The following is a 57,671-nucleotide window of genomic DNA, read 5'->3' as shown; positions in this document are numbered from 1 at the left end:
ATCGCGGCGGCCCGGTCGCCCGCGACGGCCTTTTCCGCCACCGCGAAGCCGGTCACGTCGGCGCGTCCGGTGTGGTAGCGGCGCACCGCCTGCTCGTCGACGGCTCCCCCGGTGTCAGCGACCAGCTGGGTAGCGGCCGAGGACAGTTCACGCAGATCCGAGCCGACCGAGTCGAGCAGCGCCATCAGTCCCGCGGCGTCGATTTTGCCGCCCACGCGGCGCACCTCGTTGCGCACGAACGCCTCGCGCTCGGCCGGCTTGGTGAGCTTCGGGCATTCGGTGATTTCCGCGCCCGCTTTTTTCAACGCGCCTGGCAGCGCCTTCGCGGCCTTGCTCCGCCCGCCGCCGCTGTGCACCACCACGAGGACGATGCCCTCGGCCGGTGCCTTCACGTACGCGAGGACCGCGTCGGACAGCTCCTGCGAGATGTCCTGCGCCGACTCCAGCACGATCACGCGCCCCTCGGCGAACAGCGACGGACTCACCAGCTCGGCCAGCACAGGCGGTGTGAGATCGGACACCCGCATGCGCGTGAGGTCAGCCGTCGGGTCCGCGGCCTTGGCCGCGTCGAGGGACGCTCGCACAGCCCGTTCGATGAGCAGTTCTTCCTCGCCCGTGACGAGGTGCAGCGGCGCGGGTGCGGTGGTCACCCCGCCATCTTCTCACCCGGCCGCCGGGCCGCCCGCTCCGGTGATGTGGGCCGCCTCCGTGGCACCGGCTGATCGGGATGTCGTACGGTGTAGCCGAGGACGCGCCCACCGGCGCTCCGACAACCGAATACCGCTCATCCAGAGGGGCAGAGGGAACGGCCCGACGAAGCCCCGGCAACCGGCGTACAGCCTGTCACCCCGCGATCGCGGGGTAGCTGACGACCACGGTGCCAATTCCGGCCCGCTTCGGCGGGGCAGATGAGGAAAGGAACCTCGCGATGACTGCAGCCCTCAGCGCCACCTCCGCCAACAAGACGATCGACCTCGGTCCGGCCGTCGAACTGGTGTCGAAGGAAGAAGGGCACCGGCAGCCGCTCGCTCCGGAATTCGTCTCCGCCGAAGACTTCTCTCCGCTCGAGGTCGCCTACGACTTCGGCCGCGTCCGCCGCGAGGACATCGAGGCGGGCCCGCGCAACATCTGGCGTTACAAGAAGCTCCTTCCCGTCCCCTCGACCGTCGAGGAGACCCCGAACACCGAACCCGGCTGTACCCGGCTCGTGCGCGCGGACCGGCTCGCGAAAGAGCTCGGCCTCAAGCGCGTGTGGGTCAAGGACGACACCGGAAACCCGACGCACTCGTTCAAGGACCGCGTGGTCGCCGTCGCGCTCGCGGCCGCCCGCGAGTTCGGCTTCGAGGTCCTCGCGTGTCCCTCGACCGGCAACCTGGCCAACGCGACCGCCGCCGCGGCGGCCCGCGCCGGCTGGCGGTCGGTCGTGCTGATCCCGAAGAGCCTCGAACGCGCGAAGATCCTCACCACCGCCGTCTACGACGGCGACCTGATCGCCGTCGACGGCAACTACGACGACGTGAACCGGCTCGCCACCGAACTGGCCGCCGAGCACCCGAAGTGGGCGTTCGTGAACGTCAACGTCCGCCCGTACTACTCCGAAGGCTCGAAGACGCTCGCCTACGAGGTCGCCGAGCAGCTCGGCTGGCGCATCCCCGAGCAGATCGTCGTGCCGATCGCCTCCGGTTCCCAGCTCACCAAGGTGGACAAGGGTTTCCGCGAACTGGGCCAGCTCGGTCTCGTGGACGCCAGCCCGTACCAGGTGTTCGGCGCACAGGCCACCGGCTGCTCGCCGGTCTCCGCCGCGTACCGCAACGGCCACGACGTCGTCCAGCCGGTCAAGCCGGACACCATCGCCCGCTCGCTCGCGATCGGCAACCCGGCCGACGGCCCGTACGTGCTCGACGTGGTCAACCGCACCGGCGGCGCGATCGAGGACGTCACCGACGAAGAGGTCGTCGAAGGCATCCGGCTGCTCGCGCGCACCGAAGGCATCTTCACCGAGACCGCGGGCGGCGTCACCGTGGCGACCGCGAAGAAGCTCGTCGAAACCGGCAAGCTCGACCCGGACGCCGAAACCGTCCTCCTCATCACCGGCGACGGCCTCAAGACCCTCGACGCGGTCGAGAACCACATCGGCCCGAAGGCCACCGTGCCGCCGTCCGCCGAAGCCGTCGCGAAGGCGCTCGGCTACTGACGCACCGGCCCGGGGTCCGCCGCACTACCGCGGCGGACCCCGCGGCTCGCCCCGGCGCACGACCGCCGGCCCGCTTCCTCCGGGCAGGACGGCAGTGTCGCCGTCCACATCGGTCCGGGTGACCAGCACTCCCATCGTCCCGAGAACGTCCATTGTGGACTTGCTCGGATGCCCGTACCCGTTGCCCGCGCCGACGCTGATCAGCGCCGTGCGCGGCCGCACCGCCGCGAGGAACTGCGGCAGCGAGTACCTCGATCCGTGATGCGGCACCTTCAGGATGTCCGCCCGCAGGTCCGCGCCCTCGGCGAGCAAGTCCGCCTGTGCGGCCAGTTCGACGTCTCCAGTCAGCAATACTCGGCCAGCCGGGGTTTCGGCGCGCAGGACGACCGAACTGTTGTTGATCATCGTGCCGTCCTGCAACGCCGGTGCGCGAGTAGTGGCATAGCGCGGACCGAGCACCTCCAGCGACAGCCCCGGCCACTCCAGCCGCTGCCCGTCGCTCAACTGCACCAGCGGCACGCCACGACGCCGCGCTTCGCCGGAGACCGACTGCCACGCCCACGCCGGAGCACGCCCTGGCCCTACCGCGATCGCACCGACTGTTCTTCCGTCGAACACCGAGACGAGTCCGCCGATGTGATCCGCGTGCAGGTGACTCAGCACGAGCAACGGCACCCGATCGACGCCCAGCCTCCGCAGGCATTCGTCGACCGGCCCTGGTTCCGGCCCGGTGTCGACGACCACGGCGCGGCCAGGCTCAGCAGTGGCCAGGACGACCGCATCTCCTTGTCCGACATCGCATTCCACCATCGCCCAGCCGCCTGGCGGCCAGCCAGGCGCCAGGACTGTGGCCGGTACGACCGTCAGCAGCACGACGACCAGTCCGATCGCCACCAGCAGCCGGAGCCGGCGAAACCGCGCCGCCACCACGACGACGACCAGCAGGGCCGCCGCGCACAATCCGCCCCACCAGCCACCGGGCCACGACAGCGCCGCGCCCGGCGCTCTCGCACCGTGCCGGGCGACGGTGATCAGCCATCGGGCTTCCGGATCTGCCGCATGGATCAGCACCCGTCCCGCACCTGGCCACCATGGTCCGACGACTGTTGCCAGCACTCCCAGCACAGTCACCGGCGCGACTACCGGTGCCGCAAGGACATTGGTCACGACTGAGACCAGGCTGACCGTGCCCGCCATACCGGCGATGACGGGAGCGGTGACCACGAACGCGGCTAGCGGAACAGCCAGGCCTTCGGCGTAACCGGCCGGAACTCCCCTTCGTACCAGCGAATCTGCCCAGCGCGGCGCGAGCAGCACCAGTCCTGCCGTAGCGAGAACCGAAAGCGCGAAGCCGAAATTACCCGCCATCGTCGGATCCCACGCCACCAGTACGCACACCGCGAAGGCCAATGCGGGCAACGCCGAACCACGTCGTCCCAGAGCCAGCGCGAGCAGGCCGATGCCGCCCATGACGCCAGCCCGGACCACACTCGGTTCAGGGCCCACCAGGACGAGGAATCCCACCAGGCAGACTCCAGCCGCTGTCGCGGAAAATCTCGGGCCGGCTCGGACCAATCGGCACAGCAGCAGGACGGCTCCGCCGAGAATGACGAGGTTTCCGCCGCTCACTGCCATCAAGTGGGTGAGTCCAGATGCCTTGAACTCTCCTTCGACCCGTTGCGGCAACGCGCTCGTGTCGCCTAGCACCAGTCCGGGCAGGAGGCCCGCTGGTTCTTCGGGCAGGACCGAGCACAGCGAGTGCAAGCTGTTCCGCAGGACTGCGGCGGCTTGCTGCCACCACGGCGCTGGCCCGACGTCGATGGGTGCGGCACGAACGGAGAGGACTGCTGCGGTCAGTTCCCCGCCGCGTGCGGGCAGGAGGCGGCCGGACGTCGTCGCTTCCTGGCCGGGCAGCAGGCCGCTCCATCCGGCAACCGGTGCCAGCAACAGAACCCGGCCGGTCGATTCGATGGGCTGACCGTCCGCTATGGCCGTTGAGACTCGGGCGGGGATCGCCACTGACCGGGTTCCCGCCTGCTGGTCCGCATAGCCGGCTTGGTGGATCGGCCGCGGGCGCTCGCTGATCTCGACCCGCAGCGTCGCGGTGACGCCGTGTTCGGCAGCGGCTCCCAGCGGGTCGGATGCCGCGTCGTGAATGCGCAGGGCGGTGGGCACTGCGGCAATGAGCCCGGCCAGCAGCAGCGCTCCGCCAGCACCGGCGTATCTGGCACCGCCGCGCACTAGAAACACCACAGCGCCGATCACTGCTACGGCACCGACCGCTGTCGCGACCCACCAACCGAGTTGCAGTCCGGCGAGAGTAGCCACCCATCCGGCGACGGCAGCGGGGACGAGACGGAAATCGTGGTCGCGCCGCGTCTCTTCCTCAGTTTCCAGCTTCATCCGACGGTCACCTGCTCGCGAAGCTTTTCGAATTTGCTCGCGCCGATGCCATCCACGTCGCGGAGTTGTTCGACGCTCGCGAATCCGCCGTGCTGGGTGCGCCAGTCGGTGATGCGCCGGGCGGTGACCTCGCCGACGCCGGGGAGGCTGTCGAGTTGTTCGGCGGTCGCTGAGTTCAGGTCGATTTTGCTGGCCGCGGCTCCTGAGCCGGCCGGTACCGCTGAGGTGGCTGGGACGCCGACCGCCAACTGCTCGCCGTCGGTGAGTTTGCGGGCGAGGTTCAGTGCGGTCAGGTCGGCACCGGGGGTGGCACCGCCCGCTGCGCGGAGGGCGTCGGCGACGCGGGAACCCGACGGCACGGTGACCAGCCCTGGCGAGCGCACGTGGCCGACTACGCTGATGACCAGGTTCTCGTTGGTCTTCGACGCGTGCGGCACTTGCGCACGGGCGACCGGGAGCGGCGGAGCGATCTCGGCCGCGGGTGAGCGGCCGAAGATGGCCAGGCCTCCGGCGATGACGGCGGCTGCTGCCAGCAACGCCAGGGCGAAGATCATTCCCCGGCGGCCCAGGAAGCCCGGCAGGCCGATTGAGCCGGGGAGCCAGCGCCGGGCCAGGCGGTGTCCGGTGTGTTCCGGCAGCCAGCCACGGACCAGTTTGCCGCCCGGCAATGGGTTTTCTGGCGGGGGCGGGCTGTCGGCGAGTGCAGACAGCCGGGCTATGCGGCCCCCAGGCCGCACGAGCGGCGTACCGTCCGCCAACGGGCCGCCCAGTAGCGGTGAACTGTCGGCAACGGCAGACAGTCCAGCTTTCAACCCCGCGGTGCGGGAGTGCGACCTTGAGTCGCCTGCTGTGCCATCCATGCCTGTCAGCAAGCCGTCAGCACCTGCGGACAGGCGATAGTTCGGTTCCACCTCCGTGCCCGCGGACGGCTGACTGTCTGCCGTTGCCGACACGCTCGCCCGGCTGCGCACGGGCCGGCCCGCCCGGCCGAGGGGCAGCCAGCGGCGTGCCGGCCTGCTGCCGGGTCCGGCGAGGTGCGGGACAGCGGCCAGCTGGTCGGCCAGCCAGGTGAGCCTGACGTTGACGGGAGTGCCCTGGTCTCGGGCGGAGTGCTCGAACACACGATCGACGCTAGGCGTCGGCCGGTCCGGCGGCGAGAGTGTTCCGCGCGATCTGTGGACAACCCGCCCCTTGGGGACAACTGGGCCGTCAGCGCAGGCGACGCGACGGAGTTTGTCGGGGCACGCGGTCATACTGGCGGGTTTGGCCTGCGGCACCAGCGGGCGAAAAGCGTTCGCACCCGCCGCGCTCATCGGCTAGACCTGGTAGCCCGCCGTCGAACGGGAGCATGCCGCAGCCGTGGACCACACCGACCTGACCTTGCGCCCGATCTCCGGACCGGAAGAATTCGATCTCTTCTGCCGACTCACTTACGCCCTCGACCACGAGTTCGCCGACGATCTCGCCGCTGGCCGACGCGGGCCGGAGTAGATGTGGATCGCGGTCCGCGGCAGCGAACTCGTCGCCAGGGCCGCGTGCTGGGGCCGAGCCGACGAACCTGTCCCGTTTCTGCTGGACTTCTTCGATCTTGAGGACGTGACCGTCGGCGCGCGGCTGCTCCGGACCGCGATGGCGGAGATTCTGCCCGCAGGCGCCCGGCCTCCGGTCTACAACCGGATGATTCCCGCTGACTGGCGCGAAAAAGCCGAAACCCGAAGCGTTGTCGAGGACCGGATGATCGCGCTCGAACAGGCTGGTGCTCAACTGCTCGCTGAGCGGCCGCGCTTCGAGCGGCGGCCAGGGACTCCGGTCGCCCCGCCGCGAAAACGGCTGGTCTTCCGGAAGATCCTCGGCGAGGACGAGGTCCTCGACTTGATGACCCGGGTCTTGGACGGAACGCCCGACGCCCGCAGCCGCGACGACCTGACCCGGATGTCCGCCCGTGAAGCGGCGATCCGGCACTACGAGGACGAATTGGCGCACTACCGCAGTCCGCGGGACTGGTGGCGCGTCGCCACGCTGCCCGACGGCACGCCGGTCGGGTTCGTCACGCCAGCACGCAACGATTACCACCCCGTCATCGGCTATCTGGCCGTCCTGCCCGAGCATCGCGGCAACCGCTGCCTCGACGAAATTCTCGCCGAGGGCACTCGAATCCTTGCCGCCCAAGAGGTTCCTCGCATCCGGGCGGCGACGGATCTCGGCAACGTCCCGATGGCGAACGCGTTCCAGCGCGCCGGGTACGTCGATTTCGAGCGCGCGATCACGATGTCCTGGCCGTGATCCGGATGGAGGCTGGGGAGCGTGCGGTCGCCCGCTTCGCCGCGCTGGCGACCGGCGGGCCAGCGGATCCGTCGTGGCGGGTCACGCTGCATTTCCACCCGGACCGGCTGGTCGACGGGGTGCCGATCCTGGAAAGAATGGTTCGAGACGGCCGGTACCGCTCGCAGTTCGAGACCGGCGTCAGCAACGGCGGGCTGACGGCGGATCCGGGAGGCGACCGCTGGCGCTGGGAAAGCCGGTTGTTCGCCGGTGCCTACGACGAGGCCGCGCCGGAGCACCGGCCGAAATACGGGTCGCTGAATTTCCGCGGCCGGAAGGCGGGCGGCTCGCCGCGGTTCGGTTCGGCGCACCTGCGGCTCGCCCGGCATACGCTGTCCCGCACGACTTTCAGCTATCCCGACAGCGTCTTCGAACCGACGTCCTTCGGCGTCGAGGCGCACCTGTCCGAACTGGTCGCGATGGCCGAAGCTGACGGCAAAGACCTGTTGGACGACTACATCGAGGCGCAGGTGCACGGCGAGGCGGACCTGGCCCGGGACGTCGAAGCGCTGGTTCTCGATCCGTCCTACCGGGGAACGGAAATCGAGGCGGCGGCCCGAAACCTGGGCCCGGTCGAGTGGCACGAAGGGTTCCGGCTCACCGCCGAAGAACTGCTCCGGCACCCCGGTTACCGCGGACCGGAGTTCGCCGCGCTCGGTGCCGGACTCGCCGAGGAAGGGCACCTCGACCCACGGATACTCGGGAAAGCCGCCGTCCGCGACGAGCAAGATCTCAAGCGCGTCTGGCACCTGCTCGCGCGATTCGGCAACCAGGAACCCGGTTAGGCGCGCTGCACGACGACGCCGAGCACGCCAGGCCCGGTGTGCGCGCCGATGACCGCGCCGATCTCCGACACCACGCATCCCCCGGCGCATCCCGGGATCGCTTCCTCAAGCCGGTTCGCCAATTCGACGGCCCGCTCCGGCGAGGCGAGATGATGCACCGCCAGCTCGACCGGTCCGGTGCCCGCCGCCTGCACGGACAACTCGACCAACCGCCCGATCGCGCGGTTCATCGTGCGCACTTTCTCCAGCGGCAGGATCCGGCCGTCGGACATGTGCAGCACCGGTTTCACCGCCAGTGCGGTGCCGAGCAATGCCGCGGCCGAGCCGATCCGGCCGCCCCGGCGCAGGTGTTCCAGAGTCTCGACCACGAACAACGTCGAAGACCGTTCGGCCGCTTTCGTCGCCGCCGCTTCGACTTCCGCCGGGCTGGCTCCGGAAGCGGCGGCGTCCGCGGCGTGCAGGGCGGCGAAGCCCAAACCCATCGCTGTGGTGCGGGAATCGACGACGCGGACCCGGTCCGAGCCGACCTCTTCCGCGGCCAGGACGGCGGCTTCCCAGGTGCCGGACAGTTCGCTCGACAGGTGCACTGACACGACCGCGTCCGCGCCCGCGTCGAGCGCGGCCCGGAATTCGGTGGCGAATTCGGCCGGCGTGGGCCGGGAGGTCGTGACGATCTTGCGCTCCCCCAGCGCTTCCGCGAGCGCGGCGGGGCCCATCTCGATGCCGTCGAGCGAGCACACGCCTTCGACGAGGACGTGCAGGGGCACCACCCGCACCGAGTGCCGCTCGGCGAAGCCTTCGGGCAGGTGCGCGGTGGAGTCCGTGACCACGGCGACCGACACGTCGTCAGCCTACGTGGCCGGAGCCGAGGTGCGGGGCAACGAGTTTCGCCATCGCGGTGCCGACGGCTTCGTGCCCGGCCCATCCCCAGTGCATGCCGTCGGGATTTCCCGCGCCGCTCAAGACATGTTCGCCAACCACGCCGGGCGTGTCGAGCAACGGCACTTCGCATCGCGCGGCCCACGAAGCGATTGCAGCGGCTGCTTCGGCGCGTCCCGTGTGTACGCGTCCGTACGCATCAGCGCGGTGCACCGAAGGCAGCATTCCGAACACAGGCAACTCAGGCCGCAACGCGCGCAACGCTTCGACGGACTGGTCCAGATAGCTCACTGTCAGCCGCGCGGGAAGCACGCGAGGACGTCCGCGCATCACGACAGACAACCGTGGCTGCGCAGCGAGATAGGCACCGCGTACGACGCGACGCACACCGTCGGGGCGCAGGTAGCGAAGTCCCTGACGCAAGTACGTCGGCAACGGCGACGGCAGTGTGTCCATGTGGCCGACAGCGAGCACGACAGCGTCGACGCGGCGCAGATCCGCCCACACCCGCGGGTCGCCGGTGAGCGACCACCACAGGTCGCGCGCGGTCCAGCCGATGCCTGCGACGAGATCAGCTTGTCCGGACAACGCGTTCGCGGCGACGTTGGGCCACAGGCGCGGATCATCGGCCGCGCAAGGACCTTCAGGACCGTGGAAACAGAGTGAATCGCCGAAGACGAGCAGCTGCGGGCTCATCGGGTCAGCCGGTGATGCCCGCGTTGTACGCGTGCAACCGCCACTTCCCCTCGCGGTGGCCGAGGTCGACCCAATGACAGTTCATGATCCCGCCGAGCGACGGCCAGACCTCGACCGGAAGGCCGAGCAGCTTCGCCGTCAGCGCGAGGATCAGACCGCCGTGCGAAGCGAGCAGGACCGATTCCCCGGCGTCGGAGTTCGGCTGCATCAGGTCGTCGACCACCTCGGCGGCGCGTTCGGCCACCTCGACCCGGGACTCGCCGCCCGGCGGGGCCCACGCGGCGTTGGTGCGCCACAGTTCGCGGTCGCCGGGATAGCCCTCGTCGACCTCGGCCCCGGTCAGGCCCTGCCACTCGCCGAGGTGCGTCTCGCGCAGCCGCTTGTCGATCTGCAGCGGCACGCCGATCGCCTCGGTGAGCACAGTGGCGGTGTCGGTGGCGCGGCGCAGGTCGGACGCGATCACCAGGTCCGGCTTGAACCGCGCGAGCGCGGGCACGGCGAAGCGCGCCTGGTTCCAGCCGACCGGGGTCAGCGCCGAATCGAGGTGTCCCTGCATGCGGCCGGCGGCGTTGTAGTCCGTCTCGCCGTGCCGCCAGAGCAGCAGCCGCCGCGGGCTCACGCCTCCGGGCCGTCCGCGTCGTCGGTGTCGGTGGCGGGGACTGTCGCCAGCCCTTCGACCTCGATCCGCGGGCAGTCCTTCCACAGCCGCTCAAGGCCGTAGAACGAGCGCTCGTCCGCGTGCTGGACGTGCACGACGACGTCGACGTAGTCGAGCAGCACCCAGCGGCCCTCGCGCGCGCCTTCGCGCCGCACCGGCTTGTGCCCCTCGATGCGGAGCTTCTCCTCCACGTTGTCGACGATCGCGCCGACCTGCCGCTCGTTCGCCGCGGACGCGATCACGAACGCGTCGGTGATCACGAGCTGCTCGGACACGTCCAGGACGACCACGTCGCTGGCCAGCTTGTCCGCCGCCGCGTGCGCGGCCGCCACCGCCAGGTCCCGTGCCTCGGACGTCGCTGCCACAGTGCTCCTTCAAGATTTCGGGTACGCCCGGACGAGGGTACCCGGTCAGGCCTCGGCGTCCTTGCGGTAGAGGTCCTTCTTGGCGATGTAGCGCACAACGCCGTCGGGCACGAGGTACCAGACCGGCTCGCCGCGCTCGACGCGCTCGCGGCATCCGGTGGACGAGATGGCCATCGCGGTGACCTCGACCAGGCTCACCTTGCCGCTCGGCAGATGGTGCGAGTTGAGCCGGTAGCCCGGCCGGGTGACACCGATGAAATGCGCGAAGTCGAACAGCTCGTCGGCCTTGTGCCAGGTGAGGATCTGTTCGAGGGCGTCGGCCCCGGTGATGAAGAACAGCTCGTCGTCCGGGTATTCCTCGTGCAGGTCCCGCAGCGTGTCGACGGTGTAGGTCTGGCCGCCGCGGTCGATGTCGACCCGGCTCACCGAGAAGACCGGGTTGGACGCGGTGGCGATGACCGTCATCAGGTAGCGGTCCTCGGCGCGCGTGACGCGGCGGCCGGACTTCTGCCACGGCTGCCCGGTCGGCACGAAGATGACCTCGTCGAGCGCGAACCGCGACTGGACCTCGCTGGCCGCGACGAGGTGGCCGTGGTGCACGGGGTCGAAGGTGCCGCCCATGACCCCGATCCGGCGTGGTGACATAGCCGGTGAGCCTATACGCGCGGGCACGCGAGGGCTTCCCGTCGCGCCTGCGACCTAGGTTACTGTTGTGACATGAGTCACATAACTCTGCGTTTCCGGCCGGGAACTGTCCGTTCCGGTCCGGGCGGCTCCGGGATTGTCGGGGGCATGGGGTAGACCGGGGGACGTGGACACCACCGATACCACCCCAGACCTCCGGACCCGCGCGGAGACCCTGCTCCGGGCGCTCGCCGGGGACAACGCCGCCCTCCGAGAGGACCAGTGGACCGCCATCGAGGCACTGGTCGCGCACCACCGGCGCGCGCTCGTCGTGCAGCGCACCGGCTGGGGGAAGTCGGCCGTGTACTTCCTCGCCACCGCGCTGCTGCGGGAACGGGGAGCGGGACCGACGGTCATCGTGTCGCCGCTGCTCGCCCTGATGCGCAACCAGATCTCCGCCGCCGCCAGGGCGGGGATCCACGCGGCCACCATCAACTCGGCGAACGCGCAGGAGTGGGACCAGGTCCAGGCGTCGGTGGCCGCGGGAGAGGTGGACGTGCTGCTGGTCAGCCCGGAACGGCTCAACAACCCGGACTTCCGCGACAGCGTGCTGCCGAAGCTCACCGCCGGCGCCGGCCTGCTGGTGGTGGACGAGGCGCACTGCATTTCCGACTGGGGCCACGACTTCCGGCCGGACTACCGGCGGTTGCGCACGCTGCTGGGCGACCTGCCCGACGGCGTGCCGGTGCTGGCCACCACCGCGACCGCGAACGACCGGGTGGCCACGGACGTCGCCGAGCAGCTCGGCATCGGCGGCGAGACGGACACGCTCGTCCTGCGCGGTCCGCTCGACCGGGAAAGCCTGCGCCTGGCAGTGGCCGAACTGCCCAGCGACGAGGCGCGGCTGGCCTGGCTCGCCGAGCACCTGGCGGAGCTGCCGGGGTCGGGCATCATCTACACGCTCACCGTCGCCGCCGCGCACGACGTCACCGCGCTGCTGTCCGACCGCGGCTATCCGGTGGCCGCCTACACCGGGAAGACCGATCCGGCCGACCGCCAGGCCGCGGAGGACGACCTGCTGGAGAACCGGGTCAAGGCGCTGGTGGCGACATCGGCGCTCGGGATGGGGTTCGACAAGCCGGACCTCGGGTTCGTGGTGCACCTCGGCGCGCCGTCGTCGCCGATCGCCTACTACCAGCAGGTCGGCCGTGCCGGTCGCGGCGTCGAACGGGCCGAGGTGGTGCTGCTGCCCGGGCGCGAGGACAAGGCGATCTGGGCGTACTTCGGGTCGCTGGCGTTCCCGGACGAGCTGCGGGTCACGCAGGTGCTCAACGCGCTCGCGTACGCCGACCGTCCACTTTCGACAGCCGCGCTGGAGCCGTCGGTCGAGCTTTCCCGGTCTCGGCTGGAGATGGTGCTGAAAGTGCTCGATGTGGACGGTGCGGTGCGCCGGGTGCGCGGCGGCTGGGAGAGCACCGGCCAGCCGTGGGAGTACGACCGGGAACGGTACGAGCGCGTCGGTGTCGCGCGGGCGGCCGAGCGGGAGGCGATGCTCGGGTACATCCGCACCGGCGAATGCCGGATGGAGTATTTGCGGCGGCAGCTCGACGATCCGGAGGCAGCGCCGTGCGGCCGGTGCGACAACTGCACCGGGCAGCACTGGAGCACGGCGGTGTCCGACGAAATCGCGGGTGCCACGCGGGAACGGCTGGACCGGCCCGGGGTCGAGGTCGCGCCGCGCAAACAGTGGCCGAGCGGGATGAAAGGGCTCGACGTGCCGCTGTCGGGCCGGATCAAGACCGAGGAACAGGCCGAGCCGGGACAGGTGCTGGGCCGGCTCACGGACGTGGGCTGGGGCGGCCGGCTGCGCGAACTGCTCGGCCCGGGCGCGCCGGACGCCGAGGTCCCCGACTCGGTTTTCGACGCGTGCGTGAAGGTGCTCGCGGGGTGGCAGTGGGCGCAACGTCCGGTGGCGGTGGTGGCGATCCCGTCGGCGACGCGGCCGCAACTGGTGGACAGCCTCGCACTGCGGCTGTCGGCGATCGGCCGGCTGGACTATCTGGGAGAGCTGGCGTCGGCCGGGCCGCCGCCGCGGCAGGCGAACAGCGCGCAGCGGCTGGCTGATCTGTGGCGGAGGTTGAGCCTGCCGGAGGACCTGGCGGCGAGCGTCGCGCAGACGCGCGGGCCGGTGCTGCTGGTGGACGACCTGATCGACACCGGCTGGACGATGACGCTGGCGGCGCGGCTGCTGCGGCGGGCCGGGGCGGAGGGGGTGTTGCCGTTCGCGTTGGCCAGTACGGCTTGAGGTGCGCCGGGCTCGGTGGTGAGCCGGAGCGGCTTTGCCTGGCTGGGGCGGCGACTGGTCGGCAGGTACGCCGAGCTTCGGCGGCCGGTCAGTGGGCGAACTGGGCGGAATCGACGGCTGAGCGGCGGGGCGCAATCAGCGACTGGGTGCGCCGGGACTGAATCGGCGACTCGGCGCGCCGGGGCTGAATCGGCGACTGGATGCGCCGGGGCTGAATCGGCGACTCGGCGGCTCGAGTTCGCGGGGATCCGCGGCTGGTCGTCAGGTGCGCCGGGCGGGGTCGGGCAGGTCGGCTCGGTCACGACTGGCGCGCGGCGTGACTGGTGCGCAGACGGCCGGGCTTGATTGGCCGGGGTCTGCGGCTGGTGGGTACGTGCGGCGGGCTGAGTCGAGCAGACCGGTGTTGTGTTGCTGGCAGGCTCTTGCGTTCGATCGTCGCGTATTCGCCGCCATCAGGCGGAGTTGCTGCTCAGCAGGGTGGCAGGCAACTCGGGAAGACGCCGACAGTGCAGCCGCGCGCATGCCGCGGGTATCTGGTCGCGATGTCGCCGACAGCGGGGCATCCCGTCGAGCAGACCGTCTTCGTCGAATGCCTGATGAACGACCGCGCCGACGAGTACGAAATCAGGCGGCCGGTCGGCGAGGCTGAATTCGCCGCGGCACAAGGAGAACTGGCCGACGCGCAAGGAAACCCCCGGCGTCGCCGCAGGCAGCATCGGCCACGCTCTGGCCTGCGTGCGGCCCAGCCGGGTCGTCGGCCATGGCGGCGTCGACCCGGCTGAGAGCTGCCGCGGAGCCACGCACCTGCCGGGTGACCGGTCTGCGCGGACCCGGTCTACCGGTTCGCGGCTTCGCGAGCGGTGAACCGGCTCGTGCGACTGGCTGCGCGAGCCACCGTGTTGCGCACCACCAGGCCCGGCCGGGTACGGGGCACCATGAGCCGGGAGACCAGACCGACGCGTCGTTGCCGTGGGCCCACTTCACGGCGAAGTCGCGACTCGTAGGCAGCGAAGGCGCGGGCGTGATCGCCTGGATGGGCGGCGAGTTCGTCCGCGAGGGCGTACGCGCCCGCCATCGCCATACTGGACCCGTCGCCCAGCAGGGCTGTCGCTCCCGCCGCGTCCCCGAGCAGTACGACCCGTCCGCGGGACCACGAGGGCATCCGGACGGTGGTCAGGGGGTCGAAGAACGGAGCCGGGTGGTCGAGGTACGCCGCCACGAGTTCCGGTGCGCGCCACCGCACGTCGGCGTAGGCGCCGGCCACCGTCTGCTTGTGCAGTGCGATGTTCCTGCGGTCGTGGGGTGCTGGCTGCGCGGCCCGGAAAGTGAAGATCGCGAGCGGGGTGGTCCGCGAGGGGTGAACGACCAGCATCCGGTTCGGCACGGTCAGCATCGTCATCTCGTTCGGGTCCTCGATGGCGTCGGGTTCCAACGGGACGGTCGCGCCGTACAGACCCAGATCGCTCACGAACTGCCGCTCTGGTCCGAAGACCAGGCGTCGCACCGCGGAGTGCATCCCGTCCGCACCGGCTACCAAGTCGAAGCGCCGTGGCGCGGACCGCCGAAAGGTGACGTCGACCCCGCCTCCGTCCTGGTCGAGAGCGGTGACCGTGTCGTCGAACAAGAACTCGGCCTCGGACCGCGCCGGCTGGTGGAGGACCTCGGACAGGTCGGCTCGGGTCACCTCGACCGCCGGAGACTCGTCCGAGGCGAGCGGGAGCCGCAGGATTCGCTTGCCGCCGGGGTCGAGCAGGGTCAGCGACCGGGTGCGCGTGGCGAGCCCGCGGAGCTGCGGGAGGATGCCCATGCGCTCGGCGACCGGGATCGCGGGCCCCTTGACGACGACGGCGCTGCCGCCGGAGCGCAGCTGCCGGGCATGTTCGACGACCGTCGGCCGGTATCCCTGCCGGGCCAGCCAGTATGCGAGTGCGGGCCCGGCGATTCCGGCGCCGACTATCAGCACCTCGCGCTTCGTCATGACGATGACCTCTCGGAGTGTCGATGACCCGGAGTCCGGCTACTGGGCCGGGTCTCCATGAGCGGAGGCACCGCGCGGCCGGGTCAAGGTACGATCAAATTCGTACCTTAGTACAGCATCTCCCTGAGGTACGATGCAAGTCGTACCTGAAGGAGGTGTCGCGTGGCCGGGACGAAGCAGGCCGGGCCGGAGGCCGATGCGCTGGATCTGGGTGCGGTGCTTCGCGCTCTCGCCGACGAGCACCGCCGTTCGGTGATGACGGAATTGGCCGCCGACCGCGGCGACAGCGAACGGGGCTGCAACTCGTTCAATCTTCCGATTTCGAAGCAGACCCAGACCCACCACTTCCGGGTCCTTCGCGAGGCGGGCCTCATCGACGAGATCGACTACGGCAACCGCAAGGGCATCCGGCTGCGACGCGCGGACGTCGAGAAGAGGTTTCCCGGGCTCCTCGCGCTCCTGAAAGCAGAGCCCCGAGGCGGTACCGCTCCGCACTGAGCACACCGGAGACCGCTGGGGCGGCGGAGGTGCGGCCGAGGCACTCCGGGTTCGGAAACAGGCCTCTCGGCTTCGGGTTGTGAGATAACCGGTTCCAGCGCGGGTTCGCGGTGCGCACCGGGCGATCCGGCGGGCAAGGCACTGGGCCGGTTCAGGCAGGTCGGGCTGCCCGCGGCCGGTGCGCGGGAAGCGGCGGAGCCAGCCCGGACGAGCGCATCCCCGGATCGGCATGGCAACCGGGCGCCTGGCGCAAGGCGAGCCGCCGTCCCGTCGTGACCGCACGATGTCTGTGCGGCGAAAGCGATCCGGCGCCGCCAACCGCATCACGGACCGCAGTGGGACAAGCACCAACCGCCACTCTTGGCCGAGATCTACCGATCTCCGGGCATTTCTGGCAAAGTCCCGTTCCACCCGTGCGGACGTGTGGAGGTTGCCCGATGGCCGGTTCTACGACCGAAGGCGTCGCCCGGCACCGGCTGCCGGTGCGGAAGTTGTTCGCTGCCAGTGCGGGCAATGCGCTCGAGTGGTTCGACTGGACGATCTACGCGACCTTCAGCATCTACTTCGCCGGCGCGTTCTTCCCTCCCGGCAACGAAACGCTCGCCCTCATCAACACGTTCGCCACCTACGCGCTCGCGTTCTTCTTCCGGCCGCTCGGCGGCGTGCTGCTCGGGCGGTTCGCTGACGTGCACGGGCGCAAGCCCGCCATGATTCTCACCATTTCGCTGATGGCGGGCGGGTCGGTCGCGATCGGGCTCCTGCCCACGTTCGCGCAGGTCGGGTGGCTCGCTCCGATTCTCCTTCTGCTCGCGCGGATCGCGCAGGGGCTTTCGCTCGGCGGCGAGGTTTCCAACGCTTCGGCGTACCTCGGCGAGGTCGCGCCCAAGGAGCGGCGGGGGCGGTACTCCTCCTTCTTCTACATCTCCACCGGGTCCGCGGTGCTCATCGCGACGGTGCTCGGGTTCGTGCTCGCCCGCACGATGGACAAGGCGCATCTCAGCTCGTTCGGCTGGCGGATTCCGTTCCTGCTCGGCGGGGTACTCGGGCTGGTCGGGCTGTGGCTGCGCCGCAGTCTCGCGGAAACCGAGCTGTACCACGAGAAAAAGGAGACCGCGCGACAGGTGCGGCGGCCGTTGCTCACCACGGTCACTCAGCATCCGAAGGCGGTCGGGCAGCTCATCGGGTTCTCGATGCTCTCGACGCTGTGCTACTACACCTTCTTCAGCGCCCTGACCTCCTTCGCCGTCAAGGGGCGCGGCGCGAACGACGTCGACACCTTCCTCGCGCTTTCCATCGCGACCGCGCTCTTCGTCGTCCTCCAGTACCCGATGGGAGCCCTCGCCGACCGGGTCGGACGGCGGCCTCAGCTGCTGGTCTGGTCCGGGGCGACGGCACTCGTCATCGTCCCCCTCTCCTCTCTCGTGCGGCCCGGGTTCGGGAATCTGCTCATCGTGTTCTGCGTCGGCCTCGCGCTCTACACCGCGATGACCTCGCTCGCCCCGGCGATCATGAGCGAGCTCTTCCCGACCGAACTCCGCGGGCTCGGCATCGGCGCTTGGTACAACCTGACCGTCGCCGTGTTCGGCGGGACCGCGCCGCTCGTGCTCAGCGCGTTGTCCGCGGCGGGCGCTGCCACCGCCTTCTTCTGGTACGTCGCCGCCGGGGCGGCGATCGCGTTCTTCGTGATCCTCCGGATGCCCGAAACGAAGGGCAGCGAACTGCGGTGAACCCGTTCGCGCGCGGTCGGTAGGCTTCACCGATCGACTAGGCGAAGGAGGGACACCGTGCGCGAGCCCGAGGTGAGTGAGGAACTGGCCCGACGCGTGGTGGCCGCGGTCCGCCGTGCGTTCGACGTCGACCTCGACCCGTCCGCGGCGCTCATCGCGGTGTCCACTCGCGACGGTGTCGACTACCAGTGCAATCTGGCGATGAGCCTCGGCAAACGGCTCGGCACGCCGCCGCGCGAGGTCGCGGCCGGGATCGTCGAGAACCTGGAGCTGGACGGGGTCGCCGACCAGCCGGAGATCGCCGGGCCCGGATTCCTGAACTTCGTGCTGCGCCGCGAATGGCTTGAGCAGCGCGTCGCCGGGCAGTTGCACGACGACCGGCTCGGCGTGGCCGAGGCCGAGCAGCCGCGCCGGGTCGCGCTCGACTACAGCAGTCCCAACGTCGCCAAGGAAATGCACGTCGGGCACCTGCGTTCCACCGTGATCGGCGACGCGATCACCAGGCTGCTGCGCTTCGCCGGGCACGAAGTGCTGCCGCACAACCACCTCGGCGACTGGGGCACGCCGTTCGGCATGCTCATCGAGCACCACCTCGACGAACCGTCCGGCGACCGCAGCGACCTCAACGCGTTCTACCAGGCCGCGCGCCGGAAGTTCGACGCCGACGAGACCTTCGCGAACCGTTCCCGCGAGCGCGTCGTGAAACTCCAGGGCGGCGACCCGGAGACGCTCGCCTTCTGGCAGGAGCTCGTCGACGAGTCGACAAGGCATTTCAACGCGGTCTACCGCCAGCTCGGCATCACGCTCACCGACGACGACATCTACGGCGAGAGCTTCTACAACCCGTACCTGGGCGAGGTCGTCGACGAACTCGAAGCCGACGGGCTCACCGAGATCAGCGACGGCGCGGTCTGCGTGTTCCCCGAGGGCTTCACCAACCGCGAGGGCGACCGGCTCCCGCTGATCGTCCGCAAGCGCGACGGCGGCTACGGCTACGCGGCCACCGACCTCGCCACCGCCCGGTACTGGACCGCCGAACGCGGCGCGACCGACCTGCTCTACGTCGTCGGCACCCCGCAGGCACAGCACTTCGCGATGGTCTTCGCGGTGTCCCGCACCGCGGGCTGGCTCGACGGCGTGCACGCCGAGCACATCGGGTTCGGCTCGATCCTCGGCGCGGACGGCAAGGTGATCCGCACCCGCGCCGGCGAGACGATCAAGCTCGCCAGCCTGCTCGGCGAAGCGGTCGCGCAGGCTGGCGAAGTCGTTGCCGAGCGCAGTGAACTCAGCGAGGAAGAGCAGCAGGAAGTCGCGCGCGCGGTCGGGATCGGCGCGGTGAAGTACGCCGACCTTTCCAGCGACCGCGAACGCGACTACGTGTTCGACTGGGACCGCATGCTCGCCAAGGACGGCAACACGTCCGTCTACCTGCAATACGCGCACGCGCGGATCGAGTCGATCCTCGCCAAAGCCGGAGAACCCACCGAAGACGCGCCCATCCTGCTTCAGGAACCGGCGGAACGCGCGCTCGCGCTGACGCTGCTGCGGTTCAGCGAAGCGATCAGCGCGGCGACATCCGCGTACGCGCCGCACAAGCTGTGTACGTACCTGTACGACACCGCAGTCACCTTCTCGCGCTTCTACGAACAGTGCCCGGTGCTGATCGCAGAAACGCCGGAGCTGCGCGCTTCGCGGGTACAGCTGGCGACGCTCACCTCGCGCACGCTCGTGCAGGGCTTGGCGTTGCTCGGCATCGAGGCCCCGCGCCGCCTCTAGCTCACCGTCCGAGCTGTCCGAGCTGTCCGAGCTGTCCGATGTGGACGAGCGCCATCAACGTGTCGGCCACCTCGTCCACCGCTTTACCGCGCGCGGCGGACGGCAGTTCACCGCACCATGTCGGCGCCTGGCTCATCGCGGCATGCATGCACTGCAGCACGGTGTCGACGCTGGTGACGGTGAACTCGCCGCTCGCCAGGCCTTCTTCGATCAGCGCGCGGAAAAGCGCGTCGTGGCGACGGCGGAGTTCCTTGATGCGTTCGCGTTGCGCGCTCGGCCATTCGCGCGGCATCAGGAACAGCCGCAACGCCGCCGGATAGTCGTTGACCGCGATCGTGACGTGTTCGTGGATCAACGCGCGCAGCCGGGCTTCCGGCGGGCCCTCGGTGCGGTCGAGCAGGTGCTCCAGCCGGGCCGTCCACTCGTCGCCGAGCGTCTCGATCGCCGCTGTGCCCAGCTCGTCCTTGCTGGAGAAGTAGTAGTACAGCGAGCCCTTCGTGACGTCCAGGCGCTCGGCGACGTGCTCCAGGCTCACCGCGTCGTAGCCGCGTTCGCCGAACAGTTCGGCCGCCGCCGTCAGGATCTCCTGGATCCGCTTGCCCCGTTTGCGCCGCACGCGCTCGGACGGCGGCTTCACCGCGGCCATCTCGTTCCTCCACATCCTTCGCTGCCCCAGAAGCCTACCGGTTGACCATGGATTCAACTCTTGACTCAACAGTCAAATTTTGTCACGGTGGTCAGACGACAGACGGGAGCGAACGATGGAGTTCGAGGACATCCGGTACGAGATCGACGGTCCGGCCGCGGTCGTCACGATCGACCGGCCGGAGCGCTACAACGCCTTCCGCGGGCGGACAGTCGACGAGCTGATCAAGGCGTTCCGCTTGGCGTGGGCGGACAAGCACGTGCAGGCGGTGATCCTCACCGGCGCCGGCGAGAAGGCGTTCTGCACCGGCGGCGACGTCAAGCAGCGGGCGGAGACCGGCGACTACGGCCCGACCGAGAGCGGCATGTTCGAGATCGGCAACCTGCACAAGCTCATCCGCGACATCCCGAAGCCGGTGATCGCCGCGGTCAACGGCGTCGCGGTCGGCGGCGGGCACGTGCTGCACGTCCTGTGCGACGTCACGATCGCCAGCGAGACCGCGCGGTTCGGCCAGGCCGGTCCGCGGGTCGGGTCGTTCGACGCCGGGTTCGGCTCGGCGTATCTCGCGCGGGTCGTCGGCGAGAAGAAGGCGCGCGAGATCTGGTTCTTCTGCCGCCAGTACGACGCGGCCGAGGCGGAGCGGATGGGTCTGGTCAACGCCGTCGTCCCGCCGGGCGAACTGCTCAAGACCGCCAAGGCGTGGGCCGGCGAAGCAGCCGAGAAAAGCCCGACCGCACTGCGTTTTCTCAAGCAGTCCTTCAACGCGGACACCGACCACCAGGCCGGACTGTCCAATTTGGCCATGTCCGCGCTCGACCTGTTCACTGCCTCGCCGGAGGGCTTGGAGGGTGCGCAAGCGTTTGCGGAGAAGCGCAAGCCGGACTTCGTCTCGCACGTGAACTGGCACTGACCATGGATTTCACCTTCACCGGCGACGAGGACTCCTACCGGCGAGAGCTGCGCCGATTCGCGGCGAAAGTCCTTGCGCCGCACTACCAATCCGACGACAAGGCGGCGAAGCTGCGGCCCCAGCTCGTCGCGGACCTGGCCTCGATGGGCCTGACCGGCCTGCGCATCCCGGAACGCCACGGCGGCCAGGAGGCCAGCGCGGTCGTCGCCGGGATGGCCGCCGAGGAGGTCGCGCACGGCGACTTCAACGCGGCCTACCTGATCATCGTCAGCGCGCTGGTCAGCGACATCCTCACCCGCAACGCGACCGAGGAGCAGCAGGCGGCGTGGCTGCCGCCGATCGCGTCCGGCGAGGTCGTGCCCGCGTTCTGCATCACCGAACCCGGGCACGGCACCGACGCCGCGAAGCTGGAGATGAAGGCTGAACCGGACGGCGACGGCTGGCGGCTCACCGGCGAGAAAACGTCGATCACGCTGGGCATGTCCGCCGACGTCGCGCTCGTGCTCGCCCGCACCGGCGGTCCCGGTGCCCGCGGCGTCAGCGCGTTCTGGGTCGAACTGGACGACACGTATGTCTCGCGGGCGGCGTTCGACGACCTCGGCAGCCGGGCGATCGGCCGCGCTTCACTGCACTTCGACGGACTGCCCGTCCCGAAGGATGCCTTGGTCGGCGGAGAAGGACAGGGCTTCGTCTCGGTGATGCAGGGTTTCGACTACTCCCGCGCGATCATCGGGCTCGCCTGCCTTGGCGCAGCGCAGGTTTCGCTCGACGAGGCGTTGCAGTGGTCCCGCGACCGCGAGGCGTTCGGCAGCCCGATCGGCACCTTCCAGGGCGTCGCGTTCCCGCTCGCTGAGCAGGCGACTTACCTGCGCGGAGCCCGACATGTCTGTTACGAGGCGTTGTGGCGCAAGGACAACGAAGTCGAGCACAGCACCGAGGCGGCGATGGCGAAGTTCTGGGCGCCGAAGCTCGCCGCCGAGACCATCCACCAGTGCCTGCTGACCTTCGGGCACCTCGGGTATTCCAGCGAAAGCCCGGTCGGGCAGCGGCTTCGCGACGTGATCGGCCTCGAAATCGGCGACGGCACCGCGCAGGTGTCGAAGCTCGTCATCGCGCGCAACCTCCTCGGCCGCGCCTACGCACCCTGATGGAGAAACCATGCTGAAAGACAAAGTAATCATCGTCACCGGCGCGGGCCAGGGAATCGGCCGCGGCATCGCCGAGAAGCTGGCCGCCGAGGGCGCGACCGTCGTGGTCAGCGACATCAACGAGACCACCGCGAAGGAAACCGCGGCCGCGATCGGCGGGCTCGGCGTCCAGACCGACGTCACCTCCCCCGAGTCCGTCGCCGCCGCGGTCGAGCAGGTTCGCGCGCAGTTCGGCCGGATCGATGCGCTGGTCAACAACGCAGGCTGGGACAAGGCGGGCCCGTTCGTGGAATCCGATCGCGCCGATTGGGACCGCGTCGTGCAGATCAACCTCTACGGTGTGCTCAATACCTGCCGCGAGGTGCTGCCGGTGATGGTCGAGCAGGGTTTCGGCTCCGTGGTCACCATCGCGTCCGATGCCGGTCGCGTCGGCTCGTCGGGCGAGGCGGTGTACTCGGCGGCGAAGGGCGGCGTCATCGCGTTCACGAAGTCGATCGCCCGGGAATTGGCCCGCAACACGGTCAACGCCAACGTCGTCTGTCCTGGCCCCGCGGACACCGCGTTGTTCGCCTCGCTCGGCGGCGACAACCCGAAGCTGCGCGAAGCACTGACGAAAGCCATCCCGTTCCGGCGGCTCGCGCAGCCGTCCGACATCGCGAACGTGGTCGCCTTCCTGGCCTCCGACGAGGCCGCCTACGTCACCGGCCAGACCGTCAGCGTCAGCGGCGGCCTCACCATGAGCTGACCCGGAGCCCGCCATGTTCGCGACGATTCTCAACGACGAGACGATCGAGGCCCACACCCGCGCCGGGTACTGGGTCAACCGCATCATCACCGACTACCTCGACGACGCCGCGGCGGCCACGCCGGACAAGACCGCGTTCGTCGATTCGCGGCGCAGCGTCACGTTCGGCCAGCTCAAACGGGAGGTCGACCGGTGCGCGCTCGGGCTGCTGGAACTGGGCGTCCGGCCCGGCGACGTCGTGTCTTTCCAGCTGCCGAACCGGATCGAGTGGATCGTCGTGCACTACGCGGCGAGCCGGATCGGCGCGGTCAGCAATCCGCTCATCCCGATCTATCGCGACCGCGAGGTCGGCTTCATGGTCGCGCTCGCGAAGTCGAAAGTCCTGGTGGTGCCGCGGGAATTCCGCGGTTTCGACTACCCGGCGATGGCGGAGCGGCTCCGTCCGCGGTGGCCGGAACTGGAGCACGTGCTGGTGGTCGGGTCGTCCTGGGACGAGTTCGCCGCGACGCCCTGGGAAGAGCGGCGGGAGCTGCCGTCGTGGCGGCCTGATCCCAACGACGTCACCCTGCTGATCTTCACCTCCGGCACCACCGGCGAGCCCAAGGGCGTGATGCACACGCACAACACGGCCGTCGCCGCGAACAACCCGCTCCCCGACCGGCTCGGCATCACTTCCGACAGCGTCCTGCACATGGCGTCGACGCTCGCGCATCTCACCGGTTTCCTTTACGGCGCGAGGCTCGGCGTGCAGAACGGCGCGACCTGCGTGCTGCAGGACGTATGGGATGCCGCGCGATTCGTGGAACTGGTCGCCGAACACGGCATCACCTACACCTCCGCCGCCACGCCGTTCCTGCACGATCTGCTGTCCGCGCCGAACCTCGCCGACCACGATCTCAGTTCCCTGCAACGGTTCTGCTGCATGGGCGCACCGATCCCCCGCGCGCTCGTGCGGCAGGCACGGCGGAAGCTGCCCGGTCTGGTCGTGCTCGGCGGCTGGGGACAGAGCGAGGACGCGCTGGTCACGCTCGGCATCCCCGGCGATCCGGACGACAAGCTGATCGACACCGACGGCTATCCGTGGCCGGGGATGCGGATCCGGACCGTCGACGCGGACGGGACCGAATTGCCGCCAGGCGCCGAAGGCCGGCTGCAGGTCGCCGGGCCGTTCCTGTTCGCCGGCTACGCGGAACGGCTCGAACTGGCCCGCGAGAGTTTCACCGGCGATTGGTTCGACACCGGCGATCTCGCGACCATCGACGCCGACGGCTACCTCCGCATCGCCGGCCGCACCAAGGACGTGATCATCCGCGGCGGCGAGAACATCCCGGTCGCGTACGTGGAGAACGTCCTTTACGAACACCCGGACGTCGAAGCGGTCGCCGTGGTCGCGGTCCCCGATCCGCGACTTCAGGAACGCGCTTGCGCCTGCCTTGTGCTGAACCCCGGCGCCCACCTGGACCTGGAGAAGCTGCGCGGCTTTCTCGCCGAGAAGGGCGTCGCCAAGCAGTACTGGCCGGAGCGCGTGGAACTGTTTCCGGAACTCCCCCGGACCGCCAGCGGCAAAATCCAGAAGTTCCAGCTCCGCACGCTGGTGGACAAGGAGAGCGGGACCGGTCCCCGGCCGGTTCAGTAGCTTCGGGCGCGAGAGAAGGGAGGATCTCGTGTCCCGCGACGATCCCGATTACGCCCGCGCCCTCGCGCTGGTCGAGGAGGCGCTGTCCCGGCTGCGCGGCCCGATCCGCCGCGAACGGCGGCGGCTGCGCTGGGAGCAGTGGCGCAGGCGTCCGTACTACCGCTTCGAACCGGACGGCGGGAAACCGCAGCTCGTGCACCTGGCCGGGCTCCGCGTCACCCCGCTGTGGACGACCGTCGGCACCGGCGTCTCCGACGTCGACGTGCGTTATCCGGTCACCGCGCGCCGCCGGTTCACGATCGGGCGGCGTTGGCTGGTGCGGCACGACTACGACGAATTCCGCGTGTCGATCTCGCTGGTCGCCGACGCGAGCGGCCAGGCCGTGCTGATCGCGCCGGGCGGCCAGACCTACACCGCGGACGAAACCGGCTGGCAAACCCTGGCAGCTCTGCTGTACAAGGAGTACGCCATGCCGCCGGGCGGGCGCTGGTACGGCGCGGGCTGACGTCAGCCGCGCAGCTTCCGCCGCAGCGAAAGGCCCGCCCCCAGCACGGTCATCGACGCGCGCATCGCCCTGCGGCTGAACCGGCTTTCCGTCACGAACTGCCCGGCGCTGCGCAGCGAACCACGCACTTGCGGGTACGCGTACTTCCGCATCTGCCGCTCGTAGTCGGCGACCGCAGCGGTCACGTCGCCGCCGCGGGAAAGGTTGCGGCACAACACTTGTGCGTCGCGCAGGGCGATGTTCGCGCCGATGCCGCGAAACGGCGTCATGCTGTGCACGGCATCGCCGAGCAGGGTGACCGGACCGGGCTCCCACTCGCGGACCGGCACCGACGTGCGGATCGGCAGCATGCTCACCGTGCCGTCCGGCGAGTCCCGCACCAGCCGGCTGAACGCCGGATGCCAGCCGCGGATCCGCTCCAGCATCAGCGACCGGAGCGCGGGAGCGGCCAATTCGGCGAGATCGCCGGGGAACAGCCCGGCTTTCGCTCCGTAGGACCACATCACGTAGCTGCCGGTGTTGTCGAACAGGACCGGGTCGAGGGCCGCGGACTCGTCGTTGGCCGAAGCCGCCGGAAACTCGTGCGGCGCGGTGAACATCCCGCTGCCCGCCGGCGGCAGCACGTACGTCGGGGCGGTCGCCAGCCGTTCCGGGAGCTGCCGGACGGACTCGGCGTTCAGCGGGAACTTGCCGATGACGGTGCGGATCCCGGTGTCCGCCCGCTTCGCGTGCGGCAGCAGTTGCGCACGGACCCGGGAATTCGCTCCGTCCGCGCCGACGACCAGGTCCGCCTCGGCGGTGGTGCCGTCCGCGAAGTGCAGGCCGACGCCCTTCGGGCCGGTCTCGTAGCGCACGAATTCCTTGCCGTGCCACAGGACGTCGTCCAATCCGGACGACAGCACCTGGTGCATCGAGATCCGGCTCGCCGAATGGTGTGCGGCGGCCGGATCGCCGCTCGGCGGAGCATCGAGAACCGCCAGTTCGCGCATCTGCTCGGTGACGAATCCGAACACGCCCTTGCTCTCCCCCGTCGTTGCGAGGAAGCGCTCCCACGCCTCGGCCGGCAAGCACTCGTGCAGTGCGGCGGAGCCCATCGGCGCGATGTGCACGCGGTAGCCCTGCAAGCGCTCGGTCCGGGTGCGGCTGCGCTCGTACACCGCCACCTCGACTCCGGCCCGCGCCAGGCCGTGCGCCAGGCACAACCCGCCGGTGCCGCCGCCTACCACCGCCACCTTGATCTTGTTCACGGTCATCCCCTCTCGGTCGGTCTCCATAATTATCCACAAGGATGATTGCGTCAACCTTTTGGATGATTAATGCGTCGGTTAGGCTGCGCAGGTGTCCGAGACCACCCCGCGCCGCGCGCCGCGCCCCGGTGAGCGTCAGCGCGATCCCGAACGCACGAAGGCCCGCATTTTCGAGGCGGCCAAGGCCGAGTTCGGCAGCAAGGGGTACGCGGCCGCGCGGGTCAGCGACATCGCGCAGCGCGCCGGAGTGAACAAGCAGCTGATCTCGTATTACTTCGGCGGCAAGGAAGGCCTGTACGCGGAGGTCGCGAGCGAACCGTTCGCCGGGTTCTCCGCGATGACCACGCCGGACCGTCCGCTCGCGGACGTGCTCGCGGATTTCGCCAGGAGCGGGCTCTCCGACCAAGACCAGGCCCGGTTGTTCCTGCGGGAGAACATGGCCGAGGGCACCCCGGACGAGGCGGCGGCGGAGTCGCAGCGGGAGTTCCTGCGGGGTCAGCTCAAGTACATGCGGGCCCGGCAGGAAGCGGGCGACTTCCCGTCCGATGTGGACCCGGAGACGTTGCTGCTGATGCTGATGGCGGCGGCGAGCGCGCCGACGTCGCTCCCCCGGATCGCGGAAGCGCTCACCGGGGAGGATCCGTCGGCAGAGTCCTTTGTGGAGTACTACGCGGAGCAGCTGGCTCGCGTGGCTCGGCATCTCTCGGGGTCTTAGCGGCAATGCCACAGGCTTGAGCCGGGCCGGCTCGCCCTGCCCTCAGGTCCGCGAATCGGTTCGGGCGGGATCTTCGGTGCCGGGCTTCTTAGCGGCGCAGCGGTACGAGATCGTCGGCGTGGACGACCTCCCGGCGGTGTTCCACCGGGACCTCATGGCTGGACCGCCCGATCAACCCAGGCAGCTCCCCCGCATCGAACCCGACCACCCCGCGCGCCACCGGCACGTCCGCCGAATCCACCAGATCGACGACATCTCCGGCCTCGAAATCCCCGTCCCAACCAGTGATTCCGGCCGCCAGCAGCGACCGGCGGCGCAGGATCGCCCGCACCGCGCCGTCGTCCAGGCGGAGGCGGCCGGAGGTGTCGGCGGCATACCCGAGCCAGAAGCGGCGGGCGGACAGCCGGGTGTCAGCGGGCGCGAACGCGGTGCCGACGTTCGCCTCGCGCAGCGCGTCCCCGGCGTCGGCGGCAGCGGCCAGCAGCACCGGGATTCCGGCGCCGGCCGCGGTGCGCGCGGCGGAAAGTTTCGAGACCATGCCGCCGGTGCCGAGACCCGAGGACGACATTCCGACCGCGATGCCCTCCACATCGGACTCGCCGCGCACCTCGGTGATCTTGCGGGTCGCGCCGTCGCGCGGGTCGCCGTCGTACAGACCGTCCACATCGGACAGCAGGACGAGCGCGTCGGCACCGACGAGGTGCGCCACGAGCGCGGCGAGCCGGTCGTTGTCGCCGAAGCGGATCTCTTGCGTGGCAACGGTGTCGTTCTCGTTCACGACCGGCACCGCGCCGAGCGCGAGCAGCCGGGAGAACGTGCGCTGCGCGTTGCGGTAGTGCGAGCGGCGGACGACATCGTCGGAAGTGAGCAGCACCTGGCCGACGGTCAGGCAGTAGCGGCCGAACGATTCCGCGTACGCGTGCGCCAGCGCGAGCTGTCCGACGCTCGCCGCGGCCTGCTGAGTGGCCAGGTCGCGCGGGCGCTTGCCCAGCTTCAACGGCGCGAGCCCGGCACCGATCGCGCCCGAGGACACGAGGACGATCTGCGCGTCGCGGGCCACGCGATCCGCGATGGCATCCACCAAGGCGTCGAGCCGCGCGACGTCCAGCCCGCTGCCCGCGGTCGTCAGTGCCGAGGAACCGACCTTGACGACCAGCCGGCGAGCTTCCGCGATCGCGTGCCGCGTGCCGCTCACCGGTCGCGCTCCGCCTGCTCCTCGTCTTTCCACACGTCATCCAGCTCAGCGTCGACAGACGGGGCGGTCTCCTCTTCGACCAAGTCCTCGTCCTCGCCGGTGCCGTCGCGGCGGATCCGGCGGGCTTCCTTGCGCTCGGACGCGCCGACGCGGTCGGTGCGCTCCAGCCGGACGTCCGTGCCGCGGCCGGACAGGTGCACCGCCACGCCCGGCGTGGAGGGCTGCCATTCGAACTGGATGTCGCCGATGGTGACCGGGCTGCCCGGGCGGGCGCCGTTCTTCGCGAGGGCTTCCTCGACGCCGAGCCGGTTGAGCCGGTCCGCGAGGTAGCCGACGGCCTCGTCGTTGGCGAAGTTCGTCTGCCGGATCCACCGCTCCGGGCGCGAACCGCGGACGATGAACCCGCCTTCTTCCTCCGGATCGCGTTCGACGGTGAACCCGCTGTCGTCGATCGCGAGCGGGTGCAGCACGATCTTCTCCGGCTCCAGCACCGGCTGCGCCTCGCGGTAGGCCTCGACGACCTCCGCCAGCGCGAAGCTCAGCTCCTTCAGGCCCTTGCGCGACGCGGTCGAGACCTCGAACACCCGCAGCCCGCGCGCCTCCAGGTCGGGGCGCACGAACTCGGCCAGCTCGGCCGCTTCCGGGATGTCGATCTTGTTCAGCACCACCACGCGCGGGCGTTCTTCGAGCTTGCCGCCCAGCCCCGGCGTGTAGCGGGCCAGCTCCGCTTCGAGAGCGTCCACATCGGACAGCGGATCGCGGCCCGGCTCCAGCGTCGCGCAGTCGACCACGTGCACCAGCACGGCGCAGCGTTCGATGTGGCGCAGGAAGTCCAGGCCGAGCCCGCGCCCCTCGGACGCGCCCGGGATCAGGCCCGGCACGTCGGCCATCGTGAAGACCGACGAGCCGGCGGTGATCACGCCGAGGTTCGGCACGAGCGTGGTGAACGGGTAGTCGGCGATCTTCGGCTTCGCGGCGGACAGCACGGAAATCAGCGACGACTTGCCCGCGGACGGGAAGCCGAGCAGGCCGACGTCGGCGACCGAACGCAGCTCCAGCACGAGGTTCCGGCTCTCGCCGGGCTCGCCGAGCAGCGCGAACCCCGGCGCTTTGCGGGCCTTGGAGGCGAGCGCGGCGTTGCCGAGCCCGCCGCGACCGCCTTGGGCGGCGACGAACCGGGTGCCGGGGTTGGTGAGGTCCGCGACGAGTTCGCCGTCCTCAGTGAACACGACGGTGCCCGGCGGGACCTTCATCTCCAGGCCCTCGCCGGCGGCGCCGTTGCGGTTGCTGCCCATGCCCATTTTGCCGTTGCCTGCGCGGGCGTGCGGGCGGAAGTGGAAGTCGAGGAGGGTGTGCACGTTGGCGTCGACGAGGAGGGTGACGTCACCGCCGTTGCCTCCGTTGCCGCCGTCCGGGCCGCCGAGCGGCTTGAACTTTTCGCGGTGCACCGAGGCACAGCCGTTTCCCCCGTCCCCGGCGGTCAGATGGATGACCGCGCGGTCCACGAACCGGGACGCCATGGGCTTGCCTCACTTCACTCACGAAACGACAAAACGGTGCGGACCACGCTGGGTCTGCCAGCGGCCGCACCGTGGGGGTCCGGGGGCTCGGCCCCCGGGTGACATAAGCGAGCGACGTGGTCCGCGTATTCCGCGGACACACGTCGCCCAAAAGCTCGCGCCGAAGATCAGGCTTCGACCGGCACGATGTTGACCGTCTTGCGGCCGCGCTTCGAGCCGAACTCGACCGCACCGGCGGCGAGCGCGAACAGCGTGTCGTCGCCGCCGCGGCCGACGTTCACACCGGGGTGGAACTTGGTGCCACGCTGGCGGATCAGGATCTCGCCCGCGTTCACCTCCTGGCCGCCGAAGCGCTTGACGCCCAGTCGCTGGGCGTTCGAATCACGACCGTTGCGGGAGCTGGACGCACCCTTCTTGTGAGCCATCGCTCATGCCCCTTCTTGAAAGCTTCAGTCTCGAAGATCCGAAGAACTACTTGGAGATGCCGGTGACCTCGACGCGGGTCAGCTTCTGCCGGTGACCCTGGCGCTTGTGGTAGCCGGTCTTGTTCTTGAACTTGTGGATCCGGATCTTCGGACCCTTGGTCTGCTCGACGACCTTGCCGGTGACCGAGACCTTCGCCAACGCGTCGGCGTCCGTGGTGACCTCGCCACCGTCCACGAACAGCACGGCGGGGAAGGTGTGCTCGGTGCCCGGCTCGCCCTCGAGCTTCTCGACCTCGACGACGTCGCCGACGGCAACCTTGTACTGCTTGCCACCGGTCTTGACGATCGCGTACGCCGACACGGAAGTCTCCTGCATTACTCGACAATGGGTTAGGGGGCTGGCGCGGCCGGCCCGCCCGGGGGCGGTCCAGGTGCTCGCGCAGCGGCTCATGCTTGCGATGAGCCGTACTACAGGTTACGGGAGGCCCCGGGCGCTGCTGCACCCGGGGTACCCGTGGTGGATCAACTCTGGTCCGAAGCCTTCACCGGCGGCCCTGCCGGACGCGAAGCGGTGCGGCGCGGACGGCGCCGGGTGCTGCGCACGGCCGGGGCCGGGACGTCGACCTCGGGTTCTTCTCCCGCGTCCGCCTCCGGGGCGTCCGCCTCCGGCGCGGCCTGGCTGGCCGCGGGCTCCGGCTGCTTCGCTTCCGGCTGCTGGACGGGGGCCGGGGCCTCCGCCTTGTCCTCGGTCTTGTCCTCGGTCTTGTCCGGAGCGGCGGCCTGCTCGGCTGTTTCCCGCTCCTTCCCCTCAGCGGCTTCCGTATCGGGGTGCTCGTGCTTCGCCTTGGACGCGTTGGCCATGGCCTGCACCGCCGACACGACCGACTCGCGCTGTTCCGGGGTCGGCGCCGGGGCGGGCTGCTCCGGCTTGGGCTCGTGGTGCTGCTGCTCCTCGCCCTTGCCGCGGCCGCGGGAGCGCCGCGAGCTCTTGGTGTCGCCGCCGCCGTGGCTGTGGCCGTTGTGCCCATTGCCGCCGCCGTTGTGGCCGTTCCCGTTGCCGCCGCCGGTGCGCTGCGGTTCGGTGGACACGACGACGCCGCGGCCCTTGCAGTGCTCGCACGGCGTGGAGAACGCCTCAAGCAGCCCGGTGCCGATCTTCTTGCGCGTCATCTGCACCAGGCCCAGCGACGTGACCTCGGCCACCTGGTGGCGCGTGCGGTCGCGGCCCAGGCATTCGGTGAGCCTGCGCAGCACCAGCTCGCGGTTGGACTCGAGCACCATGTCGATGAAGTCGATGACGATGATGCCGCCGATGTCCCGCAGCCGCAGCTGGCGGACGATCTCCTCCGCCGACTCCAGGTTGTTGCGGGTCACCGTCTCCTCGAGGTTGCCGCCCGAGCCGGTGAACTTGCCGGTGTTGACGTCGATGACGGTCATCGCCTCGGTGCGGTCGATGACCAGGTAGCCGCCCGAGGGCAGCCAGACCTTGCGATCGAGCGCCTTGGTGATCTGCTCGTCGATCCGGTGGTCGGCGAACGCGTCGCCGGTGCCGGTGTAGCGCTTGAGCCGGTCGGCGAGGTCGGGCGCGACGTGCTGGACGTAGTCGTTGATGGTGTCCCAGGACCGGCCGCCCTGGACTTCCAGCTTGACGAAGTCCTCGGTGAACAGATCGCGCACGACCTTGACCAGCAGGTCCGGCTCCTCGTAGAGCATGGTCGGCGCGTTGCCCTTTTTGCCGGAAGCGGCGGCGGCCTTCTCCTTGATGACGTCCCACTGCGCCTTGAGGCGGTCGACGTCGCGGCCCAGCTCGTCCTCGCCGATGCCCTCCGAGGCGGTGCGGATGATGACGCCCGCGTCCTCCGGGACGATCCGCTTGAGGATGTCCTTGAGCCTGCGCCGCTCGTTCTCCGGCAGCTTGCGGGAGATGCCGGTGGCCCCGCCCGCGGGGACGTAGACGAGGAACCGGCCGGGCAGCGAGATCTGCGTGGTCAGCCGGGCGCCCTTGTGCCCGACCGGGTCCTTGGTGACCTGCACCAGGACGCTGTCGCCGGTGGAGAGCGCCTGCTCGATCTTGCGCGCCTTGCCCTCCAGCCCGGCCGAATCCCAGTCGACCTCGCCCGCGTAGAGCACGGCGTTGCGGCCGCGGCCGATGTCGATGAACGCGGCCTCCATGCTGGGCAGCACGTTCTGGACGCGGCCGAGGTAGACGTTGCCGACGATCGAACCGGTGCCCGAAGACGTCAGGAAGTGCTCGACCAGCACGCCGTCCTCGAGCACCGCGATCTGCGTGGACTCGCCCTTCTCGGCGACGACCATGGTGCGCTCGACCGACTCGCGGCGGGCGAGGAACTCGGCCTCGGACAGGATCGGGGCGCGGCGGCGACCCGCTTCGCGGCCGTCGCGGCGGCGCTGGCGCTTGGCCTCCAGCCGGGTGGAACCGCGGACGCTGCGCACCTCGTCGCGCGCCGGGCGCTCGGTCTCGGCGGCCTTGGCCTGGCGGACGTGCGTGACGGTGTTCGGCGGGTCGTCGGTGCCGTTCGTGTCGGCCCCGTCGTCGTCCCCGCCCTTGCGGCGGCGGCGACGGCGGCGGCGCTTGCTGCCGCCGTCGGACTCGGAGTCGTCGTCGGACTCCGCGTCGGCGTCGCCCGTCTCGTCCGGCTTCGCGGTCTTGTCCTTGGTGTCTTTGGCGTCTTTGCTGTCCTTGGCCTGCTGGTCGTGCTGGCCCTCGGAGGTTTCGTCCTCGTTCTCGGACTGGGCCTCGTCGCCGCCCTTGCCCCGGCCGCGGCCACGACGGCCGCGACGGCGCCGGCGACGGCCGCCCGCGTCGTCTCCGTCCTCGTCGGAACGCTCGTCGCGGGTCTCGTCGGAGGTGTCCTCCTCGGCGGTTTCGGCGGTGCGGTCAGGACGCTCGGCCTGCGCGGGAGCCTCGCCGGCACCGAACACCGGCTCGGGCTTGGTACGCGACTGCTGCGCGGGCTCGGGCGGCAGGAAGACCGGCGAGGGCGCGGCGAAGACCGGCACGTGCACGGGGCCGCGGGCCGGGGCGGCCTGCTCGGTTTCCTGCTGTTCGGCCGGGATCGCGGGCGCGACGGCCCGGCGGGCGCGACGGGTGCGGGTGCGCTTCTCGCCGGTTTCCCGAGCGGCTTCCGGCTCGGCGGATTCGGCGGAGAACGGACGGGCCGGGGCCGCGTCCCGCGAAGCGGCTTCCGAGGCAGTGCCCTGCTCAGCACCGGTTTTCGGGGTGGCGGTGTCTGAGGCCCCAGCGCCTGGTGCGGCGACCGCTTCCGGGACGGCAGTGTCCGAAGCCCCAGTCCCCGGCGCGGCGACCGCTTCCGGGACGGCAGTGTCCGAAGCCCCAGCGCCCTGCTCAGCACCGGTTTCCGGGGTGGCAGTGTCCGAAGCCCCAGCACCCGGCGCGGCGACCGCTTCCGGAGCGGCAGTGTCCGAAGCCCCAGCGCCCTGCTCAGCACCGGTTTCCGGGGTGGCGGTGTCCGAAGCCCCAGCGCCCGGCGCGGCGACCGCTTCCGGAGCGGCGGTTTCGCGCGAAGCAGCATCCCGTGCGACGGCTTCCGAGGATTCGGGGGTCTGCGCGGCGGTGCCCTGGGTGGCTTCCGGGGCTTCCTCGCTGTCCTGGGCTCCGGCGGTCGCGCCGGTCTGCTCGGCGGCTTTGTTCCCGGCGGCGGCCTCCGGCTCGGCCGCGGCCGGGCCCTGCCCGGCGGCTTCGGCGGTCTCCGCGTCGAGGATGACCGCGACGCGGTGCGCGACCTCCTTGGTCACGCTCGACTGGGCGCTGCGGGGGCTTTCCCCCAGCTCGGCGAGCTTGCCGAGCAGGTCGCGGCTGCTCAGGCCGAGCAGCTTGGCCAGCGCGTGCACGCGGATGCGCGGCGGCAGCTCGCCCAGCCTGCTGGTCGTGGGTGCGACGGTATTCCCGCCGGTCTGATCGGCGGGTGTGTCCGCGTTCGACATATGTCTCCTCCGCCCCCGGGCGCGTCAGCCGGTTCGCACCGGTGGTGACGCGGCCGCGCAGGGGCCCTTTCTGTTCCGTGCCCGCCGTGGTGGTGACCAGCGGCGGGAATCCTGCTGGCAGCCGTGCGGTCCGCCGGTCGGCGGCCGCTCGGTTCCTGGTCTGCTCGGCGGGGTGCCGGCCTGCTCGCGACCCCCGGGCCACCCGCCACGACATCGACCTTGGCCCGGCCTCCCGGGGGCGACGCGCGTGGTGCCGGTCCGGCACTCCTCCGGGCCGCTCACGACGCGAGCGGGATGCCCGTCGGCGCAGCGGCCAACGCGAGTATCCCACACCCGGGGGGACACCCGGTGTAGTCGGTGCCCCTCGGCTGGCGCCCGGGCGTGCCGCGATCATGCGCCCGGGCGAACTTCCGCGCATCGCTTGTCGCGCCGGGCCCGGGGTGGTTAGCGTGCGGGCTCGGGCGCTCGCGCGGGCGCCCGGCATAGCCCCGCGCGCGGTGGGAGGTCCGGTGTCTGTGCTGGCGCGGCCGCTGCGGGCGGCCGTGTGCTCTGTCCTGGTCCTCGCCGGCTGCGCCGCGGTCTCCCCCGCCGCCGTCGCGAGCCCCGGATGCGCCTCCGGCGGCCGGGCGGTGCGCTACGTCGTCGCGTTCGACCGCGGAACCCCGGAATCTTCCGCCCGCCAGCAGACGAGCGCGGGCTGCGGGCAGCTCGCGGGCTACTATCCGCAGATTTCCGTGGCGGTCGTCACGTCCGCCGATCGGGCGTTCGCGGACCGTCTCGGCCCGGAACGGGCATTCAGCGCGCAAGCCACCCGCACGGCCGCCGGACGACCGGGCGCCGCGGCCCAGCCCGCGCGGGCCGAACTCCCGCTCAGCGACCCGGCGCGAGTGCCCGCCGCGGACCTGTCCTCGCGGCAGTGGGACATGAACCAGATCGGCGCTCCGGCCGCGCACCAGGTCACCGAAGGCAGCCGCGCGGTGGTCGTCGGCGTCCTGGACTCCGGCGTCGACCCGAAGCACCCCGACCTCGCCGCGGCGATCGACCCGGACGATTCGGCGGGCTGCCTCACCGGCGTCCCGGACCCGAGCCCGGCCGCGTGGCAGCCGACGACCTCGGCGCACGGCACCCACGTCGCGGGCATCATCGCCGCGGCCGACGACCGCAAGGGCATCACCGGCGTCGCGCCGGGCGTGCGGATCGCGTCGGTGAAGGTGATCGACGATCGCGGCTACGCCGATCCCGAGGCGGCGGTCTGCGGGATCATGTGGTCGGCGGCGCGGCATCTGCCGATCGCCAACAGCAGCTGGTTCGTGAATCCGTGGTCGCTGTCCTGCGTGCGCGGCAACGACCGCGGCGTGGTGCACGAAGTGCTGGCGCGAGCCGTGGAGTACGCGACGTCCCAGGGCACGCTGAACGTCGCCGCCGCAACCAACGAGGCGGTCGACCTCACGCCTTCGGGCCGCTCGGGTTCGCCGTCCGCCGCCGGGAAGTGCGAGGCACTGCCGGCCGGGCTGCGGGACGTGGTGACGGCCTCGGCGATCAGCCCGGACCGGGTGAAGTCGGGCTACAGCTCGTACGGGCTCGGTGTGGTCGATGTCACGGCCCCGGGCGGCGACGACGACCGGTGCGTGGTTTCGACCGTTCCGGGCGGCTACGCGCCGATGTGCGGGACGTCGATGGCGGCGCCGCACGTCGCCGGGGTGCTGGCGTTGCTCAAGTCGGTGCATCCCCCGTGGACGGCCGCCGAGCTGCGCCGCGCGCTGGACTCCCGGGCGACGCCGATGCCGTGCCCGGACGACTACGATCTGACCGGCGACGGCGCCCAGGACGCCTACTGCTCCGGCTACGACGGATACAACGGCTTCTACGGCCACGGCCTCGTCGACGCCCGGTCCGCGGTGGCACCGGCGCACACCGGACTGCCCAGCCCGGCCCGCTGAGCCGCGTTCAGGTCAGCAGCAGTTTCGCGATCCTCCTTGTCGCGCCCCAGATCCCGATCGCGGCGAGCGCCAGCAGGTACGCCAGGTTGCCCAGCATGCTCCAGGAGAAGATGCCGGCGGAAAGCCCGCGCATCAGCTCGATCCCGTGGTAGAGCGGGAAGCAGCGGACCAGCCACTGCAGCGCTTCCGGGTAGACCGTGATCGGGAAGAACGTGGTGGAGAACAGGAACATCGGCATCAGGACGAGCTGGATGTAGTCGAATTGGGACGTCGACTTCAGGAAGCTGACCAGCGTGATGCTGATGGCCGCGAACGCGAACGACACGAGCAGCGCGGCGGGCAGGAGCAGCAGCGCCCACCAGGACGTGAGCAGCCCCATGACGCCGGTGACCGCCAGGAACGCGACCGAATAGAGGCCGCCGCGCATCATCGCCCACGCGATCTCGCCGAGCGCGACGTCGAGCGGGCCGACCGGAGTCGCCAGCATCGCGTCGTACGTCTTGGCGTAGCGCAGCTTGAAAAACAGGTTGTACGTGCATTCGAAAACCGCGCCGTTCATCGCCGACGAAGCCAGCAGCGCGGGCGCGACGAACGCGACATAGCTCATCGGCTGCCCGTCCGGCCCCGGCACCGTGGTGACCAGTTTGCCGAAGCCGACCTGGAACGCGAGCAAGTAGAACAACGGCTCAAGCGCGCCGGACACGAGGATCGTCCACGACCGCCCGTAGACAGTGAGCGCGCGTTCGATCAATGCGGTCGCGCGGCCGCTGTACATGCCCGCGGGCAGGACGCGGAGCAGAATTCCGCGCCGCTGCGGGAGAATGGGGGCGCTTCGCAGGTCGGTCATCACGCCACCAGCCGTCGGTAGAAGCCGCGGTGCGCGATCGTCCAGCCGATCGCGACCAGCGCCGCCAGATACGCGAGGTGCCCGAGCACCGGGAGCAGCTCCCGCCCGCCGAGCGTGGCGGCGCGCGAGAGCTCGGTGCCGTGCCACAGCGGGGAAATCCAGGCGAGCCAGCGCAGGTACAGCGGCAATTGGGTGATCGGGAAGAACGTGCCGGAGAACAGGGTCATCGGGATGACGACGAACCGGAAAATCAGCCCGAACCGCTGTCCCTCGTCGAAGGTCCACGCCGCCAGCGCGGCGATCAGCGATCCGCAGGCGAGGCCGGTGAGAACGCCGACGAGGACCACCAGCAGCGCTCCCGCGTTGTCCCAGGCGCCGAACAACCACGCGATGAGCGCGTAGACCGTGCCGGAAAGGGCGAGCCGCAGCATGGTCCAGATCTGGTGCCCGCCGAGGACCTGGCCCGGAGACACCGGCGTCGCGGTGACGGCCAGATAGTCCTTCTGCCATTTGAATCCGCTGAGCACCGGATAACTCGACTCGCTGACCGCTTGCTGCGCCGCGCCTGCCACCAGCAGCGCCGGGGCGACGTACCCGAGGTAGGACACCCCGCCGGTCGCCGGACCGGCCTTGACCTGCGAGCCGAACCCGAGCCCCATCGCGGCGAGGAACAGGACCGGTTGCAGGCCGGTGGAGTAGAGCGTGCTGAGCCAGTGCCTGCGGTACCAGGTCCAGTAGCCCTCGACGCGCAGCCAGGCGCCGTGGAACCGGCCGACGACGCGGCCGGTGGCGGGAGCGGTCATCAGTCCACCAACGTCCGGCCGGTGAGGCGGAGGAAGACGTCCTCCAGAGAACTGCGCCGGACCAGGCTCGACAACGGGCGCAGGCCGCGCTCGTGCGCGCGTTCGAGAGTGGCCTCGCCGGTCATCGTGTACAGCAGCACCCGGTCCGGGAGGACTTCGACGCGTTCGGCCAGCCCTTCGAGCCGGTCGGCCGCGTCCTGCTGCTCGCCCGGCGCGAACCGGAGCTCGACGACTTCCCGGGTGGAATGCCGCGCGATCAGGTCGGCGGGCGAGCCTTCCGCAGCGATCCGGCCCCCGTCCATGACGACCAGCCGGTCGCAGAGTTGTTCTGCTTCGTCCATGTAGTGGGTGGTGACGATGAGCGTGGTGCCGCGGGCTTTGAGCCGGAAAAGCCGGTCCCACAACAGGTGCCGCGCCTGCGGATCGAGCCCGGTGGTCGGTTCGTCGAGCAGCAGCAGTTCCGGGTCGTTGACCAGCGACCGGGCGATGGTGAGCCGCCGCTTCATGCCGCCGGAGAGCGAATCGACCGGTTTCTCGGCGCGGTCGGACAGCTGCGCGAACTCCATCAGCTCGACCGCCTTCTGCCGGACACGGGCCCGGGAGAGGCCGAAATACCGGCCGTAGACGTGCAGGTTCTGCCGGACGGTGAGCTCCACGTCGAGGTTGTCCTCCTGCGGCACCACGCCAAGGCGCGCGCGGATCCGCGGCCCGTCGGCGTCGGGGTCCATGCCGAGGACGCGCAGATCGCCGTCTGTGCGCGGAGACACGCACGCGATCATCCGCATTGTCGACGACTTCCCGGCGCCGTTGGGCCCGAGGAAGCCGAACGCCTCCCCTGGCCGCACCTCGACGTCGATGCCGCGGACTGCCTCGAATTCTCCGAACCTTTTGACCAGCGCCTTCGCTTGCACGAGGGCTGGTTCCGATGCCGACTCTCCCACGAGGAACGACAGTAGAGGGAGGGACCGACAATTCTCGACCCGTTTCCCAGAACCGGAACTGGCAGAGGTACACGACCCCTCCCTCGACGCGACCCGAGCTGTCCGTGAGGGCCCCCTCACGGACTTCAGCGCACCGTCACCGGCGCCGAACGGGTCACCCCGTTCACCGTCACCGAGATTTCCGCCGTGCCTGGACGCAGGCCCCGCGCCGTCCCGGTGGCCGGGTCGAGCGACACCACATCCCACGGCGCGGGCGGCCAGCTGCCGAGGTGCACCCCGCGACCACCCCACGCGGCGCTCACCGGGTAAGTCACCGGAATCGACCGGCCCTCCTGGGTCACCGTGGCGGTCACCTTCCCGGTCCCGCCCCACGGAAGCGTGCCCGGGCCGGTCACCGTCAGCGCGTCGACGTTCGGGCGCGTCTCGAATCGCACCGGCTGGCCGCGGTCCGAGGGGTCCACTCGCACCAGGGTCCAGCCGACGAAGCCGCCGTCGCCGGGGGCCGCGGCGGGGGTCTTGCCCGAGTTGCCGTTCACCAGGTACGGCACGCCGTCCGTACGCGACAGGCCGAACACTCCCGCGTGCGAAGCCAGCGACGCGGCCGGTTTTCCGGACTTCTCCTCGAAACCGGTCAGCCACGTCTGCAGCAGCTCGGCCTCCTTCCGGTCGCCCAGCTGCGAATTGCCGGTCGGGCTCGGGTCCTTCACCGGGTGGTGCATCGCGACGACCACACCGCGCACGGAACGGTCCTTCGCCGCGTTGTCGAGCGCCTCGCGCATCATCCGCACCTGGTCGAATCCGCCCGCGCGCAGGGAGCCGCGCGACGAGTCCATCAGGATCAGCCGCACGCCGTTGACGTCGGCCACGCGGTGCGTCTCCCCGAACGCGTCCTGGAAGTTTTTCAGGCCGTTGCCGCCCTCGGCTTCGTGGTTGCCGGGGACGTAATACCAGGGGACGCGGCCGTCCAGTTCTTCGGTGATGATCTTGCGGGCCAGCACGAAGTCCGGCGCGGTGCCGCGATCCACGAAGTCGCCGTTGATCAGCACGAGATCCGGTTTCGCGGCAATGGCCTCGCGCAGTGCCCGGCGCGCTTGGGCGACCAGCGGGCCGTCCGGGGCGTCGGCGGTGAACTGGGCGTCGCTGACGACCGCGATCTTCAGGCCGCCCTCGCCGAGTGTGCCGTCGGTGACGAGCGCCGGGTCCGGGACAGCCGGATCGTGCGGCACGGAGGTGCTCGGGGCGACCTCGAAGGTGAGGTCGTTGAACACCAGTCTGCCTTCGTACTGTTTGCCCGCCGCGGTTTCCACGGCATAGAACCGGGTGAGGCGCTGCCCGTCCGGCAGCCCGGCGGGCACCGCGGCCGTCACGTATCGCCAGCCGGTCCAATTGACGCTCAGCGAAAGATCCACAATGGACGCGGTGCTGGCGCCGTCGCGGAGTTCCGCGCGGATCCAGGCCCCCTTGCCGTCGCCGTTGATCCACATGCCGATCTTCTGCGTGCCAGCCGGAACCGCGATCGGGTCGGCAGCGTTGACATACGCGGCGCGGGTGGCGGTGGTGCCGGTGAGCCGGTAGTCGAGCGCCAGGCCCTTGCCGCCGTTGCGGCCGTCTGCCGAGGAAAGCGCGGCGCCGACGACGGCCGGATACACCGTTGCGGACCAGCCTTCCGGACCGGCCAGCGGCGCCGCGACCGTGGCTTCGGTGCCCACCGAAGCCGCCAGGTGCATGGTCTTCCCGCCTGCGTGCACGGTGATCGCCGTGGCCCCGGACGCGGTCTTCGCGGTGACTGCGAAACCCTTGCCCGACGGCTCGATCTTCACCACGGCGGGGTCGTATTCGAGCTTCACGTCCGACGGTTCGATCCAGGCGCCATAACCGTCCGCGTCGTAGCCGTAGACCTGGAACTCGCCGCGCGCATCCGCACCCGACAGCGCGACCTGCTTCGTGCTCGCGCCAAGGCGGACCGGCTCGCCCAGCACGGTCAGCTTCGTGCGGCCGTTCACGAAGTTCTGGTGCGCGGTCACCGTCACGTCGGCTCGCGCGTCCGGATGCAGGAAGTCGGGCTGCGCGGTGAAAACGTTCTTCGTGACAGTGCCGCGGAACGGATTCGACGTGGTCCAGAACGGGCGCGACGCCACCGCGGCACCTGTCTCGTCGTGGCCGTTCGGCACGAGTGCGCGGCTCAGGCCGGACAGCACGCGGGTCGAGTTGTCGCCCTCTTGCGCGGGGGCGGGCGCGAAGCCAGTCAGCCGTCCGCTGCCGGCCACCGTTGCGAAGCCGATGCCGTTGGGCACCAGGCGTTCCCCACCGTCCGAAGGCGAGTTGCGCACCGACGGTGCGGCTTCTCCTTCGTTACGCGCGAGCAGGGTCGAGGAGCCGCCGCCATCGAGGTTGATCGCGTCGTCGGCACCGAGCCGCTTCAGCTGCCGGGCCATTTCCAGCTCGGTCATCCCGCGGCTGTCGGCCTGGCGGCCGTCCACCGTGACGAGCCACATCCGCTTGCCGTCAGCGGAAAAGCCGACGCCGGTACGCGGGGCGAGGGTGACGTCGTCGAGCTGCTGGAGCTGCCCGCCCTTCAGCAGCGTCTTGTTCCCGCCGACCGCGACGGCGATCTTGCCCGCGTCGGTCCGCGGCGCGTACGAAACGCCCACGCGGTCACCGATGTGCAATGCCGACAATGCGTCCGCGCCAGCTTCCCGGCCGAGCAGCAGCGTGCTGCCAGCCGGAATCGGGCCGTCTGCGGGATTCGGACGCACCTGCGTCACGACGCCGTCGCGGACCTCGATCTCGACGACCTTCTGCGCACCGGCGACCGACGTCGCGCGCGCCGAAGCGCCCCAGAGCGGCGTGTAGACGCCGAGAGCGTCCTTGCCGAGCACCGGGCTGTTGAAGTTCGTTGCAGGAACAGCTCGGCCGTCCGGCAACGTGACCGACGCTTCGAGGAAGATGTCGGCGAGCTTCGCGCGACCCTGCTCGGTGATCGCCGCGGTGGTGTTGTGGCCGGACGCGGGTGCGTTGTGCAGCTCGCCCTTGTCGATGCCGACGCCGAGCGGCGCACCGGAGGCGTTGATGTCGAAGAAATCGCCGTTGACGCCCGCGACCGCACCGGCGCGAGCGACCTGCTGAGACAGCGGGGTGCGCGCGGAAACGGTGCCCGGGCTGAGGTAAGCCGGCTTCAGGACCTTGCTGGTGAGGTCGACGCTCAGCGCGTCGCCGCGGATCCAGCCCTTCGGGTCGAAGCGGTCGAACTGGGTGAGGTTCAGACCAGGTGCCACCGCGTTGGTGGCGCTGCTGGTTTCGAGGCCGTCGTCGGCGGCGGGCGCCGCGGCGATCGCCGGAGCCTCCCGGGCCGAGGAGAAGGCGGAGGCGCTCTCGACCGGCGGCGGGCCGAGCGGAGCGGAGAGCGGGCCGGCCTGCGCCGGTGTGGCCAGCGTCAGCACCAGAAGGGCGCTGAGCAGCACGGATCTTGATCTTTTCACCAGGTACCCCACGATCGCGACAATGGCTCAGGTCAGCCAAATCCATCGGCGCGACCGCCGGAAGGCCCTGCGGTGAACGGGACCTGAATGGCGCAGGATTATCCGCTCAGGGTGTCATGCGCGCGGCGAGGAACTCCTTCGCGACGGCCTCGTCTCCGGCGATCTCCGGCTGCGCGTCGGTGCGATTCCACAGCAGCACCAGCAAATCCTGCGCGGCCGCCGCGACGGTGGCCACCGCTTCGCCCTCGCCCAGCTCGGGCGGTTCGCCGGGCACGACGGTCCACGCGTGCCCGGTGTCGGTGGTGCGCAAGGTGATCGGCGCGGCCAGCGGAACCTCGTGCTTCCAGCGCGCGACGCGCGGCAGCATCGTGCCGAGCACCTCGTGGACGCCGTCGGCCGCGATCAGCGGATCAAGCCGCGCCGCTACGCCGCGTGCGCCGAACAAGTCGACCAAATGCACGGCAGTTTCGTGCGCCTGACGGCGGAACCAGAACGCTTTGGTCTTCTCCGCGGCACCGAAAACCCAGCACGAGTCGGCGGGATCGGCCGCGTCGAGCGCGTCCAGCAGCTCGGCGGCGCTCTCGGCGTACCAGGGCACGAGGTCGGCGCCCGGCGAGACGTCGAATTCCTGGTTGCTCAGCTCGCCGGTCCGGACGATCCCGGCGGCCCACCGGTGCACGTTGCCCAGATGCGTGACGAGGTCGCGCTTGGTCCAGTCGCCGCAGTACGGGACCGGGTTGCCGAGATCGCCTGCGGCTTCCGCGGCGAAGGCTTCGGTGAGCGAACGGAGGTGCGGCAGGTAGTCGCGCGGCGGCAGCGGCAGGGCGGTCACGGGTGGAGGCTAACCGATGCGCGGGGTCCCGGCACCGGAATTACCCGCCGACGCCAGGAGCTCAAGCTGCGTCGGCTCATCCCCGCCCGCGGGGGGACCGCAAACTCCCGCGTCCGGGCCGCGACAACAGCCGGCTCGGTGCCTTCGGGCTGGGCAAGACACCTCAAACACACCGCGGCACCGCCTTGAGTTCCTCGCACCGGAAACAAGCTGGCCCGGGAAGCACGAACGCCGGGCCGGGACCGAAGTCCCGGCCCGGCGTCCGCGAGGGTCAATGCCGGTTCAGCCGGATCACAGGTCGGGGAACCACAGCTTCAGCTCGCGCTCGGCCGACTCCGGCGAGTCCGAACCGTGCACCAGGTTGTACTGGGTCTCCAGCGCGAAGTCGCCGCGCAGGGTGCCCGGGGTGGCCTTCTCGACCGGGTCGGTGCCGCCGGCGAGCTGGCGGAACGCGGCGATCGCGCGCGGGCCCTCGACGGCCAGCGCGACGAGCGGGCCGGACGTGATGAACTCCAGCAGGTCGCCGAAGAACGGGCGCTCCTTGTGCTCCGCGTAGTGCTCCTCGGCGACGGAGCGCTCGACGGTGCGCAGTTCCAGCGCGGCCAGCTTCAGGCCCTTGCGCTCGATGCGCGAGACGACCTCGCCGACGAGGCCGCGCGCGACGCCATCGGGCTTGACGAGGACCAGCGTGCGTTCAGTCACGACGGTATTTCTCCTTGTGCGGATTCGTGTTATTCGGCGCTGAGCCTATCCGACGCGCCCGCCGGGCCGGTCAGCGCCGCTGCGGCTGCAGCGTCTTGGACCACAGCGAGGCCCCGGTCGCGTCGCGCAGGTCGACCGTCAGCGCGCCGCCGGCACCGTCCACATTCAATTCCCCGAAGTGCTGGAAACCTTGCACCGGCGAGGAATTCTGCGTCTGCGGGGCGTGCACGAACACCGCTTCCGGGCCGAAGGTCGGGTCGAGTTCGTTCGGGCCGAACGCGCCCGCGTTGAGCGGGCCGGAGACGAATTCCCAGAACGGGTCGAAGTCCTGGAACACGGCGCGCTCGGGCGAATAATGGTGCGCGGCGGTGTAGTGCACGTCAGCGGTCAGCCACACGACATTGCGCACGCGGTGCCGCGAAATCTGCCGCAGCACCCAGGCCAGTTCGGTCTCGCGGCCGCCGGGCGCGCCGGGCAGGCCGTTGGCGACCGCCTCGATGTCCTTGCCGTCCGGCACGACGAGGCCGATCGGCATGTCCGCCTGGACGATCTTCCAGGTCGCGGTGCTGCGCCGGAGCGCGTCGGCCAGCCAGCGGGCCTGCGCCTCGCCGAGGATGTGGCCGGGCTTGGTCTGGTCTGAGGTGTTGGCGTCGCGGTAAGTGCGCATGTCGAGGACGAACACCTCGACCCGGCTGCCGTGGCGGAAGCTCCGGTACACCCGGCCGTCGACGGCCTGGCGGCGGTCGATCGGATGCCATTCGTGGAACGCCTGGAACGCGCGCCGGGCGAGGACGCCGGCCCGCTTTTCGGTGTATTCGGGGCGGTCGTGCAGGATTTCGCCGGGGTACCAGTTATTGACTACTTCATGGTCATCCCACTGGACACAAGCCGGAACCTCCGCGGCGAACCGGCGGAAGTTGGCGTCGAGCCGGTTGTAGGCGTGCTGGCCGCGGTACTCGTCGAGGGTTTCGGCGACCTTCGACTTCTCCGGCGTCACGATGTTGTGCCAGGTGCCCCCGCCGCCGGGCAGCGTCACGGTTTCGGTGAGCGGGCCGTCGGCGTACACCGTGTCGCCGCTGTGCAGGAAGAGGTCCGGACGGCGGTCGGCCATCGCGGAGAAGATCGTCATGCCGCCGAGGCCTGGGTTGATGCCGTAGTTCTGGCCGACGACGTCGCCGCTCCACAGGATCCGGGTGTTCGCGCGGCCGACCGGCGCGGTGGCGAACCGGCCCGCGACCGGCTCGCTCGCGCCGCGGCCGTCGAGGTCCACGGCGGTGACGCGGTAGTGGTACTCGGTGCCCGGGGCCAGCCCGGCGACGCGCACCTTGCCGGTGCCGCCGGTGGCGGGGGTGACGAACGGGCCGGGCACCCGGCGGGCGTGCCGGAACGACGGGTCGCGCGCGACCTCGACCATCAGCCGCGCCGGGCGGTCGGCCCGCGACCACACGATGCCGGAACCGGTGGTCACGTCCCCGGACGCGACGCCGTGGGCGAGCACCGGACGGTCGCGGCGGACGAGCGGGGCCGCCGAGGCGGAGCCGGGCAGCAGCAGCCCGCCTGCCGCGGCGAGCGCGGGGACGGCGATCCCGGCTTTGAGCACGGAGCGCCGGGAAGGGGTCGTTTCGGTCATGGCGGCCGTTCTATCCGGCGACCACGGCCAAGCGGCCAACTCGGGCTGACCGCCGGGTGAACGGCTCACTCGTCAGGAGGAAGCTCACAGCCGGTCGTCACGCTCGGTGTGCTTCCCGGACCATCTCGTGCTCGCAGGGGCCTTCCTGGGCAGGACGCGTCACAAACCCGTGTCGTTCGTACAGCGCCATGGCGTGCTGGTTGCCGCCCGCGACGCGCAACGCCAGCTCGGCGGCCCCGCGCCCTTCGCTCCAGCGCACCACGGCCCGGACGAGCGCGTCCCCGACTCCCCTGCCGCGCGCCGGCGGAGCGACCCACATCGACAGCAGATCGGCTTTGTCGCCGCGTTCGGACAGGTTGGCGCTGACCATCCCGGCCGGAACGCCGTCGAGGTCGGCCAGGACGTTGAGCGACACGTCGCGCAGCCGCGCCCGCCAGCGCGGTTCGGTGTCGCCTTCGCCTTGCCAGTCCGCGAGTTTCGAGCTGAACGCCTCCGGGTCCTCGCTCAGCGCCGCCAGCCGGAGGTCGCGCCACTCCGCCCAGTTGTCCACGCTCAGCTCGCGCACCACGATCACACTTGCACCGTCGCCGTGGCGGCCCGGCCGTTACATCGGAACAGGGTGAAACCATGCGGATCGACCGGCTCGACCACCTCGTCCTCACCGTCGCCGACCTCGGTGCGACAGTCGATTTCTCCACCGCGTCCTCGGCATGACCGAGGTGACGTTCGGGGCGGGCCGCAAGGCGCTGGCGTCCGGCGCCAGCAAGATCAACCTGCACGAGGTCGAACCCAAGGCGGACCGGCCGACGCCGGGCAGCGCGGACCTGTGCCTGATCACGGCCGATTCGCTGGAGCGGGTGGTCGAAGACCTCGCCGTGCACGGGGTGCCGGTCGAGGAGGGCCCGGTCGACCGCACGAGCGCGACCGGGCCGATCCGCGGCGAGTACTTCCGCGACCCGGACCGGAACCTGGTCGAGGTCAGCGTCTACCGCTGAGCCGCGCCTCGCGGGAGCACCCGGGCTCGGTGCCGGGATCCGGAAAGCATTCGAGGAGCGGGGCGTCGAGTTCGTCCGGCGCCTCGGCCCCGGCTTCGAGCGATCCGTTCTTCAGCGCGTCGTCCGGGACCTGGCTGGACTCGCCCGGGGCTCAAGCCTGCGGCTGCTGCTGGCTCGGCAGCGTGCCCGCGGCCATCCGGCGCGCGACGTCGCGGCGCAGCCACAGGAACCACAGGAACGCGGCCAGGAAGATGATGCCGATGATCGCGATCGCGGGCTGGGTGACGCCGATCCCGATGATCGCCAGCTGCAGCAGCAGGATCACCGGCACCGCCCAGACGTGCTTCAGCATTCCGCACAGCACGATCAGCACCACGGCCAGCGCGATGACCGTCCAGCCGGTGAAGCTGGTGATGCCGCCGCCGAGTTTCGCGACGACGGGCAGCGCCAGCGCGACGGTGATCGCCTCCATGATCAGCGTGCCCGCCAGGACGCCGCGGAAGCCCTTCATCGGGTCCTTCGCGGGCCGCTTGACCGGGGTTTCCTCGCTCATGCCGGCTCCTTCCCGAACAGCGTGCGCGCGTCGCCCGCGGTGACCACCGAGCCGGTCACCAGCACGCCGCCGCCCGCGAGCGGTTCCTCCGGGTCGTCGTTCTGCTCCACGAGGCCGATCGCGGTCTCGATCGCGGTCTCCAGGTCGCCTTCGGCGAGCACGCGGTCCTCGCCGAAGATCGACGCGGCCAGTTCGGCCAGGTCCTCGACCGGCAGCGACCGCGGCGACGAACCGCGCGTGACCACGATGTCGGAGACCACCGGCTCCAGCGCGTCCAGGATGCCGCGCGCGTCCTTGTCGGCCAGCACGCCGACGACCGCGACGAGCCGGCGGAAGTTGAACTCGTCGGTGATCGTCGTGGCAAGCGCCCGCGCGCCCATCGGGTTGTGCGCGGCGTCGACCAGCACCGCCGGGGCGGCCCGCACGCGTTCGAGCCTGCCCGGGTTCTCGACCTCGGCGAACGCCTCGCGCACCGCCTCGACCACGAGCTGTTTGTCTTTGCCCGCCCCGAAAAACGCCTCGACCGCGGCCAGCGCGAGGGCCGCGTTCGCCGCCTGGTGCGCGCCGTGCAGCGGCAGGAAGATCTCGTCGTAGACGCCGCCGAGGCCCTGCAGCTTCAGCATTTGCCCGCCGACCGCGACCTCGCGTTCCAGCACGCCGAACTCGCTGCCCGCGCGCGCCACCGCGGCGTCGACCTCGACCGTCCGCTTCAGCAGGACGTTCAGTACCTCGGGGTCCTGCTCGCCGATCACCGCGACCGACCCCGGCTTGATGATCCCGGCCTTCTCCGCGGCCGCGTCGACCGCGGTCGGGCCGAGGTATTCGGTGTGGTCCAGCCCGATCGGCGTGATGACCGCGACCTGGGCATCGGCGACGTTCGTCGCGTCCCACGCACCGCCCATGCCCGCCTCGACCACCGCGGCCTCGACCGGCGCGTCGGAGAACGCCGCGAACGCCATCCCGGTGAGCACCTCGAACTTGCTCATCGGCACGCCGTCCTCGCTCGCGCCGTCCACCATCGCCACGTACGGCGCGATGTCCTGGTACAGCTCGGCGTAGCGGGCGGCGGAGATCGGACGGCCGTCGAGCGCGATCCGCTCGGTGACCAGTTGCAGGTGCGGGCTCGTGTAGCGGCCCGAGCGCAGGCCCATGCGGGTCAGCAGCGAATCGACCATCCGCGCGACCGAGCCCTTGCCGTTGGTGCCCGCGACGTGCACCACCGGGTAGCCCTGGCTGGGCTCGCCGAGCAGCGTCATCAGCGCCTGGATCCGGGTGAGCGACGGTTCGAGCTTCGTCTCCGGCCAGCGCTGGTTCAGCTCGGCCTCGGCGGCCATCAGGTCGCGGCGGGCCTCCGGGCCGTTCTCGTCGCCGAACTCGGCGGGCGCGCCCTCGTCGTCGAGTTCGTGCAGCTCAGTGCCCTCTTCGGCGTGCAGGTCCGGCACCGGGCCGAGCGCCAGGTTGTCGCCGAGCTGGCCGATGCCGCCGATCCCGCCGCGCGAACCGCCGCCGACGGTGTAGGCCGCGTCCGGCGCGTCGAGGTCCGGTTCCAGTTCGTCGCCGGGATCGTCGTCGTCGCTGTGCGCGAGCGCGCCCAGTTCGTCGACCCCCGCGAAACTGTCCGGATCGGCGAGATCCGGCCGCCGGGTCTCCTCGGGCTCCTCACCGCGCGGCACTCGTGCACTCCTTGAAGTCGCTGTCCCGGCGCGGTCGCGCGACCGGGAAGACCAGGCGAAAGGTTCGGCCCGGCACACCGTCGAGCGTACCCGGGGCCGCCGCGCGCCCAGCGGCCCCGGGGCCTCGGCGCGATCACGCCCGCAGCGATCCGTGGCAAGGTCGGGCACATGCCCTTCGACCACAACCATCACTATCACCCGGCCTTGCTCCGGCTCCTGCCGCCGGGCCCCGGCCGTGCCCTGGACGTCGGCTGCGGCGACGGCCGGTTCGCCCGCAAGCTGGCCGCCGCCGGGATGACCGTCGAAGGCATCGACACGTCGGCCGAAATGATCACCCGCGCGACGTCCGCCGGTTCGCCAGGACCAGGCACAGTGGAGTACCGCCGCGCAGACGTGACGACCGAGCAGCTGGAACCCGATGCCTACGCCTACATCTCCTGCTTGGCTTCCCTGCACCACGTCCCGTTCGACACCGTCACGAGACTGCGCGACGCGCTCGCCCCCGGCGGCGTCCTCGCGGTCCTCGGCTGTGCCCGCCCCAGCCGCCCCGGCGACTACGCCCGCGAACTCGTCGCCGTCCCCGCGAACGTCGCGGCCAGGCTGATCGTCTTCGCCGGAGACCGCCTCAACGGCGGCCCGGACCCGGTCGCCAAGGCCCCAGTGCACATGAAATTCCCGCCGCTGAACGACGTCCGCCGCGACGCCGCGCGCCTGCTTCCCGGCAGCACAGTCCGTCCGCTGGTGTTCTGGCGGCACCTGCTGATCTGGCGGAAACCCGTGGATCACCCCGCAGCCGGGTGAAAACCCGCCCCGACCACCCGATCGGCGGAGAGCGCTCGCGCCCCGCTTGCCGAAAGGTAAAGCGGGTCGACCGCTAGGGAGGACGGGTTTCGCATGCGCACCATCCGAATCGTGCTGGCCGCGATCGCGGCAATCGCACTGCTTCTGTCGGCGGCGGCGGCCGCGAGCGCCGCGCCCCGGCACTACCGCCACTACGTCGCCTTGGGCGACTCGTACACGTCGGGCCCGCTCATCCCGCTGCCCCGGCTGGATCCGTTCGGCTGCTTCCGCTCGACGTCCAACTACCCGTCGATGGTCGCGGACTCCCTGGACGTGGACCGCTTCACCGACGTCAGCTGCGGCGGCGCGGACACGTCGGACATGACCAGCGCGCAAAGCGTGCCGCTGGGCCAGAACGCCCCGCAGTTCTCCGCACTGCGCCCCGACACCGACCTGGTGACCGTCGGCATCGGCGGCAATGATTCGGGCCTGTTCGGCAAGCTGGTGGACACCTGCCCCACCTTGCGCGCCTCGGACCCGACCGGAAACCCGTGCCAGCAGCACTTCACCGTTGACGGCGTAGACACGATGAAGGCGCTGCTCTCCAAGACGCAAGCAGCTATCCAGCAGGTACTGGCCGGAATCCACGCCCGCTCGCCCCACGCCAAGGTGCTGGCCATCGGCTACCCGCGCATCGCCCCCGAAGAAGGCTACTGCCCCGACGTCCTGCCCTTCGCGAACGGCGACTACGCCTGGCTCTCCAGCGTTGAAGAAGCCCTGAACGCGGCAGTAAGCAACGCAGTCGAAGCAGACGGCCAGTCGTCCTATGTGGACACCTACACCCCGTCCCTTGGCCACGACGCCTGCAAGGGCCCCGGCGTCGCCTGGATCAACGGCAAAGACCTCAACCTGCTGGCCGCAGCCTCCTACCACCCGCTCTACGCAGGAATGGCAGGCGAAGCAAAAGTCATCCGCCAACAACTCCGCTAAAACGCCGTGAGGGGAACCCTCACGTCTCTAAAACCGCACCAGCGCACCCAACAGCCGAGGCACCCAGCCCCTCCCCCGCACCCCGATCCGAAGCCTCCCTGCGGTTCGGGGGTGCTTGTCAAGGCATCTTTCCCGCCTTGACAAGCACCCCCGAACCGTCAGCACACTCAAGCTTCGGGGTGCCCCCCAAGCGATGTCGCCCCAGGCGACGAGCCACACTCAGGAAGCAGGCAACGCCCCCAACCGAGCCTCGATCCGCCCAATATCGGCCACCGCAGTCTCCCGCCGCAGCTTGATCTTCTCGATCACCTGCTCCGGAGCCTTGGCGATAAACGCCTCATTCCCCAGCTTCCCCTCAGTCTGCGCCAATTCCTTCCGCGCGGCCCCGAGGTCCTTCTCCAACCGCTTCCGCTCAGCAGCGACGTCGATGGTCCCGGAGGTATCCAACTCCACCGTCACCACGCCGCCGGCCAGCGCGACCTCCACGGAAGCACTGGCCGAGAACCCGTCCTCCGGCTCGGTCAGCCGCACCAGCGACCGGATCGCGCCAGAATGCCCATCGGGGAACGCCTCCCCCGTCAACCGGGCCGCGACCTTCTGCCCCGGCTTCAACCCCTGATCGGCCCGGAACCGCCGGATCTCGGTAATCAGCTTCCGCACGTCGGCGACCCGGGCGTCGGCAACCGGATCCGCATACCCCTCGACCGCCGTGGGCCAAGCAGCGATCACCAGCGACTCGCCACCCGTCAACGCCGTCCACAGCTTCTCCGTCACGAACGGAACGAACGGGTGCAGCAACCGGAGGACAGTGTCCAGCACCTGCCCGAGCACCTTCCGGGTAGCCTCGACCCGCGCGGAATCCCCTTGGTACAACTGAACCTTGGCCAGCTCCAGGTACCAGTCGCACAACTCGTTCCAGGTGAACTGGTACAGCGCATTGGCGACCTTGGCGAACTGGAAGTCCTCGAACAACCCGTCCACTTCGGACACCAGCGCCGCGAGCCGCCCGAGAATCCACCGGTCCGGCTCGGTCAGCTCGGAAGCGGGCGGCAGCGCACCCTCGGCGGTCGCCCCGTTCATCATCGCGAACTTGCTGGCATTCCACAGCTTCGTGCAGAAATTCCGCGATCCGGCGGCCCATTCGTCGGCAAGCGCCATATCCGCACCCGGGTTGGCCCCGCGAGCGAGCGTGAACCGGGTGGCATCCGCCCCGTAAGCGTCCATCCACTCCAGCGGATCGAGGACATTCCCGCGCGACTTGGACATCTTCTTGCCGTGCGCGTCGCGAATCAGCCCGTGCAGGTAAACATGGTCGAAGGGCTGCCGCCCGTCCATCTCCTGCACGCCGAACATCATCATCCGGACAACCCAGAAGAAGAGGATGTCGTATCCGGTGGACAGCACACTGGTCGGATAGAACTTCGCCAGATCCGCGGTCTCCCCGGGCCACCCCATGGTCGACATCGGCCACAGCCCCGACGAGAACCACGTGTCGAGCACGTCCGGATCCTGCGTCCAGCCCTCGCCGGAGGGCGGCTGCTCGTCCGGACCCACGCACACGACCTCGCCGTCGGGCCCGTACCAGACCGGGATCCGGTGCCCCCACCACAGCTGGCGGGAAATCGTCCAGTCGTGCATGTTGTCGACCCAGTCGAAGTACCGCTTCTCCAGCTCGGCCGGGTGGATCTTCGTCCGCCCGTCGCGCACCGCGTCGCCCGCGGCCTGGGCCAGCTCGGCGACCTTGACCCACCACTGCAGCGACAGCCGCGGCTCGACGACCGTGTCGCAGCGGGAGCAGTGCCCGACCGCGTGCACGTACGGCCGCTTCTCCGCGACGATCCGGCCCTGCTCGCGCAGCGCGGCGACCACCGCGGGACGTGCCTCGAAGCGGTCGAGACCCTCGAACGGACCGGGCACGGTGACCTCGGCGCGCTCGTTCATCACGGTCAGCATCGGCAGGTCGTGACGGCGGCCGATCTCGAAGTCGTTCGGGTCGTGCGCCGGGGTCACCTTCACCGCGCCGGTGCCGAACTCCGGGTCGACGTGCCGGTCGGCGACCACCGGGATCTTCCGGCCGGTCAGCGGCAGCTCGATCTCGGTGCCGACCAGGTGCGTGTAGCGCTCGTCGTCCGGGTGGACGGCGACCGCGGTGTCGCCGAGCATCGTCTCCGCGCGGGTGGTGGCCACGACGATCGAGGCGTCGCCGTCGCCGTAGCGGATCGACACGAGTTCGCCGTCGTCGTCGCTGTGGTCGACCTCGATGTCCGACAGCGCCGTCTGGCAGCGCGGGCACCAGTTGATGATCCGCTCGGCGCGGTAGATGAGGCCGGCCTCGTAGAAGTTCTTGAACACCGTCTGGACGGCCTTGGACAGGTTCTCGTCCATGGTGAAGCGCTCGCGCGACCAGTCGACGCCGTCGCCGAGCCGCTTCATCTGGCCGAGGATCTTGCCGCCGTACTCGGCCTTCCACTCCCAGACTCGCTCGACGAACTTCTCGCGGCCCAGGTCGTGGCGCGACCGGCCCTCGCCGGCCAGCTGGCGCTCGACGACGTTCTGCGTCGCGATGCCCGCGTGGTCCATGCCCGGCAGCCAGAGCACCTCGTAGCCCTGCATCCGGCGGCGGCGGCTCATCGCGTCCATCAGGGTGTGGTTGAGCGCGTGGCCCATGTGCAGGCTGCCGGTGACGTTCGGCGGCGGCAGTACGATCGAGAACGGCGGCTTCTCCGACGAAGCGTCGGCCGTGAAGTACCCGGCCGCTACCCAGCGGTCGTACATCGGGGCTTCCTCGGCGGCCGGGTCCCAGGCACCCGGAAGGTCGGTTTTCTGCTGCGGAGCGTTCTCGGTCACAATGGACAAGTCTACGAACCCGCCGCGGCGGGGTTACGCAGGGGGAAAGGCGGTGCGCCGATGACTCGGCCGGAGGATCCGGACGACCGGATGGAAACCCATCCGGACCTCATGGACCCGGAGTGGCGCAAGCACGCCCAGCGGGACGCGTGGCTCGGCGCCAAGAAGGACATGAAGAAGCGGCGCAAACGCGAACGCCGCAGCGCCCCGTCACCGGTGTACGGCCGCGGCGGCGCGGCGCCGAGCCGCTGGCCCGGGATCGCGGCGATCGCCGGCCTGGTCCTGCTGATCGCCGCGGCGATCGTGGTGCACCAGGTTCAGCCGATCGGGGTGAACGACGAGAACATCGGGTACATCGTCGGGCTCGGCTCCCCGGCCGGGACCAGCGGCCAGCCGCTCTAGCCACACGTCCGCGAAGGGCTCCGTGCCGGAATCTGATTCCCGCACGGAGCCCTTCACGTCTTTCCGGCCACTGATGCACAGGTTGAACTCAACAGGCTAGACTGTGCTTATGTCCGATGACCCGCTCGTCCCCCCGCGCGTCGCCGAGTCCGCAGGCTGGATCCGCGGCGTCGTCGGCCAGCTGCACCGCAGGCTGCGCCAGGTCGACAACGCCGAGATCCTCACGCCGACGCAGACCGCCGTGCTCAACCGGCTGCATCGCGAAGGGCCCGGGACTCAGGCCGAACTGGCCGCCGCGGAGCACGTGCGGCAGCAGTCGATGGCCGCGACGCTCGGCGTGCTCGACTCGCTCGGCTACCTGAACCGCACGCGCGACCCGGCCGACGGCAGGCGCGTGGTGATTTCGCTCTCCGATCTCGGCGCGAAGACCGTCATCGGGATCCGGCAGCACCGCGACGAATGGCTCGCCGCCGCGCTGACCGGCGAGCTGACCGAAGACGAACTCGAAACGGTCCGGCGCGCGCTGCCCTTGCTGCAGCGGATCGCCCAGCGCTGACCCTGTCCAACCCGAGGAGCACTGACGAACACCGCGACCGCCCCCGCGAAATCCCGGTTCGGCGCGCGCCTGGTGACCCCGCTGGTCGCGAGCGCCGTGCTGAACCCGATCAACTCCACGCTCATCGCCGTCGCGCTCGTCCCGATCGGGCAGGCCTTCGGCGCCGGACCGGGCCGCACGGCCTGGCTGATTTCCTCGTTGTACCTGGCCACCGCGATCGGGCAGCCGGTCGTCGGACTGCTCGTCGACCGCTACGGCGCGCGGCGCGTGCTGCTCGGCGGCGCGTCCGTCGTGATGGTGGCCGGGGTCGCCGGGATGATCCCGATCTCCGTCGAATGGCTCACCGGCGTCCGAGCGGTGCTCGGCATCGGCACCTGCGCCGGGTTCCCGGCCGCGATGGCGGTCCTGCGGCGGCGCGCTGACGAGATCGGCGAGGGCGTTCCGGCTCGGGTGCTGTCCGTGCTGGCGATGTCCTCGCAGACAGTCATGGTCATCGGCCCGACGCTCGGCGGCGTGCTCATCGCGCTCTTCGGCTGGCCGGCGATCTTCGCGGTGAACCTGCCGCTGGCCGGGATTTCCCTCGTGCTGACTCTCCTGTGGGTGCCCAAGGACACCCCGGCCGAGAAGCCGGCGGAGCGGATCGACGTCGCCGGGATCGCGCTGTTTTCCGCCGCGCTGCTGGTGTTGCTGTGCTACCTGATGGAGCCCGGCATCGGCGATCTGTGGCTGCTGGCCGCGGCGATCGTGCTCGGCGGGCTGTTCGCGAGGGTCGAACTGCGTGCCCGGAAGCCGTTCATCGACCTGCGGATGCTCGCCGCGAACGGCCCGGTGCTGCGCACGTATTCGCGGCAGGCACTGAGTTTTCTGGCGATCTACACGATCATGTTCGGCTACGTGCAGTGGCTTGAGGAGGCGCGCGGGTTCGCCGAATCCGCCGCGGGGCTCCTGCTCCTGCCGATGTCCGGGATAGCGGTGGGCGCGGCCGCGCTGTCCGGACGGCCCACCGGCGTCCGGCTGCGGCTGCTGCTGGTCGGCGCCGCGCTCCTGGCCGGATCCGTCGCGCTGCTGTTCGTGAACGACGGCACCGCGCTGATCTGGCTGCTCGTGCTCGCCGCGTTGTTCGGTCTGGCCCAGGGGCTCACCAGCGTCGCCAACCAGACGACGCTCTACCGCGAAACCCCGGCCGAGACGATGGGCACCGCGAGCGGGCTCTTCCGGACCGCGCAATACCTCGGCGCGATAGTCGCGGCCACGGTCATCGCCCAGTGCTATGGCGGGCACGCCGACTCCGGCGGACTGCACCGGCTGGCCGTCGTGCTGATCGTGACCAGCGGCTTGCTGCTGATCGTGACCGCCGCGGACCGCGCGCTGGTGCGCGCCGAACGCCGCGAACGGGACCGGCGGGAGGCGGTGTGACGACCCCCGTCTTGGGTTCCGCGCCGCAAAGGCGGACGATGTGCCCATGACTCGCGAAGCTCCGACTGGTGACGTGGACGAAGCCCGCCTCGAAGTGGGCAAGCCCAAAGGCTGGGCGGCCGGAATCCCGGGAGTCGCGGTTTCGCTCGCGCGCGGGGTGGAGCAGATGGGCCCGGTCCGCACCGCACGCACGCTGCGGCTGCTGAACCAGCGGGACGGCTTCGACTGCCCGGGCTGCGCGTGGCCCGAGCCGCGGCAGGTCGACGGCGAGAAGCGCAAGATGGCGGAGTTCTGCGAGAACGGCGCGAAGGCGGTCGCCGAGGAGGCGACGAAACGCCGTGTCGGCCGGGAGTTCTTCGCCGCGCATCCGGTCTCCGAGCTGAACGAGCGCACCGACTACTGGCTGGGCCAGCAGGGCCGGCTGACTGAGCCGATGGTGTTGCGCGAAGGCGCTTCGCACTACGAGCCGATCTCCTGGGACGACGCATTCGGCCTGATCGCTGACGAACTGCGCGGCCTGGCGAGCCCGGACGAGGCGATCTTCTACACCTCCGGCCGCACCAGCAACGAGGCCGCGTTCGTGTACCAGCTGCTGGTGCGCGCGTACGGCACGAACAATCTGCCGGACTGCTCGAACATGTGCCACGAATCGTCGGGCGCGGCGCTGTCGGCGACCACCGGCATCGGCAAGGGTTCGGTGTCGCTGGCCGACATCCACCAGGCCGACCTGATCGTGGTCGTCGGGCAGAATCCGGGCACGAACCACCCGCGGATGCTGTCCGCGCTGGAGCAGGCGAAGGGCCACGGCGCCAAGGTCGTCGCGGTCAACCCGTTGCCCGAGGCCGGGCTGATGCGGTTCAAGAACCCGCAGAACGTGCGCGGCGTGGTCGGCAAGGGCACGCCGCTGGCCGACGAGTTCGCGCAGATCCGGCTCGGCGGCGACCTCGCGCTGTTCCAGGCGATCGGGCATCTGCTGCTGGAGTGGGAGGACGCCGCGCCGGGGTCCGTTGTGGACCGCGAGTTCGTGGAGAAGTCCACGTACGGCTTCGAGGACTGGGCCAAGCAGCTGCGCGAGATCGACTGGCCGGAAACGGAGAAGGCGACCGGCCTGGAGCGCGAGCAGATCGAGCACCTCGCGCGGATGATCGCGACGTCCGAGCGCACGATCTACTGCTGGGCGATGGGACTGACCCAGCACAAGCACGCGGTGCCGACGATCGCCGAGGTCGTGAACCTGGCGCTGGTGCGCGGGATGATCGGCAAGCCGGGCGCGGGCCTGTGCCCGGTGCGCGGCCACTCGAACGTGCAAGGCGACCGCACCATGGGCGTGTGGGAGAAGATGCCCGAGCCGTTCATGGACGCCCTCGACCGCGAGTTCGGCATCACCGTGCCGCGCAACCACGGCTGGGACACCGTCGACTCGATCCGCGCGATGCTGGACGGACGCGGCAAGGTGTTCTTCGCGATGGGCGGCAATTTCGCCTCCGCCACCCCGGATTCGGACCGGACCGCGGACGCGCTGCGGGCGTGCTCGCTGACCGTGCACGTGTCGACGAAGCTCAACCGTTCGCACGTCGTGCCCGGCCGCACCGCGCTGATCCTGCCGACGCTCGGCCGCACCGAACGCGACGAGCAGGAATCCGGCCGCCAGTTCGTGACGGTCGAGGACTCGATGTCGCAGGTGCACGCTTCGCGCGGCCGGCTGGCTCCCGCGAGCGACGAGTTGCTGTCCGAGGTCGCCATCGTGTGCCGGCTGGCGGAGCGGCTGCTCGGTGCTGACCACTCGGTGCCGTGGCGGTCGTTCGAGAAGAACTACGACCTGATCCGCGACCGCATCGCCGCAGTGGTGCCGGGCTGCCACGACTACAACCGGCGCGTCCGCGAACCGGACGGTTTCGTGCTGCCGCACGCCCCGCGCGACTCGCGGGAGTTCACCGGCACGGCGACCGGCAAGGGCACGTTCACCGTGTCTGAGCTGGAATATCCCGAGGTGCCCGAGGGCCGGTTGCTGCTGCAGACGCTGCGCAGCCACGACCAGTACAACACGACGATTTACGGGCTGTCCGACCGCTATCGCGGGATCGAGGACGGGCGCCGGGTGGTCTTCGTGCACCCGGACGACCTGGCCGCGCTGGGGGTCGCGGACGGGGAGATCGTGGATCTGGTCTCGGAATGGCGGGACGGGGATCGGCGGGCGGCCAGCTTCCGCGCGGTGGCGTATCCGACGGCGCGGGGGTGTGCGGCGGCGTACTTCCCGGAGGCGAATGCGTTGGTGCCGCTGGATTCCGTGGCGGAGAAGTCCAATACGCCGGTGTCGAAGGCCGTGGTGGTTCGGCTGGAGCGGCACCACCACTCGTGAGTGGCGATCCCGGTTCTGCCCGGGATCGCCACTCACGAGGCGTCAGTCGATGCAGTTG

51 protein-coding genes and 1 riboswitch (2 of these 52 cut by a window edge) are annotated in these 57,671 nt (G+C 70.4%); of the genes, 22 read left to right on the top strand and 29 right to left on the bottom strand.

Annotation, left to right across the window (positions count from 1 at the left end; translation table 11 throughout):
- Nucleotides 1–650 carry the 5' portion of a DNA polymerase III subunit delta gene (gene holA, locus BM362_RS36130; RefSeq protein ID WP_093576191.1) on the bottom strand. It extends 322 nt beyond the left edge of the window, so only the first 650 of its 972 coding nucleotides appear in the window; the start codon lies at nt 648–650; its stop codon lies off the left edge, out of view.
- Nucleotides 651–781: 131 nt separating this feature from the next.
- Nucleotides 782–915, top strand: a riboswitch (SAM riboswitch).
- 13 nt (nt 916–928) lie between these two features.
- Here holA and thrC point away from each other — a divergent pair.
- Complete coding sequence (gene thrC, locus BM362_RS36125) at nt 929–2,194, top strand: threonine synthase (RefSeq protein ID WP_067586238.1); 1,266 nt, start codon at nt 929–931, stop codon at nt 2,192–2,194.
- 24 nt (nt 2,195–2,218) lie between these two features.
- Here thrC and BM362_RS36120 read toward each other — a convergent pair whose 3' ends face one another.
- Together BM362_RS36120 and BM362_RS50815 are read right to left on the bottom strand one after the other, a co-directional pair.
- A complete protein-coding gene (locus BM362_RS36120) occupies nt 2,219–4,597 on the bottom strand; it encodes a ComEC/Rec2 family competence protein (protein WP_093576190.1) in 2,379 nt (792 codons plus the stop codon).
- Nucleotides 4,594–5,568, bottom strand: a complete 975-nt coding sequence (locus BM362_RS50815) for a ComEA family DNA-binding protein (protein ID WP_425285754.1) — start codon at nt 5,566–5,568, stop codon at nt 4,594–4,596. Before BM362_RS50815 ends, BM362_RS36120 begins: the two co-directional genes overlap by 4 nt.
- Nucleotides 5,569–5,956: 388 nt before the next feature.
- Here BM362_RS50815 and BM362_RS50120 point away from each other — a divergent pair, with 388 nt between their 5' ends.
- From BM362_RS50120 to BM362_RS36105, 3 genes are read left to right on the top strand one after another with little or no spacing between them, the layout of a single operon-like run.
- A complete protein-coding gene (locus tag BM362_RS50120; RefSeq protein WP_280142763.1) occupies nt 5,957–6,088 on the top strand; it encodes a hypothetical protein in 132 nt (43 codons plus the stop codon).
- The gene (locus BM362_RS36110; protein ID WP_208865434.1) at nt 6,089–6,880 is read left to right on the top strand and encodes a GNAT family N-acetyltransferase; all 792 of its coding nucleotides are present in this window, start codon (nt 6,089–6,091) and stop codon (nt 6,878–6,880) included.
- A gap of 5 nt (nt 6,881–6,885) precedes the next feature.
- Nucleotides 6,886–7,704 (top strand): DUF3626 domain-containing protein, encoded by an 819-nt coding sequence (locus BM362_RS36105; RefSeq protein WP_093576205.1) that lies wholly within the window; start codon nt 6,886–6,888, stop codon nt 7,702–7,704.
- Here the strand turns inward: BM362_RS36105 and BM362_RS36100 are convergent.
- Genes BM362_RS36100 through nadD form a run of 5 tightly spaced genes read right to left on the bottom strand, consistent with a single transcriptional unit; the run spans nt 7,701 to nt 10,947 of the window.
- A complete protein-coding gene (locus BM362_RS36100; RefSeq protein WP_093576189.1) occupies nt 7,701–8,546 on the bottom strand; it encodes a DegV family protein in 846 nt (281 codons plus the stop codon). The genes BM362_RS36105 and BM362_RS36100 overlap by 4 nt on opposite strands.
- A 4-nt stretch (nt 8,547–8,550) precedes the next feature.
- Complete coding sequence (gene octT / locus BM362_RS36095) at nt 8,551–9,279, bottom strand: diglucosylglycerate octanoyltransferase (protein WP_093576188.1); 729 nt, start codon at nt 9,277–9,279, stop codon at nt 8,551–8,553.
- A gap of 4 nt (nt 9,280–9,283) precedes the next feature.
- Nucleotides 9,284–9,898: a histidine phosphatase family protein gene (locus BM362_RS36090; protein ID WP_067586222.1), complete on the bottom strand. Its 615-nt coding sequence runs from the start codon at nt 9,896–9,898 to the stop codon at nt 9,284–9,286.
- Nucleotides 9,895–10,302, bottom strand: a complete 408-nt coding sequence (rsfS, locus tag BM362_RS36085; RefSeq protein ID WP_067586219.1) for a ribosome silencing factor — start codon at nt 10,300–10,302, stop codon at nt 9,895–9,897. Before rsfS ends, BM362_RS36090 begins: the two co-directional genes overlap by 4 nt.
- A 45-nt stretch (nt 10,303–10,347) precedes the next feature.
- On the bottom strand, nt 10,348–10,947 hold the full coding sequence (gene nadD / locus BM362_RS36080) for a nicotinate-nucleotide adenylyltransferase (RefSeq protein WP_078560899.1): 600 nt from the start codon (nt 10,945–10,947) through the stop codon (nt 10,348–10,350).
- Between the two features lie 166 nt (nt 10,948–11,113).
- On the opposite strand from nadD, the gene BM362_RS36075 reads away from it, so the two are divergent.
- A complete protein-coding gene (locus tag BM362_RS36075; RefSeq protein WP_093576187.1) occupies nt 11,114–13,231 on the top strand; it encodes a RecQ family ATP-dependent DNA helicase in 2,118 nt (705 codons plus the stop codon).
- 452 nt (nt 13,232–13,683) lie between these two features.
- On the opposite strand, the gene BM362_RS47085 is transcribed toward BM362_RS36075, so the two are convergent.
- A complete protein-coding gene (locus tag BM362_RS47085) occupies nt 13,684–13,947 on the bottom strand; it encodes a hypothetical protein (protein ID WP_143132581.1) in 264 nt (87 codons plus the stop codon).
- Nucleotides 13,948–14,066: 119 nt separating this feature from the next.
- Nucleotides 14,067–15,209 carry an FAD-dependent monooxygenase gene (locus BM362_RS36070; RefSeq protein ID WP_093576186.1) on the bottom strand — a complete coding sequence of 381 codons (1,143 nt, stop codon included), beginning with the start codon at nt 15,207–15,209 and terminating at the stop codon, nt 14,067–14,069.
- A 162-nt stretch (nt 15,210–15,371) separates the two neighbouring features.
- On the opposite strand from BM362_RS36070, the gene BM362_RS36065 reads away from it, so the two are divergent.
- The 3 genes from BM362_RS36065 (at nt 15,372) to argS (ending at nt 19,210) form a co-directional block, all read left to right on the top strand.
- The gene (locus BM362_RS36065) at nt 15,372–15,707 is read left to right on the top strand and encodes an ArsR/SmtB family transcription factor (protein WP_067586214.1); all 336 of its coding nucleotides are present in this window, start codon (nt 15,372–15,374) and stop codon (nt 15,705–15,707) included.
- Nucleotides 15,708–16,144: 437 nt separating this feature from the next.
- Nucleotides 16,145–17,434 carry an MFS transporter gene (locus tag BM362_RS36060; protein WP_067586211.1) on the top strand — a complete coding sequence of 430 codons (1,290 nt, stop codon included), beginning with the start codon at nt 16,145–16,147 and terminating at the stop codon, nt 17,432–17,434.
- A 57-nt stretch (nt 17,435–17,491) separates the two neighbouring features.
- On the top strand, nt 17,492–19,210 hold the full coding sequence (gene argS / locus BM362_RS36055; RefSeq protein ID WP_093576185.1) for an arginine--tRNA ligase: 1,719 nt from the start codon (nt 17,492–17,494) through the stop codon (nt 19,208–19,210).
- 1 nt (nt 19,211) lies between these two features.
- Here the strand turns inward: argS and BM362_RS36050 are convergent, their stop codons facing one another.
- Nucleotides 19,212–19,856 (bottom strand): TetR/AcrR family transcriptional regulator, encoded by a 645-nt coding sequence (locus tag BM362_RS36050; RefSeq protein ID WP_093576184.1) that lies wholly within the window; start codon nt 19,854–19,856, stop codon nt 19,212–19,214.
- 115 nt (nt 19,857–19,971) lie between these two features.
- On the opposite strand from BM362_RS36050, the gene BM362_RS36045 reads away from it, so the two are divergent.
- Genes BM362_RS36045 through BM362_RS36025 form a run of 5 tightly spaced genes read left to right on the top strand, consistent with a single transcriptional unit; the run spans nt 19,972 to nt 24,800 of the window.
- Nucleotides 19,972–20,766: an enoyl-CoA hydratase-related protein gene (locus tag BM362_RS36045; protein ID WP_037813731.1), complete on the top strand. Its 795-nt coding sequence runs from the start codon at nt 19,972–19,974 to the stop codon at nt 20,764–20,766.
- A 2-nt stretch (nt 20,767–20,768) separates the two neighbouring features.
- The gene (locus BM362_RS36040; protein ID WP_093576183.1) at nt 20,769–21,914 is read left to right on the top strand and encodes an acyl-CoA dehydrogenase family protein; all 1,146 of its coding nucleotides are present in this window, start codon (nt 20,769–20,771) and stop codon (nt 21,912–21,914) included.
- Nucleotides 21,915–21,924: 10 nt separating this feature from the next.
- Entirely contained in the window at nt 21,925–22,659 is a 735-nt protein-coding gene (locus tag BM362_RS36035; RefSeq protein WP_067586196.1) for an SDR family NAD(P)-dependent oxidoreductase, read from the top strand.
- Between the two features lie 13 nt (nt 22,660–22,672).
- Nucleotides 22,673–24,295 carry an AMP-binding protein gene (locus tag BM362_RS36030; RefSeq protein ID WP_093576182.1) on the top strand — a complete coding sequence of 541 codons (1,623 nt, stop codon included), beginning with the start codon at nt 22,673–22,675 and terminating at the stop codon, nt 24,293–24,295.
- Between the two features lie 28 nt (nt 24,296–24,323).
- Nucleotides 24,324–24,800, top strand: coding sequence for a hypothetical protein (locus BM362_RS36025; protein WP_067586190.1), 477 nt, complete (start codon nt 24,324–24,326; stop codon nt 24,798–24,800).
- A gap of 2 nt (nt 24,801–24,802) precedes the next feature.
- On the opposite strand, the gene BM362_RS36020 is transcribed toward BM362_RS36025, so the two are convergent.
- A complete protein-coding gene (locus BM362_RS36020; RefSeq protein ID WP_244287396.1) occupies nt 24,803–26,074 on the bottom strand; it encodes an FAD-dependent oxidoreductase in 1,272 nt (423 codons plus the stop codon).
- Between the two features lie 64 nt (nt 26,075–26,138).
- Here BM362_RS36020 and BM362_RS36015 point away from each other — a divergent pair, with 64 nt between their 5' ends.
- Nucleotides 26,139–26,762, top strand: a complete 624-nt coding sequence (locus tag BM362_RS36015; protein ID WP_067586187.1) for a TetR/AcrR family transcriptional regulator — start codon at nt 26,139–26,141, stop codon at nt 26,760–26,762.
- Nucleotides 26,763–26,850: 88 nt separating this feature from the next.
- On the opposite strand, the gene proB is transcribed toward BM362_RS36015, so the two are convergent.
- From proB to BM362_RS35990, 5 genes are all read right to left on the bottom strand, one after another.
- The gene (gene proB, locus BM362_RS36010) at nt 26,851–27,957 is read right to left on the bottom strand and encodes a glutamate 5-kinase (RefSeq protein ID WP_067586184.1); all 1,107 of its coding nucleotides are present in this window, start codon (nt 27,955–27,957) and stop codon (nt 26,851–26,853) included.
- Entirely contained in the window at nt 27,954–29,477 is a 1,524-nt protein-coding gene (gene obgE / locus BM362_RS36005) for a GTPase ObgE (RefSeq protein WP_093576181.1), read from the bottom strand. The genes proB and obgE overlap by 4 nt, the downstream gene beginning before the upstream one ends.
- 167 nt (nt 29,478–29,644) lie before the next feature.
- On the bottom strand, nt 29,645–29,902 hold the full coding sequence (gene rpmA, locus BM362_RS36000; protein WP_009081082.1) for a 50S ribosomal protein L27: 258 nt from the start codon (nt 29,900–29,902) through the stop codon (nt 29,645–29,647).
- A 46-nt stretch (nt 29,903–29,948) separates the two neighbouring features.
- Entirely contained in the window at nt 29,949–30,263 is a 315-nt protein-coding gene (gene rplU / locus BM362_RS35995; RefSeq protein WP_009081084.1) for a 50S ribosomal protein L21, read from the bottom strand.
- Nucleotides 30,264–30,424: 161 nt separating this feature from the next.
- Complete coding sequence (locus BM362_RS35990) at nt 30,425–33,868, bottom strand: translation initiation factor IF-2 N-terminal domain-containing protein (RefSeq protein WP_093576180.1); 3,444 nt, start codon at nt 33,866–33,868, stop codon at nt 30,425–30,427.
- Between the two features lie 509 nt (nt 33,869–34,377).
- On the opposite strand from BM362_RS35990, the gene BM362_RS35985 reads away from it, so the two are divergent.
- Nucleotides 34,378–35,808: a S8 family peptidase gene (locus BM362_RS35985; protein ID WP_093576179.1), complete on the top strand. Its 1,431-nt coding sequence runs from the start codon at nt 34,378–34,380 to the stop codon at nt 35,806–35,808.
- Between the two features lie 7 nt (nt 35,809–35,815).
- Here the strand turns inward: BM362_RS35985 and BM362_RS35980 are convergent, their stop codons facing one another.
- The 8 genes from BM362_RS35980 to BM362_RS35945 all read right to left on the bottom strand — a co-directional run bounded on the left by BM362_RS35980 (nt 35,816) and on the right by BM362_RS35945 (nt 45,616).
- Nucleotides 35,816–36,655, bottom strand: a complete 840-nt coding sequence (locus tag BM362_RS35980; protein ID WP_067586570.1) for an ABC transporter permease — start codon at nt 36,653–36,655, stop codon at nt 35,816–35,818.
- Nucleotides 36,655–37,458, bottom strand: coding sequence for an ABC transporter permease (locus BM362_RS35975; RefSeq protein ID WP_067586175.1), 804 nt, complete (start codon nt 37,456–37,458; stop codon nt 36,655–36,657). The genes BM362_RS35980 and BM362_RS35975 overlap by 1 nt, the downstream gene beginning before the upstream one ends.
- Nucleotides 37,458–38,399, bottom strand: a complete 942-nt coding sequence (locus BM362_RS35970; RefSeq protein WP_093576178.1) for an ABC transporter ATP-binding protein — start codon at nt 38,397–38,399, stop codon at nt 37,458–37,460. Before BM362_RS35970 ends, BM362_RS35975 begins: the two co-directional genes overlap by 1 nt.
- 125 nt (nt 38,400–38,524) lie before the next feature.
- A complete protein-coding gene (locus tag BM362_RS35965) occupies nt 38,525–41,860 on the bottom strand; it encodes a phosphodiester glycosidase family protein (RefSeq protein ID WP_093576177.1) in 3,336 nt (1,111 codons plus the stop codon).
- 124 nt (nt 41,861–41,984) lie between these two features.
- Nucleotides 41,985–42,710: a maleylpyruvate isomerase family mycothiol-dependent enzyme gene (locus BM362_RS35960; protein WP_093576176.1), complete on the bottom strand. Its 726-nt coding sequence runs from the start codon at nt 42,708–42,710 to the stop codon at nt 41,985–41,987.
- Nucleotides 42,711–43,001: 291 nt separating this feature from the next.
- A complete protein-coding gene (gene ndk, locus BM362_RS35955) occupies nt 43,002–43,412 on the bottom strand; it encodes a nucleoside-diphosphate kinase (protein ID WP_020660996.1) in 411 nt (136 codons plus the stop codon).
- Between the two features lie 70 nt (nt 43,413–43,482).
- Nucleotides 43,483–45,042 (bottom strand): alkaline phosphatase D family protein, encoded by a 1,560-nt coding sequence (locus BM362_RS35950; RefSeq protein ID WP_093576175.1) that lies wholly within the window; start codon nt 45,040–45,042, stop codon nt 43,483–43,485.
- A 97-nt stretch (nt 45,043–45,139) separates the two neighbouring features.
- Nucleotides 45,140–45,616: a GNAT family N-acetyltransferase gene (locus tag BM362_RS35945; RefSeq protein ID WP_093576174.1), complete on the bottom strand. Its 477-nt coding sequence runs from the start codon at nt 45,614–45,616 to the stop codon at nt 45,140–45,142.
- A gap of 136 nt (nt 45,617–45,752) precedes the next feature.
- Between BM362_RS35945 and BM362_RS35940 the strand changes: the two genes are divergently transcribed.
- Nucleotides 45,753–46,037: a VOC family protein gene (locus BM362_RS35940; RefSeq protein WP_244287395.1), complete on the top strand. Its 285-nt coding sequence runs from the start codon at nt 45,753–45,755 to the stop codon at nt 46,035–46,037.
- Between the two features lie 151 nt (nt 46,038–46,188).
- Here the strand turns inward: BM362_RS35940 and BM362_RS35935 are convergent, their stop codons facing one another.
- Together BM362_RS35935 and folC are read right to left on the bottom strand one after the other, a co-directional pair.
- On the bottom strand, nt 46,189–46,590 hold the full coding sequence (locus BM362_RS35935) for a DUF4233 domain-containing protein (RefSeq protein ID WP_067586163.1): 402 nt from the start codon (nt 46,588–46,590) through the stop codon (nt 46,189–46,191).
- Nucleotides 46,587–48,263 (bottom strand): bifunctional tetrahydrofolate synthase/dihydrofolate synthase, encoded by a 1,677-nt coding sequence (folC, locus tag BM362_RS35930; RefSeq protein WP_093576173.1) that lies wholly within the window; start codon nt 48,261–48,263, stop codon nt 46,587–46,589. Before folC ends, BM362_RS35935 begins: the two co-directional genes overlap by 4 nt.
- A gap of 168 nt (nt 48,264–48,431) precedes the next feature.
- Here folC and BM362_RS35925 point away from each other — a divergent pair, with 168 nt between their 5' ends.
- Nucleotides 48,432–49,064 carry a class I SAM-dependent methyltransferase gene (locus tag BM362_RS35925; protein WP_093576172.1) on the top strand — a complete coding sequence of 211 codons (633 nt, stop codon included), beginning with the start codon at nt 48,432–48,434 and terminating at the stop codon, nt 49,062–49,064.
- 93 nt (nt 49,065–49,157) lie between these two features.
- A complete protein-coding gene (locus BM362_RS35920; protein WP_093576171.1) occupies nt 49,158–50,033 on the top strand; it encodes an SGNH/GDSL hydrolase family protein in 876 nt (291 codons plus the stop codon).
- Nucleotides 50,034–50,252: 219 nt separating this feature from the next.
- Here the strand turns inward: BM362_RS35920 and BM362_RS35915 are convergent, their stop codons facing one another.
- Nucleotides 50,253–52,880 carry a valine--tRNA ligase gene (locus BM362_RS35915; protein ID WP_093576170.1) on the bottom strand — a complete coding sequence of 876 codons (2,628 nt, stop codon included), beginning with the start codon at nt 52,878–52,880 and terminating at the stop codon, nt 50,253–50,255.
- Nucleotides 52,881–52,940: 60 nt separating this feature from the next.
- Here BM362_RS35915 and BM362_RS35910 point away from each other — a divergent pair, with 60 nt between their 5' ends.
- The 4 genes from BM362_RS35910 to BM362_RS35895 all read left to right on the top strand — a co-directional run bounded on the left by BM362_RS35910 (nt 52,941) and on the right by BM362_RS35895 (nt 57,613).
- Nucleotides 52,941–53,282, top strand: coding sequence for a hypothetical protein (locus BM362_RS35910; RefSeq protein WP_067595298.1), 342 nt, complete (start codon nt 52,941–52,943; stop codon nt 53,280–53,282).
- A 109-nt stretch (nt 53,283–53,391) separates the two neighbouring features.
- On the top strand, nt 53,392–53,838 hold the full coding sequence (locus BM362_RS35905) for a MarR family winged helix-turn-helix transcriptional regulator (RefSeq protein ID WP_067595295.1): 447 nt from the start codon (nt 53,392–53,394) through the stop codon (nt 53,836–53,838).
- A 72-nt stretch (nt 53,839–53,910) separates the two neighbouring features.
- A complete protein-coding gene (locus tag BM362_RS35900; RefSeq protein ID WP_067595293.1) occupies nt 53,911–55,254 on the top strand; it encodes an MFS transporter in 1,344 nt (447 codons plus the stop codon).
- Nucleotides 55,255–55,300: 46 nt separating this feature from the next.
- Nucleotides 55,301–57,613 carry an FdhF/YdeP family oxidoreductase gene (locus BM362_RS35895; protein WP_093576169.1) on the top strand — a complete coding sequence of 771 codons (2,313 nt, stop codon included), beginning with the start codon at nt 55,301–55,303 and terminating at the stop codon, nt 57,611–57,613.
- Nucleotides 57,614–57,655: 42 nt separating this feature from the next.
- Here the strand turns inward: BM362_RS35895 and BM362_RS35890 are convergent, their stop codons facing one another.
- Nucleotides 57,656–57,671: the final stretch of an LCP family protein gene (locus BM362_RS35890; RefSeq protein WP_067595290.1), read on the bottom strand. Its footprint extends 1,406 nt past the window's final position; the window shows 16 of its 1,422 coding nt (coding positions 1,407–1,422); the start codon falls outside the window, past its right edge — the gene reads right to left on this strand; it ends in the stop codon at nt 57,656–57,658.

Origin of the sequence: Amycolatopsis rubida, from assembly GCF_900115345.1 — a bacterium.
Taxonomy (GTDB): domain Bacteria; phylum Actinomycetota; class Actinomycetes; order Mycobacteriales; family Pseudonocardiaceae; genus Amycolatopsis; species Amycolatopsis rubida.
The sequence above is the reverse complement of the archived record's forward strand: the minus strand, read 5'-3'. Positions and strand labels throughout refer to the sequence as shown.

Bases quoted from the DNA above. Each gene is read 5' to 3' on its own strand.
- BM362_RS35895 (WP_093576169.1), top strand. From the start codon at position 55,301: ATGACTCGCGAAGCTCCGACTGGTGACGTGGACGAAGCCCGCCTCGAA.
- BM362_RS36040 (WP_093576183.1), top strand. From the start codon at position 20,769: ATGGATTTCACCTTCACCGGCGACGAGGACTCCTACCGGCGAGAGCTG.
- BM362_RS36045 (WP_037813731.1), top strand. From the start codon at position 19,972: ATGGAGTTCGAGGACATCCGGTACGAGATCGACGGTCCGGCCGCGGTC.
- rpmA (WP_009081082.1), bottom strand. From the start codon at position 29,902: ATGGCTCACAAGAAGGGTGCGTCCAGCTCCCGCAACGGTCGTGATTCG.
- octT (WP_093576188.1), bottom strand. From the start codon at position 9,279: ATGAGCCCGCAGCTGCTCGTCTTCGGCGATTCACTCTGTTTCCACGGT.
- BM362_RS36035 (WP_067586196.1), top strand. From the start codon at position 21,925: ATGCTGAAAGACAAAGTAATCATCGTCACCGGCGCGGGCCAGGGAATC.
- BM362_RS36105 (WP_093576205.1), top strand. From the start codon at position 6,886: ATGGAGGCTGGGGAGCGTGCGGTCGCCCGCTTCGCCGCGCTGGCGACC.
- BM362_RS35920 (WP_093576171.1), top strand. From the start codon at position 49,158: ATGCGCACCATCCGAATCGTGCTGGCCGCGATCGCGGCAATCGCACTG.
- BM362_RS36050 (WP_093576184.1), bottom strand. From the start codon at position 19,856: ATGGCCGCGGTGAAGCCGCCGTCCGAGCGCGTGCGGCGCAAACGGGGC.
- BM362_RS36020 (WP_244287396.1), bottom strand. From the start codon at position 26,074: ATGGAGACCGACCGAGAGGGGATGACCGTGAACAAGATCAAGGTGGCG.
- BM362_RS35975 (WP_067586175.1), bottom strand. From the start codon at position 37,458: ATGACCGCTCCCGCCACCGGCCGCGTCGTCGGCCGGTTCCACGGCGCC.
- BM362_RS47085 (WP_143132581.1), bottom strand. From the start codon at position 13,947: ATGCTGCCTGCGGCGACGCCGGGGGTTTCCTTGCGCGTCGGCCAGTTC.
- BM362_RS35980 (WP_067586570.1), bottom strand. From the start codon at position 36,655: ATGACCGACCTGCGAAGCGCCCCCATTCTCCCGCAGCGGCGCGGAATT.
- BM362_RS35910 (WP_067595298.1), top strand. From the start codon at position 52,941: ATGACTCGGCCGGAGGATCCGGACGACCGGATGGAAACCCATCCGGAC.
- BM362_RS35935 (WP_067586163.1), bottom strand. From the start codon at position 46,590: ATGAGCGAGGAAACCCCGGTCAAGCGGCCCGCGAAGGACCCGATGAAG.
- BM362_RS36110 (WP_208865434.1), top strand. From the start codon at position 6,089: ATGTGGATCGCGGTCCGCGGCAGCGAACTCGTCGCCAGGGCCGCGTGC.
- obgE (WP_093576181.1), bottom strand. From the start codon at position 29,477: ATGGCGTCCCGGTTCGTGGACCGCGCGGTCATCCATCTGACCGCCGGG.
- BM362_RS35950 (WP_093576175.1), bottom strand. From the start codon at position 45,042: ATGACCGAAACGACCCCTTCCCGGCGCTCCGTGCTCAAAGCCGGGATC.
- BM362_RS35925 (WP_093576172.1), top strand. From the start codon at position 48,432: ATGCCCTTCGACCACAACCATCACTATCACCCGGCCTTGCTCCGGCTC.
- BM362_RS36060 (WP_067586211.1), top strand. From the start codon at position 16,145: ATGGCCGGTTCTACGACCGAAGGCGTCGCCCGGCACCGGCTGCCGGTG.
- BM362_RS35940 (WP_244287395.1), top strand. From the start codon at position 45,753: ATGACCGAGGTGACGTTCGGGGCGGGCCGCAAGGCGCTGGCGTCCGGC.
- BM362_RS35990 (WP_093576180.1), bottom strand. From the start codon at position 33,868: ATGTCGAACGCGGACACACCCGCCGATCAGACCGGCGGGAATACCGTC.
- nadD (WP_078560899.1), bottom strand. From the start codon at position 10,947: ATGTCACCACGCCGGATCGGGGTCATGGGCGGCACCTTCGACCCCGTG.
- BM362_RS36070 (WP_093576186.1), bottom strand. From the start codon at position 15,209: ATGACGAAGCGCGAGGTGCTGATAGTCGGCGCCGGAATCGCCGGGCCC.
- BM362_RS36030 (WP_093576182.1), top strand. From the start codon at position 22,673: ATGTTCGCGACGATTCTCAACGACGAGACGATCGAGGCCCACACCCGC.
- BM362_RS36120 (WP_093576190.1), bottom strand. From the start codon at position 4,597: ATGAAGCTGGAAACTGAGGAAGAGACGCGGCGCGACCACGATTTCCGT.
- BM362_RS35905 (WP_067595295.1), top strand. From the start codon at position 53,392: ATGTCCGATGACCCGCTCGTCCCCCCGCGCGTCGCCGAGTCCGCAGGC.
- thrC (WP_067586238.1), top strand. From the start codon at position 929: ATGACTGCAGCCCTCAGCGCCACCTCCGCCAACAAGACGATCGACCTC.